At 72.3% G+C, this 56830-nt stretch carries 52 protein-coding genes and 1 tRNA gene (1 of these 53 cut by a window edge); 25 read left to right on the top strand and 28 right to left on the bottom strand.

From position 1 onward, the window contains the following. Positions 1–1587, top strand: partial view of an FtsX-like permease family protein gene (locus MQP27_RS00265; protein WP_242758964.1) — the 3' portion only. 1119 nt of this gene lie to the left of the window's left edge; only the last 1587 of its 2706 coding nucleotides appear in the window; the start codon falls outside the window, past its left edge; it ends in the stop codon at positions 1585–1587. Between the two features lie 40 nt (positions 1588–1627). Then, positions 1628–2605, top strand: coding sequence for an ABC transporter ATP-binding protein (locus tag MQP27_RS00260; protein ID WP_242758963.1), 978 nt, complete (start codon positions 1628–1630; stop codon positions 2603–2605). A 56-nt stretch (positions 2606–2661) separates the two neighbouring features. On the opposite strand, the gene MQP27_RS00255 is transcribed toward MQP27_RS00260, so the two are convergent. From MQP27_RS00255 to MQP27_RS00220, 8 genes are all read right to left on the bottom strand, one after another. Further along, positions 2662–3327, bottom strand: coding sequence for a DUF8185 domain-containing protein (locus tag MQP27_RS00255; RefSeq protein WP_242758962.1), 666 nt, complete (start codon positions 3325–3327; stop codon positions 2662–2664). Beyond that, positions 3324–3737 (bottom strand): acyl-CoA thioesterase, encoded by a 414-nt coding sequence (locus MQP27_RS00250; protein ID WP_242758961.1) that lies wholly within the window; start codon positions 3735–3737, stop codon positions 3324–3326. The genes MQP27_RS00255 and MQP27_RS00250 overlap by 4 nt, the downstream gene beginning before the upstream one ends. 6 nt (positions 3738–3743) lie before the next feature. Further along, positions 3744–5408, bottom strand: a complete 1665-nt coding sequence (ettA, locus tag MQP27_RS00245; protein WP_242758960.1) for an energy-dependent translational throttle protein EttA — start codon at positions 5406–5408, stop codon at positions 3744–3746. 155 nt (positions 5409–5563) lie between these two features. Then, positions 5564–5929, bottom strand: a complete 366-nt coding sequence (locus tag MQP27_RS00240; RefSeq protein WP_242758959.1) for a hypothetical protein — start codon at positions 5927–5929, stop codon at positions 5564–5566. A gap of 85 nt (positions 5930–6014) precedes the next feature. Then, positions 6015–7409 carry a Cys-Gln thioester bond-forming surface protein gene (locus tag MQP27_RS00235; protein ID WP_278195576.1) on the bottom strand — a complete coding sequence of 465 codons (1395 nt, stop codon included), beginning with the start codon at positions 7407–7409 and terminating at the stop codon, positions 6015–6017. A gap of 318 nt (positions 7410–7727) precedes the next feature. Next, positions 7728–8210 carry a single-stranded DNA-binding protein gene (locus tag MQP27_RS00230; protein ID WP_242758957.1) on the bottom strand — a complete coding sequence of 161 codons (483 nt, stop codon included), beginning with the start codon at positions 8208–8210 and terminating at the stop codon, positions 7728–7730. A gap of 236 nt (positions 8211–8446) precedes the next feature. Further along, positions 8447–10468 (bottom strand): YfjP family GTPase, encoded by a 2022-nt coding sequence (locus tag MQP27_RS00225; RefSeq protein ID WP_242758955.1) that lies wholly within the window; start codon positions 10466–10468, stop codon positions 8447–8449. A gap of 3 nt (positions 10469–10471) precedes the next feature. Beyond that, complete coding sequence (locus tag MQP27_RS00220) at positions 10472–12079, bottom strand: dynamin family protein (RefSeq protein WP_242758953.1); 1608 nt, start codon at positions 12077–12079, stop codon at positions 10472–10474. 321 nt (positions 12080–12400) lie between these two features. Here MQP27_RS00220 and MQP27_RS00215 point away from each other — a divergent pair. Then, positions 12401–12473 (top strand) — tRNA-Arg (locus MQP27_RS00215). 167 nt (positions 12474–12640) lie between these two features. Beyond that, positions 12641–13795 carry an FUSC family protein gene (locus MQP27_RS00210; protein ID WP_242758951.1) on the top strand — a complete coding sequence of 385 codons (1155 nt, stop codon included), beginning with the start codon at positions 12641–12643 and terminating at the stop codon, positions 13793–13795. 159 nt (positions 13796–13954) lie between these two features. On the opposite strand, the gene MQP27_RS00205 is transcribed toward MQP27_RS00210, so the two are convergent. Beyond that, entirely contained in the window at positions 13955–14686 is a 732-nt protein-coding gene (locus MQP27_RS00205) for a type III effector protein (RefSeq protein WP_242758949.1), read from the bottom strand. Between the two features lie 128 nt (positions 14687–14814). On the opposite strand from MQP27_RS00205, the gene MQP27_RS00200 reads away from it, so the two are divergent. The 5 genes from MQP27_RS00200 (at position 14815) to MQP27_RS00180 (ending at position 19868) form a co-directional block, all read left to right on the top strand. Continuing rightward, entirely contained in the window at positions 14815–15249 is a 435-nt protein-coding gene (locus tag MQP27_RS00200) for an Hsp20/alpha crystallin family protein (protein WP_242758947.1), read from the top strand. A gap of 496 nt (positions 15250–15745) precedes the next feature. Then, positions 15746–16180, top strand: coding sequence for a DUF2267 domain-containing protein (locus MQP27_RS00195; RefSeq protein ID WP_242758945.1), 435 nt, complete (start codon positions 15746–15748; stop codon positions 16178–16180). A gap of 151 nt (positions 16181–16331) precedes the next feature. Next, on the top strand, positions 16332–16898 hold the full coding sequence (locus MQP27_RS00190) for a cysteine hydrolase family protein (RefSeq protein ID WP_242758943.1): 567 nt from the start codon (positions 16332–16334) through the stop codon (positions 16896–16898). 43 nt (positions 16899–16941) lie between these two features. Then, positions 16942–19380, top strand: coding sequence for a molybdopterin oxidoreductase family protein (locus MQP27_RS00185; protein ID WP_242758941.1), 2439 nt, complete (start codon positions 16942–16944; stop codon positions 19378–19380). Then, positions 19377–19868, top strand: a complete 492-nt coding sequence (locus MQP27_RS00180) for a hypothetical protein (RefSeq protein ID WP_242758939.1) — start codon at positions 19377–19379, stop codon at positions 19866–19868. Before MQP27_RS00185 ends, MQP27_RS00180 begins: the two co-directional genes overlap by 4 nt. 25 nt (positions 19869–19893) lie before the next feature. Here MQP27_RS00180 and MQP27_RS00175 read toward each other — a convergent pair whose 3' ends face one another. Together MQP27_RS00175 and MQP27_RS00170 are read right to left on the bottom strand one after the other, a co-directional pair. Continuing rightward, positions 19894–20091: a hypothetical protein gene (locus tag MQP27_RS00175; protein WP_242758937.1), complete on the bottom strand. Its 198-nt coding sequence runs from the start codon at positions 20089–20091 to the stop codon at positions 19894–19896. A gap of 51 nt (positions 20092–20142) precedes the next feature. After that, positions 20143–21150 (bottom strand): Ppx/GppA family phosphatase, encoded by a 1008-nt coding sequence (locus MQP27_RS00170; RefSeq protein WP_242758935.1) that lies wholly within the window; start codon positions 21148–21150, stop codon positions 20143–20145. A 463-nt stretch (positions 21151–21613) separates the two neighbouring features. On the opposite strand from MQP27_RS00170, the gene MQP27_RS00165 reads away from it, so the two are divergent. From MQP27_RS00165 to MQP27_RS00155, 3 genes are all read left to right on the top strand, one after another. Next, on the top strand, positions 21614–23158 hold the full coding sequence (locus MQP27_RS00165; protein ID WP_242761290.1) for an MFS transporter: 1545 nt from the start codon (positions 21614–21616) through the stop codon (positions 23156–23158). Between the two features lie 116 nt (positions 23159–23274). Then, positions 23275–24234 (top strand): D-2-hydroxyacid dehydrogenase family protein, encoded by a 960-nt coding sequence (locus tag MQP27_RS00160; protein WP_242761288.1) that lies wholly within the window; start codon positions 23275–23277, stop codon positions 24232–24234. A 150-nt stretch (positions 24235–24384) separates the two neighbouring features. Continuing rightward, positions 24385–24663: a chaplin gene (locus MQP27_RS00155; protein ID WP_242758934.1), complete on the top strand. Its 279-nt coding sequence runs from the start codon at positions 24385–24387 to the stop codon at positions 24661–24663. A 65-nt stretch (positions 24664–24728) separates the two neighbouring features. On the opposite strand, the gene MQP27_RS00150 is transcribed toward MQP27_RS00155, so the two are convergent. From MQP27_RS00150 to MQP27_RS00115, 8 genes are all read right to left on the bottom strand, one after another. After that, the gene (locus MQP27_RS00150; RefSeq protein ID WP_242758933.1) at positions 24729–25595 is read right to left on the bottom strand and encodes a tyrosinase family protein; all 867 of its coding nucleotides are present in this window, start codon (positions 25593–25595) and stop codon (positions 24729–24731) included. Then, the gene (locus MQP27_RS00145) at positions 25579–26079 is read right to left on the bottom strand and encodes a tyrosinase cofactor (RefSeq protein ID WP_242758932.1); all 501 of its coding nucleotides are present in this window, start codon (positions 26077–26079) and stop codon (positions 25579–25581) included. The genes MQP27_RS00150 and MQP27_RS00145 overlap by 17 nt, the downstream gene beginning before the upstream one ends. Positions 26080–26243: 164 nt before the next feature. Beyond that, positions 26244–26756 (bottom strand): hypothetical protein, encoded by a 513-nt coding sequence (locus MQP27_RS00140; RefSeq protein ID WP_242758931.1) that lies wholly within the window; start codon positions 26754–26756, stop codon positions 26244–26246. Positions 26757–26858: 102 nt separating this feature from the next. Then, entirely contained in the window at positions 26859–27470 is a 612-nt protein-coding gene (locus tag MQP27_RS00135; protein WP_242758930.1) for a vitamin K epoxide reductase family protein, read from the bottom strand. A gap of 5 nt (positions 27471–27475) precedes the next feature. Beyond that, positions 27476–27973 (bottom strand): DUF5949 family protein, encoded by a 498-nt coding sequence (locus MQP27_RS00130; protein ID WP_242758929.1) that lies wholly within the window; start codon positions 27971–27973, stop codon positions 27476–27478. 167 nt (positions 27974–28140) lie between these two features. Next, positions 28141–28434, bottom strand: a complete 294-nt coding sequence (locus MQP27_RS00125) for a hypothetical protein (RefSeq protein WP_242758928.1) — start codon at positions 28432–28434, stop codon at positions 28141–28143. Between the two features lie 192 nt (positions 28435–28626). Further along, complete coding sequence (locus MQP27_RS00120) at positions 28627–29376, bottom strand: hypothetical protein (RefSeq protein WP_242758927.1); 750 nt, start codon at positions 29374–29376, stop codon at positions 28627–28629. A gap of 178 nt (positions 29377–29554) precedes the next feature. Then, positions 29555–29794: a chaplin gene (locus tag MQP27_RS00115; protein WP_242758926.1), complete on the bottom strand. Its 240-nt coding sequence runs from the start codon at positions 29792–29794 to the stop codon at positions 29555–29557. A gap of 250 nt (positions 29795–30044) precedes the next feature. Between MQP27_RS00115 and MQP27_RS00110 the strand changes: the two genes are divergently transcribed. From MQP27_RS00110 to MQP27_RS00070, 9 genes are read left to right on the top strand one after another with little or no spacing between them, the layout of a single operon-like run. Continuing rightward, positions 30045–31136 (top strand): DUF3344 domain-containing protein, encoded by a 1092-nt coding sequence (locus MQP27_RS00110; protein WP_242758925.1) that lies wholly within the window; start codon positions 30045–30047, stop codon positions 31134–31136. A gap of 54 nt (positions 31137–31190) precedes the next feature. Then, entirely contained in the window at positions 31191–32366 is a 1176-nt protein-coding gene (locus MQP27_RS00105; protein WP_242758924.1) for a glycosyltransferase, read from the top strand. Further along, positions 32363–33790 carry an exopolysaccharide biosynthesis polyprenyl glycosylphosphotransferase gene (locus tag MQP27_RS00100; protein ID WP_242758923.1) on the top strand — a complete coding sequence of 476 codons (1428 nt, stop codon included), beginning with the start codon at positions 32363–32365 and terminating at the stop codon, positions 33788–33790. The genes MQP27_RS00105 and MQP27_RS00100 overlap by 4 nt, the downstream gene beginning before the upstream one ends. A 6-nt stretch (positions 33791–33796) precedes the next feature. Continuing rightward, positions 33797–35152 (top strand): O-antigen ligase family protein, encoded by a 1356-nt coding sequence (locus tag MQP27_RS00095; protein ID WP_242758922.1) that lies wholly within the window; start codon positions 33797–33799, stop codon positions 35150–35152. Continuing rightward, the gene (locus tag MQP27_RS00090; RefSeq protein ID WP_242758920.1) at positions 35149–36822 is read left to right on the top strand and encodes a lipid II flippase MurJ; all 1674 of its coding nucleotides are present in this window, start codon (positions 35149–35151) and stop codon (positions 36820–36822) included. The genes MQP27_RS00095 and MQP27_RS00090 overlap by 4 nt, the downstream gene beginning before the upstream one ends. Continuing rightward, the gene (locus MQP27_RS00085; RefSeq protein WP_242758918.1) at positions 36812–37564 is read left to right on the top strand and encodes a polysaccharide deacetylase family protein; all 753 of its coding nucleotides are present in this window, start codon (positions 36812–36814) and stop codon (positions 37562–37564) included. Before MQP27_RS00090 ends, MQP27_RS00085 begins: the two co-directional genes overlap by 11 nt. Position 37565: 1 nt before the next feature. Then, the gene (locus MQP27_RS00080) at positions 37566–38723 is read left to right on the top strand and encodes a glycosyltransferase (protein ID WP_242758916.1); all 1158 of its coding nucleotides are present in this window, start codon (positions 37566–37568) and stop codon (positions 38721–38723) included. Further along, the gene (locus MQP27_RS00075) at positions 38720–39370 is read left to right on the top strand and encodes a YveK family protein (protein WP_242758914.1); all 651 of its coding nucleotides are present in this window, start codon (positions 38720–38722) and stop codon (positions 39368–39370) included. The genes MQP27_RS00080 and MQP27_RS00075 overlap by 4 nt, the downstream gene beginning before the upstream one ends. Then, entirely contained in the window at positions 39367–40452 is a 1086-nt protein-coding gene (locus tag MQP27_RS00070) for a GNAT family N-acetyltransferase (protein WP_242758912.1), read from the top strand. The genes MQP27_RS00075 and MQP27_RS00070 overlap by 4 nt, the downstream gene beginning before the upstream one ends. 25 nt (positions 40453–40477) lie before the next feature. Here the strand turns inward: MQP27_RS00070 and MQP27_RS00065 are convergent, their stop codons facing one another. Next, positions 40478–41725, bottom strand: a complete 1248-nt coding sequence (locus MQP27_RS00065) for a glycoside hydrolase family 26 protein (RefSeq protein ID WP_242758910.1) — start codon at positions 41723–41725, stop codon at positions 40478–40480. 93 nt (positions 41726–41818) lie between these two features. Between MQP27_RS00065 and MQP27_RS00060 the strand changes: the two genes are divergently transcribed. Both MQP27_RS00060 and MQP27_RS00055 read left to right on the top strand, forming a co-directional pair. Continuing rightward, positions 41819–43126 carry a carboxylate--amine ligase gene (locus tag MQP27_RS00060; protein WP_242758909.1) on the top strand — a complete coding sequence of 436 codons (1308 nt, stop codon included), beginning with the start codon at positions 41819–41821 and terminating at the stop codon, positions 43124–43126. Next, on the top strand, positions 43126–44418 hold the full coding sequence (locus MQP27_RS00055; RefSeq protein WP_242758908.1) for an NAD(P)-binding domain-containing protein: 1293 nt from the start codon (positions 43126–43128) through the stop codon (positions 44416–44418). The genes MQP27_RS00060 and MQP27_RS00055 overlap by 1 nt, the downstream gene beginning before the upstream one ends. Positions 44419–44475: 57 nt before the next feature. On the opposite strand, the gene MQP27_RS00050 is transcribed toward MQP27_RS00055, so the two are convergent. From MQP27_RS00050 to MQP27_RS00040, 3 genes are all read right to left on the bottom strand, one after another. After that, positions 44476–45378 (bottom strand): chaplin family protein, encoded by a 903-nt coding sequence (locus MQP27_RS00050; protein WP_242758907.1) that lies wholly within the window; start codon positions 45376–45378, stop codon positions 44476–44478. Between the two features lie 120 nt (positions 45379–45498). After that, a complete protein-coding gene (locus tag MQP27_RS00045; RefSeq protein WP_242758906.1) occupies positions 45499–45726 on the bottom strand; it encodes a chaplin in 228 nt (75 codons plus the stop codon). Positions 45727–45991: 265 nt separating this feature from the next. Continuing rightward, on the bottom strand, positions 45992–46405 hold the full coding sequence (locus tag MQP27_RS00040; protein WP_242758905.1) for a rodlin: 414 nt from the start codon (positions 46403–46405) through the stop codon (positions 45992–45994). 192 nt (positions 46406–46597) lie between these two features. Between MQP27_RS00040 and MQP27_RS00035 the strand changes: the two genes are divergently transcribed. Continuing rightward, positions 46598–47008: a rodlin gene (locus MQP27_RS00035; RefSeq protein WP_242758904.1), complete on the top strand. Its 411-nt coding sequence runs from the start codon at positions 46598–46600 to the stop codon at positions 47006–47008. Positions 47009–47242: 234 nt separating this feature from the next. After that, on the top strand, positions 47243–47641 hold the full coding sequence (locus MQP27_RS00030) for a rodlin (RefSeq protein ID WP_242758903.1): 399 nt from the start codon (positions 47243–47245) through the stop codon (positions 47639–47641). A 61-nt stretch (positions 47642–47702) separates the two neighbouring features. Here MQP27_RS00030 and MQP27_RS00025 read toward each other — a convergent pair whose 3' ends face one another. The 5 genes from MQP27_RS00025 to MQP27_RS00005 all read right to left on the bottom strand — a co-directional run bounded on the left by MQP27_RS00025 (position 47703) and on the right by MQP27_RS00005 (position 56525). Then, entirely contained in the window at positions 47703–49622 is a 1920-nt protein-coding gene (locus tag MQP27_RS00025; protein ID WP_242758901.1) for an AMP-dependent synthetase/ligase, read from the bottom strand. 71 nt (positions 49623–49693) lie between these two features. Then, positions 49694–51268, bottom strand: coding sequence for a vWA domain-containing protein (locus MQP27_RS00020; RefSeq protein ID WP_242758899.1), 1575 nt, complete (start codon positions 51266–51268; stop codon positions 49694–49696). 147 nt (positions 51269–51415) lie between these two features. Then, a complete protein-coding gene (locus MQP27_RS00015; protein ID WP_242758897.1) occupies positions 51416–52279 on the bottom strand; it encodes an ABC transporter permease in 864 nt (287 codons plus the stop codon). After that, entirely contained in the window at positions 52276–55014 is a 2739-nt protein-coding gene (locus tag MQP27_RS00010) for an alpha/beta fold hydrolase (RefSeq protein ID WP_242758895.1), read from the bottom strand. The genes MQP27_RS00015 and MQP27_RS00010 overlap by 4 nt, the downstream gene beginning before the upstream one ends. 110 nt (positions 55015–55124) lie before the next feature. Then, complete coding sequence (locus MQP27_RS00005) at positions 55125–56525, bottom strand: APC family permease (RefSeq protein WP_242758893.1); 1401 nt, start codon at positions 56523–56525, stop codon at positions 55125–55127. Positions 56526–56830 lie beyond the last annotated feature (305 nt).

Genomic DNA, 56830 nt, shown 5'->3' with positions numbered 1-56830 from the left:
GCGGCCCGTCTGTTCGCCGAGACGACGGTGGTCACCGTGCCCGCCTGGGCGGTGGGCCTGACCCTCGCCCTGCTCGCGGTCCCCACGGACCGCGCCGCCTACGCGGCCACGGCGGCCACCGCGGTCGCCCTCGTCGCCTGCGCGGCCCTGCCCGTCCGCGCCATGGCGGTGCACCGGCGGGTACGGGTGCACGCGGCCCGGGCGGACGTGTCGACGGTACGGCCGTCCCGGCGCCGTACGGTGGCGGAGCTGACCCTGGTGGTGGTCGCCCTCGGCGCGGTGGAGAGCCTGCGCCGCACAGGCACCTCGGGAGGCCAACTCTCCTCTCTGGCACCGGTGTTGATAGCGACGGCGGCGGCCCTGCTTCTCATCCGCCTCTACCCGCTCCCGCTGCGCGCGCTGGCCCGCCCGGCGGCCCGTATGCGCGGCACGGTGACCCATCTGTCGCTCGCCCGCGCGGGCCGTACCTCCGCCTCCGCGGTCCTGCCCCTGCTGGCCCTGCTGACCGCGCTCACCACGGCGGCCTTCGGCGGCTCGGTGCTGGCCGGGGTGCACGCGGCCCGCGACCACGCGGCCTACCTCGCCGTCGGCGCCGACGCCCGCGTCGAGACGCCGACACCGCTGCCTGCGGACCTGCCCGACCGCGTCCGCCGAGTGCCGGGCGTGCGGGCCCTGTCGGCGGTGAGCCTCTCGTACGAGTCGAAGCCGGGCGACGGGGAGCAGACGGTCCCGGTGGCGGGCGTGAACCCGCAGGACTACGCGGAGTTGGCGGCACGGACGGGTCTCGGCCCCTTCGGCGCGGGCGAGTTGGCGAAGCGCCCGGCCACCGAGCCCCAACCGGCCCTGGCCTCCCCCGCGGTGGCCGCCCGCTACGGCACGCGTTCCTTCCCGGTGCGCCTGGAGGACGGCAGCACGATCACGGTCCGCGTCGCGGCGGTGGTGGACCGCACTCCGGCGGTGATCGGCGCGGACTTCCTGGTGGTGAACCGGGCGATCCTGGACACGCGCGCGGCCCGCCCGTCGGCCCTGCTCCTGACGGGCTCCGGCATCCAGGCCTCCACCCTGCGCAAGGCGGCGGGCTCCTCGGCCCAGATCCAGTTGCGCTCCGAGGAACGAGCCGAGTACGGCGACTCGCCCCTCCAGTCGGGCGCGGAACGGGTCTACGCGGCGGCGGTGGCTGCGGGCGCGGGCTATGCCGTACTGGCCCTGCTGCTGTCGCTGCTCAGAGCGGCACCGGAGCGCAGGGCCCTGCTGGCCCGTCTGCGCACCATGGGCCTGACCCGCGCCCAGGGCCGTCGGCTGCTGATCCTGGAGTCCCTCCCCCAGGCGGCGCTGGCGGCGGCGGGCGGCGCGCTGACGGGCTGGGCGACGATCCGCCTGCTCTCTCCGGGCGTGGACCTGACGACGATCGCCCTGGCCACCCATGAAACGGCGGGTGGACAGGCCGTGTTGAGGACGGACGCGCTGTCGCTCGTGCTTCCGGCGGCGGCGATTCTGTTGGTGACGGTGGGAGTCGCGGGGGCCCAGGCGTGGTGGACGGGACGACAGGGAGCGGTCGCGGAACTGCGGGCGGGGGATGCGCGATGAGCCGACACAGCCAACCACTCAGCTGCCTGGGAGAGCCCCGATGACCACGACGAACCCCACGCTCGCCGACCTGGCAGCCCGCGTGACCACGGCCCGCAACCGGCCCACCTACGGCCATGACGCCCTCATCACCTGCGACCGCCTGGTCCGCATCTTCACCACGGACGGCATCGAGGTCCAGGCCCTCCAGGGCCTCGACCTCCTCGTCCGCGAGGGCGAACTCATGGCCCTGGTGGGCGCGTCCGGCAGCGGCAAGTCCACCCTCATGAACATCCTCGCCGGCCTGGACACCCCTACCGCCGGCGCGGCCCGGGTGGCCGGCCGCGACCTCCTCACGATGACCCCGAAGGACCGGCTGGCCTACCGCCGCACCACCGTCGGCTTCGTCTGGCAGCAGACCTCCCGCAACCTGCTCCCCTATCTCACCGCGGCCCAGAACATCGCCCTGCCGATGCAGCTCACCGGCATCGGCGGGATCCGCGGCGCCCGCAAGGCCCGCCGCGCCCAGACCGAACGCGCCCTGGAACTCCTGGAGTTGCTGGAGATCGCCGACTGCCGGGACCGCCGCCCGCACCAGATGTCCGGCGGCCAGCAGCAACGCGTCGCGATCGCCGTGGCCCTCGCCAACAACCCCGCGGTCCTCCTCGCCGACGAACCCACCGGCGAACTCGACTCGCACACCGCGGAACAGGTCTTCGCCGCCTTCCGCACCGCGAACGAACGCCTCGGCACCACCATCGTGATCGTCACCCACGACCAGGCCGTCGCCGGCGAGGTCCGCCGCACGGTCGCCATCCGGGACGGCCGCACCTCCACCGAGGTCCTGCGCCGCAGCGAGGTCGACGAGACGACCGGCCACGAGCGTCTGGTCGCCCGCGAGTACGCCATGCTCGACCGGGCCGGCCGCCTCCAGCTCCCCGCCGAGTACACCGAGGCACTCGGCATGCGGGACCGCGTCGCGCTGGAACTGGAGCCGGACCACATCGCCGTATGGCCGGACGACAGTGAGAGAGGGTGAGACCGGCCGACGCGAGCAGGGGTGAGACCGGTCAGCTGGAGCAGCGGTGAGTCCGGTCAGCGCACGCTGACGTCCAGGGCGCCGAGTCCCGCCCGCCGTACGGCGATCGACCCGTAGGCCGTGCGCAGCCGCAGCCACGCCCCCGACGAGAACAGCGCCAACTCCCCGCCCCGCAGGAACCCGAGGGACTGCGCCGCGTGCAATGCCCGGACCGGAAGGTGGGTGTCCCCGACCGTCCGGGACCAGATCTCCCGCCCGATCCGGTCAAGTTCGGCCCGCGTACGTCCGTCGGGCGCCAACTCCTGGGTACGGGACCGGAATTCGGCGACGGCGGCGCTGACGGTGGCCCGCAGTACGTCCGGCGCCGGCAGCCCGGACTCGGCCCGCCAGCCGCCCCGCGGCGGCAGCACGCCCGCCCACGGCGGCCCGGTGACCGCCGCCGGCACGAGGGCCGTGGCGGCCGACTCGTCGACCGTTTCGAGGAGTTCACCGGCGGACACGGTCACGTCGAGCGTGACGTCGAGACCGTCCTCGTACGGCTTCGCGAGCCGCACCGCGCGGATCGCCAGCACCTCGAAGGACGGGGGCCGCCCGAAGACGGCGAGCGCGGTGCCGGCCGCCTGGAGGCGCACCGCGGCCCCACGGTCGTAGTGGAGCAGCCGGGAGAGGAAGGCCGCGAGGTCCGCCGCCTCCCCCTCGTCGGCGAGGTGGAGCACCGTCATGCGGCGACGGCCTCCTCCTCGGTGTCGTCCCGGTACTCCTCCAGGAACTCCCGCTCCTCGGAGGTGATCCGGCGCGGCCGCTGGGCCTCGAAGTCGAACGGCACGACCACCGTCGAGGCCCGTACGTAGACCAGGTCGTCGTCCTTCACCTCGTAACTGATGGTGAAGGACGCGGCCTTTATCTGCGAGACCCACAGCTCGATGTCGACCGGGTGGTGCCGGTGGACGAGCTGCCGCTTGTAGTCGATCTCGTGGCGCGCCACCACGGACCCCTGCTGGAAGTCCTTCTCCGGCCGGAAGAGGAAGTCGATACGGGCTTCCTCCAGGTAGCGCACGAAGACGGCGTTGTTGACATGCCCGTACGCGTCCATGTCCGACCAGCGCAGGGGGCAGCGGTAGATGTGGCGCAAGATCGATCAGCCCCGGGTCAGCTTCTTGTAGGTGGCGCGGTGCGGACGCGCGGCGTCCGGGCCGAGCCGTTCGATCTTGTTCTTCTCGTACGACTCGAAGTTGCCCTCGAACCAGAACCACTTGGACTCACCCTCGTACGCGAGGATGTGCGTGGCGACCCGGTCCAGGAACCACCGGTCGTGGGAGACGACCACGGCGCAGCCGGGGAACTCCAGCAGCGCGTTCTCCAGGGAGGAGAGCGTCTCCACGTCGAGGTCGTTGGTCGGCTCGTCGAGGAGCAGCAGGTTGCCGCCCTGCTTGAGGGTGAGCGCGAGGTTGAGGCGGTTGCGCTCACCGCCGGAGAGCACGCCGGCGGGCTTCTGCTGGTCGGGCCCCTTGAAGCCGAAGGCGGACACGTACGCCCGGCTGGGCATCTCGACCTGGCCCACATTGATGTAGTCCAGCTCGTCGCTCACGACGGCCCACAGGGTCTTCTTCGGGTCGATGTTCTCGCGGCTCTGGTCGACGTACGAGATCTTGACGGTCTCGCCGACCTTGATGGTGCCGGAGTCCGGGGTCTCCAGACCCTGGATCATCTTGAAGAGGGTGGTCTTGCCGGCGCCGTTGGGGCCGATGACACCGACGATGCCGTTGCGCGGGAGCGTGAAGGAGAGGTCCTCGATGAGGACCTTCTCGCCGAAGGCCTTGTTGAGGTTGTTGACCTCGACGACGATGCTGCCGAGCCGGGGGCCCGGCGGGATCTGGATCTCCTCGAAATCCAGCTTCCGCATCTTCTCGGCCTCGGCGGCCATCTCCTCGTACCGCGCGAGACGGGCCTTGGACTTGGCCTGCCGCCCCTTGGCGTTGGACCGCACCCACTCGAGCTCTTCCTTGAGCCGCTTGGCCCGCTTGGCGTCCTTCTGCCCCTCGACCTTGAGACGGGTCTGCTTCGTCTCCAGGTACGTGGAGTAGTTGCCCTCGTAGGGGTAGGCGCGCCCGCGGTCGAGCTCCAGGATCCACTCGGCCACGTTGTCGAGGAAGTACCGGTCGTGGGTGATGGCCACGACGGTGCCCGCGTACTTGGCGAGGTGCTGCTCCAGCCAGTTCACCGACTCGGCGTCGAGGTGGTTGGTGGGCTCGTCGAGGAGCAGCAGGTCAGGCGCTTCGAGCAGCAGCTTGCAGAGCGCGACCCGACGCTTCTCACCACCGGAGAGGGTGGTGACGGGCCAGTCGCCGGGCGGGCACCCGAGGGCGTCCATGGCCTGCTCCAGCTGGGCGTCGAGGTCCCACGCGTTGGCGTGGTCGAGCTCCTCCTGGAGCTTGCCCATCTCGTCGAGCAGCGCGTCGCTGTAATCGGTGGCCATCAGCTCGGCGATCTCGTTGAACCGGTCGAGCTTGCCCTTGATCTCGGCGACACCCTCCTGGACGTTCTCCAGGACGGTCTTCTCCTCGTTCAGCGGGGGCTCCTGCAGCAGGATGCCGACGCTGTAGCCCGGCGACAGGAAGGCGTCGCCGTTGCTGGGCTGCTCGAGCCCCGCCATGATCTTCAGCACGGTGGACTTACCCGCACCGTTCGGACCGACCACACCGATCTTCGCGCCGGGGAGGAAGTTCAGCGTCACGTCGTCAAGGATCACCTTGTCGCCGTGCGCCTTGCGCGTCTTGCGCATGGTGTAAATGAACTCAGCCAAGAGAAACCGTCCGGCAGCTTGAAATCTGGCAGTGGGCAGATACACCCCATCTTGCCGTACGTCCATCCCCGGACGGAAACGCGTATGCACGGGCGGCTGTGACCTGGGGTTTCCCTGTCGACCGCGGGGGACGGCGGCCGGCTGAGGAGCCCCTGTCAGTCGTCGCCGGCCGGCACCCGGCGGGCCAGCAGCACCGCGGCCAGTGCCAGCGCGCTCGCCGTGCCCACCGCGCCCGCCGAGCGGAAGGCCCGGGACGAGCGCCACGACAGGATCGACCACTGGGAGTGGGCGGAGAGTACGGAGCCCTTGCTCAGCCAGGAACCGGCCGAGATGACGGAGAGGGCCGAGCCGATCGAGCCGACGGAGAGGGCGCTGCCGATCGAGCCGATCGACAGGGCCGAGCCGACGGAGCCGATGGACAGGACCGAGCCCACCGAGCCGATCGACAGCACCGAGTCGTGCGACCAGAGGGAGAGAACGGAGGAAGCGTGGTCCCCCGGTGGTACCGGTGACTTGGTCATGCGCTCATCCTGCCCGGCGCGGGCTCCGGCGGACACCCCGCACTCCCCGGGACACCCCACGCTCCCTCGCACACCCCGCGACGGCTCACTCCTCCGTCGGCGACTGCTTCTTCCCCGTGAGCACCAGTGCCGCGCCACCGATCACCACCAGCCCGATGGCCACGCCCGCGATCAGCGGGGTCGTGCTGGAGCCGCCGGTCGCGGCGAGGTTGGTGTCGTCGACGCTGCCGCCCACCGTGGCCGGGCTCGGCTCGCTCAGGGTCTGGACCGCGTCCCCGCCCTCACTGGCCTGCGCCTCCGTTTTGCAGTCGAGGATCCCCGTGAACCGCTTGTCCAGCCCGCCCGGTCCCGTGATCGTGAAGTCGTACGGCTGATCTTCCTGGAGGGGGATCGTCACCGTGCGCGACTCGCCCGCCGGGATGCTGTACTCGGTCTCCATCAGCGAGAACGTGAACGCCTCGTCGCCCTGGTTGGCCGCGGTGATGTCCACCCCGCCCTTGGCGCAGTTCCGCACCGCGGACAGAGCCGGTATGGGCCCCTTCTTCGCCCAGGCCGCGCTCGCCGTCGCCGAGACCGTCGACTCGCTGGAGCCGGCCAGGATCTGCGTCTGGCTGCGGCTCTCGGAGGCGAAGGCCCGGCCGACCGGCACGGTGGTCGAGGCCTGCACGGTCAGCTCGGCCGAACCGGCCGCGGCGTCCTCGGGCACGTCGAAGAAGACCTGGCTGCCGTCGGCCGCCGCGGTGAGCGGCTTGCCGTCCTTGCCGACGATCCGTACGCCCGTCATGGCCGCGTCGGCCGGCGGGGTGAGGGTCACCCCGGCCGCGTTGGTGTGCACGGTCACCGGGCCGAGCAGCTCACCGGGGTGGCCGGAGACCGCGGGCGGGTCGAGAGTCAGCGAGGCCTTGGGCTCCGCCACGTCGACGGCGCTCTTCTGGAGGTAGTCCGCGAGCCTCTCGGCCTGCGGGTCGACGGCGTCGACATCCGCCCCGTCCGAGTAGCGCCAGATCGCCACCTGGGTGCCGGCCGCCGCGTCCTGCTCGGTCAGGCCGCCCTTGACACCCGCCTTGACGGCGAGCGCGGCAAGGTCGTTGACCTGCGGGTAGGAGTTCTCCAGGATCCAGCGGATCCGGCCGGCGTCCTTGTTGGCGCCCAGCGAGGTCCCGCTCCAGGGCGTCTCGTGGTACTTGGCGTCCCGCTGGGTGGGGTTGTGCAGGTCGACGCAGTACGTCTGCAGCGTGCCGCCCCCGTCGACGGACATTTCGAACAGGCCCGCCGAGACCCGCTGGTCGCCGGAGTCACCGTGGATCACGGCCTCCCCGTACGTCTTGAGGCCGCCTATCGTGGCGGTCGCCCCGCCCTGGCTCTGTGTCGTCTCCTCGGCGGCGGCCGACCCGGCCCCGGCGAGCACACCGGCGGCGACGAGCCCGGACACCCAGGTCACGGCGGCGAGGCGGACCGCACCACGCCTGCGCGACGACAGCGAAGAGAACGCGGAGAGCGCGGAGGACACAGAGAACGCAGCAAACACCAAATTCCCCTTCTAGCAGGACCCGTTGACGTGGGGGGTGAGGTCCCACCAGCAGAATCAGAAGCCCCGACAGCCACGAGAGCCTTGCCCGGCATCCTAGGGACGCGGGCGCACCCCGCTTCCCGGTCATACCGTCGTACAACGGATCCGACTCGGAATCGTTATCGCCTACACGGCCTGTGAACAGGGCTTATCGACAAATCCACCGGGTCGTTCGGAGCGCATTCGCCGATAAGCCGCAGTCCGGTCAGCTCGGGACACTGTCTGACATCACGTCACCGCAGCGGGCTCCGGCTCCTGTTGGGACGCCAGGGCCCCCGGATCCCCCGGATCCCCCGGCGGTGTCTCCCAGTTGGGCTCGGGCTGCGCCGCCTGCGCGGCCGTACCCCCGTCCGACCTGTTCGCCCGCCGGAAGGCCGACGTGCCCCTCGCCATGTCGTGGCCGATCGTGATCGCGTCGAGGTCGGCCGAGATCCAGTTCTGCCCCTCCCTGACGTCGGAGCGCACCTTCAGGCGGCCCTGCACGATCACGGGATCGCCCACATCGAGCGAGGCCGCCGCGTTCACGGCGAGCTGCCGGTTGGCCCACACCGTGAAGAAGTTGGTGTGGCCGTCGGTCCACTCGTTCTTCTCGCGGTCCCAGTAGCGCGGGGTCACCGCGAGCCGGAACCGTGCGGACGGTCCCGAGGCCAGCTCCCGGTACACCGGTCGTGTCGCCACGTTCCCCACGGCACAGACGATCGTCTCGTTCATCGCGAACCCCTCCCTCGCCCGGCCGCCGGGGCCGGGCGGACATGCGTACGGGCCCGTCCCGTACGGCTGCGTCTGCCACGGCGGTCACGTGCTGCGTGATCGCCGCACCGCCAGACTGCCTCCGTCGGGCCGAGCCCGCTGAGCCCTGTGGACCACCGCCCGCCTGTGGAAAACTCCACCACCCGGACGAGTGAGCCCCCGTCACCTCCAAGGGGCGCGCTCGGCGCGCTCGGCGCTCAGGTGGCGCCCACCCCCACGACACGCCCGTACTGCTCGCGCACCTCCCGGTACCGCAGCAGCTCCGCCGCCACCGGATCCAGCACCCTCGCCCGGCCACAGCCGGCGGCCGCCTCCCGCAATCGGCGTTCCGCGTCCATGCCGTACCGCCGGGCGGGCCCGCGCGCCGCCATCCGGCAGCTCCACTCGACCAGCGGGCCGCCGACGATGCCGGTCACCATGAGCAGCACCGGCACGCCCAGGTTGGGCGCCATGAACCCGATGATCTGCCCCAACAGCCACAGCCCGCCGATGACTTGGAGGATCGTCATGGCCGCCTGGGCGAGTACGGCGGCCGGCCACCAGCCCGGTCGCGGCGGCCGCCCCGGCGGCAGTCCCGCCCGCGCCGCCAGCTCGTCGAGCGCCTCGGGCAACCCCTGCGATCCCCGTACGGCGGCCTCGCGCACGGCCTGCGCCCAGGGCGCGGGCAGTCCGGCCGAGGCCCGGTCGGAGAGGGTCCGTACCGCCTGCTCGACGCGCTGGCGCGCGGTCGCCTCCTCGTCGGCCTGCGCACGCAACGGCAGCCGTCCCGTGGCCGGTTCGTACCGGTCCTGGTACCAGCGCCACAGCCGCAGCCAGGGCGTCCCGCAGGCCTTGTTGGCGTTGCGCAGCCAGGCGCGCTCGGCCGCCTCGCCGGCCGCCGTCGCGCCGACCGCGTCCGCGAGCCGGGCGGCGAACTCGTCGCGCGCCTCCTCGCTGAGACCGGTGCGCCGCCGGGTGGCGTACACGGGCCACAGCCCAGCGGCGGCCGAGTCCAGGTCGGCCGAGATCCGGCGCGCCGGGGCGCCGCGCTCGGCCACGAACTGGCCGAGCAGCTCGCGCAGTTCACCTACGCCGTCCCCGGTGAGCGCGGACAGCGCGAGCACGGTGGCGCCCGGTTCGCCGTACTCGCCGAGCGCGATCCCGTCCTCGTCGAGCAGCCGCCGCAGGTCGTCGAGGACCTGCTCGGTGGCCTCGCCGGGCAGCCGGTCGGTCTGGTTGAGGACGACGAACATGACCTCGGCGTGTCCCGCCATGGGCCGCAGATAGCGCTCGTGCAGCATGGCGTCGGCGTACTTCTCCGGGTCGACGACCCAGATGACGGCGTCGACGAGCGCCAGGATGCGGTCGACATGCTCGCGGTGCTGTACGGCGGCGGAGTCGTGGTCGGGCAGGTCGATCAGGACGAGTCCGCGCAGTTGTGCCTCGCTCTCGACGCTCTGCAGCGGGCGTCTGCGCAGCCGGGGCGGGATGCCGAGCCGCTCGATGAGGCTCGCGGAGCCGTCGCTCCAGCTGCACGCGATGGGCGCGGCCGTGGTGGGACGTCGTACCCCGGTCTCCGAAATGGTCACCCCGGCGAGCGCGTTGAAGAGCTGCGACTTGCCGCTGCCGGTCGCGCCCGCGATGGCGACCACGGTGTGTTGCCCGGAGAGCCTGCGCCGCGCCGCCGCCTCGTCGAGCACCCGGCCGGCCTCGGCGAGGGTGCGGCTGTCGAGCCGGGTGCGGGAGAGGCCGACCAGTTCGCGCAGGGCGTCGAGGCGCGAGCGCAGGGCGCCGTCGTACGCCAGCGGGGCCGCGGGCGGCGCGTTGTGGCCCCGCGCCTCCACCATGGCCGCGTGCTCGGCGGCGGCCGCCTCGGTCACGCGCCGCGCGATGAGTCCGTCGTCCCAGGCGTCCGCGGATTCCGTACGACCGGAAGGGTCCGCGGATTCCGTACGACCGGACACGTCCGCGCCCGCCACGCGCGCGTGGTCGTCGCGTTCACGGTCCGCAGGGGCCTGCGCGGCATCGGGCTCCGCGGGGGCTCCGCCCTCGGAAGTGCGCTCCCCATAGGGTCCGTTGCCGGAAATCGCGTCCCTGAGGAGGCCGTTTTCGCTGCCGTCCTCCTTGTTGCCGTCGTTCTCGTTGTTGCCGTTGTTCCCGTTGTTCCCGTTGTCCTCGTTCACCGCGTCCCCCGGGTGATCGGCGTGCTCGGTGTGGTCCTGGTCAGTGACGGCGGTCACCGGTCACCTCTCCTTCTGCAGTACGGACAGCGCGGCGATGAGTTCGGCCTGGGGTTCGGGGTGGACGTCGAGCGCGTCCAGGGGCGCGAGCCGGCGTTCGCGCTCGGTGTGCATCACCTGGTCGAGGTGCTCGTTGAGCAGCCGTCCGCCCCGGTCGCGCAACCGCAGCGCCCCGTGCGCGCCGATGCGCTCCGCGAGCCCCTCGCCGGCCGAACGCGCCCGGCGCCCGCCGAGCAGCGCGGTGGCCACCAGGGCGGCGACCGCCTCGGGGTCGGGCGCGACGCTGCGTTCGAGCTCGCGCACCTCCTCCTCGGCGTACTCCTCCAGCTCCCGCCGCCACCGTCGTACGGCCAACCCGATCCGGTGCTCGGCGCTCTCCAGCGACGGATCGCGCCCGGCGAGCTCCGGGGCGCTCGCGGCGGGTTCGCGCCGCCAGGCCTCGTCCACGCGCTCGTCGGCGGCGGTCACCGCGCACAGCAGCAGCGCGGCCAGGCTCTCCACGAGGGCGTCGAGAAGTTCACCGGCGTTGCAGTCGAGCGGAAACGCGCGCCACCGCTTCAGCGCGTCCCCGGCGAGTACGGCGCCCGCCTGCAACCGCCCTCGCACGCGCGCGTGCTCGCTGTCGTACGCCCCGTCGACGGCGGAGGTGAGCCGGAGGGCGGCCGCGTACTGGGCGGCGGCGGCGCTGGCGAGTTCGGGCATGCGCGCCTTGAGCGAATCGAGCACCCCGTGGGCCGTACGGGCCATGGCGTGCTGCCGTGCCGCCGGATCCTGCGCCAGGTGGACGAGCCAGGTGCGCAGCGGCGCCACGGCGGTGGCCGGCAGCAGCCCGCCGCCCCAGGCGGACTCGGGCAGTTCGGGCACGGTGAAGCGGGGTACGTCGCCGAGGCCGGCCTTGGTGAGCAGGGCGCCGTACTGCCGTGAGACCTCGGAGACGACCTGGTGGGGCACCCGGTCGAGGACCGTCACGAGGGTGGCGTCGTACTCCTTGGCGGTGCGCAGCAGATGCCAGGGCACCGCGTCGGCGTACCGGGCCGCCGTGGTGACCATGACCCAGATGTCGGCCGCGCAGACGAGTTCGGCGGCCAGGACGCGGTTGTCGGCCACCAGGGAGTCGATGTCGGGGGCGTCGAGGAGGGCGAGGCCGCGCGGGAGGGTGTCGGCGGTCTCGACGCGCAGCACGCGCGCGGGGTCCTCGCCGGGCAGCAGGAGGTCGTCCGCGCTCTCCTGGTGGGGCACCCAGACGCGGGTGAGATCGGGCAGCACTCTCATCCCGCTGAACCAGTGGTGGTCCTCCGGATGGCACACCAGCACAGGCGTGCGCGTGGTCGGCCGCAGCACACCCGCCTCGCTGACGCGCCGCCCCACAAGGGAGTTGACCAGGGTCGACTTGCCGGCCCCCGTCGATCCCCCGATCACGGCCAGCAAGGGTGCTTCGGGCTCCCTCAACCGGGGCACCAAGTAGTCGTCGAGCTGCGCCAGGAGTTCGTCGCGGTTGGCACGCGCGCGTGGAGCCCCCGCCAGGGGCAGCGGGAAGCGTGCGGCGGCGACACGGTCGCGCAGGGCGGAGAGTGCATCGAGCAGCTGAGGCCGTACGTCCAAGGTCACCACATGCGAAGAATGCCCAATTTTAGGGGAATTCTGAAGCATATGAGCATGTCTGCGCGCCGACAGGACACAAGGGACGGAAGGGATGACTGGGACGCAGGCACAGTCCAGGCATAACGAGTGCACAACACCCGGTGCGTGAGCGGCCAAAAGCGATGCACGATTCGTACCTGCCTGCGATTATCAGGACCGCTTCACCGAACCTCCACATCGAGCCACGGAGGCGAAGCAACAGGGACATGGATGCGGGAGCCCTATCCTTGTCCCCGGCAACGTCACGGACCGGCCCACACCCGGGCACCCAAGACAGAGGCCACACACCCGGCCCCCGTAGCTCAGTGGATAGAGCAGGCGCCTTCTAAGCGCTTGGCCGCAGGTTCGAGTCCTGCCGGGGGCGCTTCGTTGCTGTCTCGATTCCCAGTGGTGCCGGTGTGGCGGATTCCGGCCACGGCCGTGCCGAACTTCGCGGCCCGGCCTTCAAGTTCGTCCTCCGACCTGGGCATCCCTGTGCACGGTGGGCAGTCCGTGGGTGAGGGGCGGCCCTCATGTGGCACTTGCTGTGGCATGGAGTGGATGCGTGGGGCGATACGGGCGGTCCGGCGTCGTGCTCGGGCTGCCGTTTCGGCGGTGCGGCGGGTGTGGGTGGGGCCCGGGCCCGAGCGGGATCTGGTGGTGCAGGCCGGGAAGGCTGCGCTGGCCGCCTGGGTGGCGTGGGCCGTCGCCGGTTGGTGGCTCGACGCTCCGATGGCGTTCGTGGCGCCCTGGGTCGCGGTCGTACTGGTCGAGTCGACGGTGTACCGGTCGCTCGCGCACGGTCTGCAGCAGCTCGCGGCGATCACCGTGGGCACCGTCGTCGCGACCGGCGTGGCGCTGCTGCTGGACAGCACCATGGTCACGATGGCCCTCGTACTTCCGGCGGTACTTCTGCTGGGCAACTGGCGGCGGCTGGGAAGCCAGGGCGTCTACGCCGCCACCGGCGCCCTTTTCGTACTGACCGGCGGCCCCGTGACCGTCGCCTCGTCCGCGTCTCGCATCGCGGAGGCGCTCTTCGGCGCGGTCGTCGGCGTGGTGCTCAACGCGTTGATCCGGCCACCCGTGTATCTGCGCGACGCCCGCTTCGCGCTGCAGTACGCGGCCAATGAAGCTCAGGAACTCCTCGACGCGGTGGCCGACGGCCTGGCCGTCGGTGAGTGGAGCGGTGAGGCGGCCCGGGAGTGGCACGAACGCGCGCTGCGTCTGAGCCACCTCGTCGACCGGGCCCGGTCCGCGATCAACCGGGGCCGCGAAAGCATGCGCGTCAATCCACGCAGGCCCCGCGAGCAGGCTCCTCCCTCACGCGGTGAGCCGTACACCGACGTCCTGGCCGTACTCGACTACGTCACCGTCCATACGGCAGGCGTGACCCGGACGGTGTGGGAGACCACGAACGGCGGGAAGGCGACCAGGCCACCCGCCGAAGTCACCCGTGCCTACGCGGACTTCCTGCACCACACCGCGCTCGCCATCCGGCTGTACGGTCGTACGCGGCTCGCCCCGAGCGGGCGCGACGAACGCGCCGAGGAGCAGGTGCGTGAGGCGGTCGAGGAGCTTCATCGCACGCTCGACGCCTTTCGTCGGCGGCTGCCGGAAGCCATACACGACGATCCGGACGCGCTGGTGACCTACGGCACGTTGCTGGCCCAGGCACATCGGCTGACCGAACAGCTGGTCCACGACTGACGGGAGGCGGCGCCGGACCTCCCCAGGTTCGCGCCGCCTCCCTGCCTGCCGCTCCCGTCTACCCGCGTCGGCCCGACCTAGACATCCGCAGACATCCGCGGCACTCGCCCACGCTCGCCCACGCCGGATGTGGGTATTGGCGCGTGGGCACCTGCCGGATCAAGCGCGGTTCTGGCGCTGGTCGCCGCTGTCCCTGCGGAGTTGGCCGGCGTGCCGCGCGACGTCGTCGACGTGCGCCGCGAGTTCGGGGTGGCCGGGTGTCAGGTACGTGTGCGTGAGCGTCAGGGGGCCGAGGAGCGCCGCCGCGTCGTTGTCGGCGAGGGCCGCGGTGAGCTCCTCCAGCGGGGTACGGGCCGCGGCGGGCAGGTCGGTGAGGGCGGTGATCTGCCCGGCGAGCCTGCGCAGCGTGGCGGCGTTGGCACGGGCCCAGGCCGTGACGGTGCGGTCCGCGGCGCGGCGGTCCCGGGTGGCCTGTACCCGCTCTTCGCCCGTCGACCCGGGCCGGCCGGGGCGGACGCGCAGGTAACGGCGTTCGGCGGCCTGGCGGCTGGAGACGCCGAGGGGGTGGGCGAGATCGGCCCAGCTGGCGCCCGCTTCCCGCGCGGCCTCGATCAGGCCGGGCTCCCACTCGGCGAGTTGCTCGCGCGCTTCGCGCAGCAGGAGCAGCGCGGCGAGTGCCCGCTCCGAATCGGCCCGGCCCGAATCGGCCCGCTCCGAATCGGCATCGGTCCGGCCCGAATCGGCCCGGCCGGGCGCGGCGCGCTTGCCGTCCGGCGTGCTCCGGGCCGTGTGCAGGGCCTCATGGATCGTGTCCAGCGCCGCGGCGGCGGCGAGGAAGGACGCCGGCGCGAGGCCGCGGGGGGTGGGTGCAGATGCATCGTCCCTGGTCATCAGGCCTCCATCAGGACGTCGTCTCTTCGATGACATCCAACTTGTCATCGCTTCGATGACATGTTACAACGATGACAGGTGAACGCATTGGCACAGTGTCCCGACCTGAACGCTGGAGGTGTTTGACGATGTTGATGCGTACCGACCCCTTCCGTGAGCTGGACCGGCTCACTCAGCAGCTCCTGGGTACGACGGGGACCTGGTCGCGTCCGTCGCCGATGCCGATGGACGCCTACCGTGAGGGCGAGGAGTACGTGATCGCCTTCGACCTGCCCGGCGTGGCCAAGGACGCGATCGACATCGACGTCGAGCGGAACATGCTGACCGTCAAGGCCGAGCGGCGGCCCGTCGCCAAGGCGGACGACGTGCAGCTGGAGCTGTCCGAGCGGCCCCTGGGTGTCTTCTCCCGCCAGCTCGTGCTGGCCGACACCCTCGACACCGAGCACATCAAGGCGGACTACGAAGCGGGTGTGCTGACCCTGCGGATCCCGATCGCCGAGCGCGCCAAGCCCCGCAAGGTCGCCATCGGCGGCGGCTCCGAGCGCAAGGAGATCAGCGGCTGAGCCCAGGTCCGGGATCAGCGGCTGAGCGGTGACGGCGATGCGATGCGCCGCGTTCCCCCCTCCCCCACCCCACCCCACCCCACCAGGCCAGGGAACGCGGCGCATACGAGACGGCCGAGGAAGCCGAGCGGGCGGGGCGGCCCGCTCGGCGCCGGCGCCGCTGAGCACCGCACCGGCGGCTGGGTGAGCCGCGGGCGGCCCCGACCACCCGACCGCGTCCAGCGCGTCCAGCGCGTAAAGACCACAGCGGGGACGCGAGCCCCATGCCCAGCGCGACCGCGAATACGGCGGCCGACGAACTCACCGCCGCACCTGCCCGCCGCAGGCCACCACCTGCCGCCCGGCCGCCCCCCCCCGCCCCGCCCCGCCCCACCGGCCAACCACCCCACCCACTCCACCACCCCCACCCCGACGGCACCGGTGACCGCCGCGACGCCCCGACCACCGGTGCCCCCCGACCCCGACCACCCCGACGAGAAAGGCCACCGCGTCAGCGATGATCGACCAGCAGCAGTCGTACCGATCCGCCACGGGCATGACGTTCGAACAGATGCTGGAGCAAGTGCGCTACGAAGGCGTCTACGCCACCCGGGCGCAGGCCGAGCAGGTCGTACGGGCCGTGCTGGCCGCCCTGGGCCGCCAGCTCACCGGCGAGGAACGGGTCGAGCTCGCCGCCCGGCTGCCGTACGAAGCCGCCGTCACCTTCACTTCCCAGGTCCCGGCCATGGAGCCCCTGACTGGCTGGGGCTTCGTCAAGGACCTGGCGTCCCGCACCGGCGGGAGCCTCGCCACCACCCGCTGGGACGCCGGTACCGTCCTGCGCATCGTGGCCCGGCTCGCCGGGGACGACCTCCTCACCCGCGTCCTTGACGAACTTCCTCCGGGTTACGCCCTCCTGTTCGGCCGCGCCGAACTCACTCAGGCGGCCTGACCACGGGCAGCGCCGGCGGAACGCCCAGCCCGGCCTCCGGCAATCCGAGCGACACACCATGCACGACCCGGTGCCCACCGGGTACTCGTCAACGGTTCAGCCCGACGAACTCGCGCTCACGTGGTCGCGTCAACCGGATCGGGGTTTCACCATGTCCGAGCCAGGAAGCAGCGACGGCAGCGCACTCGTCGTGATCGACATGATCAACACCTACGACCACGAGGACGCGGAGCTGCTCCTCCCCGCCGCCGAACGCGCCGTGCCCGTCCTGGCGAAGCTGATCGGCCGGGCCCGTGCCGCGGATGTGCCGGTGATCTACGTCAACGACAACTTCGGGCTGTGGCGTTCCCACCACGGTGAGCTCGTCGAGGCCGCGCTCTCCCGGCCCCACGCCGACCTCGTCGAGCCGATCCGCCCGGACGACGACTCCCTGTTCGTGGTCAAGACCCGCCACTCGATCTTCTACGACACCCCCCTGTCGTACCTCTTGTGGCAACTCGGCGTCGGCACCCTGGTGTTGACCGGTCAGGTCACCGAGCAGTGCGTCCTGTACTCCGCCCTGGACGCCCACATCCGCCATCTGCACGTCACCCTGCCGAAGGATGCCGTCGCCGCCATCCACCCGCACCTGGAGACCGCCGCGCTGGAAATGATGGAACGCAACATGGGCGCCCGGATCGTCCTGGCCCAGGACGTCGACTTCCGGGACGGCCGCTGACCCGCGCACGCTTCGGCCTCCCCGGCCTGGGAACCCGGCGCGTGTGAACGCGTTCGCGGGCGGCGACAGCCCGGCATCGGTGGATCGGATCGCGGAGCCCTGGGGCGTACGTACGCCTTATGCGTCGGGCGCGGAGTGGCCCGTACGCACGGACGTCCAGCTGTACCCGGGGGTGACCGAGGAAGAGGTCGAACGGTGGGTGCCCGCCGCGTCGCTGCTGCACTCCAACGGCGACGCGATGGACATCGCGGTCCGCGACGGCCGTATGGTCGGCGTGCGCGGGCGGGCCGTGGACCGGGTGAACCGGGGGCGGCTGGGGCCGAAGGATCTCTTCGGGTGGCAGGCGGGCGGCTCGGCGGACCGGCTGACCCGGCCGCTCGTGCGCGAGGGCGGGCGGCTGGTGGAGTGCGACTGGGAGCACGCCATGGGCCGGCTGGTGGACCGCTCGAAGCGGCTGCTGGAGGAGCGGGGGCCGGGTTCGATCGGGTTCTACACCACCGGGCAGCTGTTCCTGGAGGAGTACTACACCCTCTCCGTCGTCGCCCGCGCCGGGATCGGCACCGCCCACCTGGACGGCAACACCCGGCTGTGCACGTCCACGGCCGCGGAGGCGCTGAAGGAGTCGTTCGGCTGTGACGGACAGCCCGGCTCGTACACGGACGTCGACCACGCCGATGTGATCGCCCTGTTCGGGCACAACATGGCCGAGACCCAGCCCGTGCTGTGGATGCGGGTCCTCGACCGCCTCGAAGGCGCCGCCCCGCCGCGGCTGGTCTGCGTGGACCCCCGGCCCACCCCGGCGGCCCGCCGCGCCGCCGTGCACCTGGCGCCGCGGGCGGGAACGAACGTCGCCCTCCTCAACGCCCTGCTGCACGAGATCATCCGCACCGACCGCGTCGACCACGACTACGTCCGGGCCCACACCGTCGGTTACGACGAACTCGCCGCCCGAGTGGAGGGGTGCACCCCGCGCTGGGCCGCCCGTATCTGCGACGTACCCGCCACCGCGATCGAGGAGGCGGCCGAACTCCTCGGCGGCGCCGAGCGGTTGCTGTCCACCGTCCTGCAGGGCGTGTACCAGTCCCACCAGGCCACCGCCGCCGCCGTGCAGGTCAACAACCTGCACCTGGTCCGCGGCATGCTCGGCCGACCGGGCGCCGGCGTGCTGCAGATGAACGGCCAGCCCAGCGCCCAGAACACCCGCGAGTGCGGCGCCAACGGCGACCTGCCGGGCTTCCGGAACTGGCAGAACGACGAGCACGTCGCCGACCTCGCCCGGATCTGGAACGTCACCCCGCAGACCATCCCGCACCACACCCCGCCCTCGCACGCGATGCAGATGTTCCGCTACGCCGAGCAGGGCACGATCCGCATGCTGTGGATCACCGGCACCAATCCCGCCGTGTCCCTGCCCGAGCTCTCCCGCATCCGCTCGGTCCTGCGACAGGACCGCCTGTTCACCGTCGTCCAGGACCTGTTCCTGACCGAGACCGCGCAACTGGCCGACCTCGTGCTGCCCGCCGCCACCTGGGGCGAGAAGACCGGCACCCTCACCAACGCGGACCGCACCGTCCACCTGTGCGACAAGGCCGTCGAACCGCCCGGCGAGGCCCGGCCCGACCTCGACATCTTCCTCGACTACGCGGCCCGTATGGACTTCCGGGACAAGGACGGAGGCCTGTTGGTCAGCTGGAAGGACGCCGAATCCGCCTTCGAGGCATGGAAGTTGTGCAGCGCCGGGCGGCCGTGCGACTACACCGGCCTGAGCTACGACCGGCTCCGGGAAGGCTCCGGCATCCAGTGGCCGTGCACCGAAGAGGCCCCCGATGGCACCGAACGCCTCTACACCGACGGCATCACCTGGGCCCACCCGGACCTGTGCGAGGAGTACGGCAAGGACCTGGTCACCGGCGCGTCCGTCGAGCCCGTGGAGTACCGGTCCCTCAACCCGGACGGCAAGGCGATCGTCAAGGCCGCCGAATACCTGCCGCCGCACGAGGACACCACGCCCCGGTTCCCGCTCCAGCTCACCACCGGACGCACGCTCTACCACTTCCACACCCGCACCAAGACCGGCCGCGTCCCCCGACTGGACGCCGCCGCCCCCGAGTTGTGGGCCGAGATCTCAGCCACGGAGGCCACCGCGAGGGAGTTGGCGGAAGGCGACCTGGTCGAGGTCACCACGCCCCGCGGTGCGGTCCGCGCGCGCGTGCGCGTCACCGCCATCAGGGACGGCATGGTGTTCCTGCCCTTCCACTACGGCTACTGGGACACCCCCGAGGGCCACCGGCCGCCGGACGGCACGGCCGGGCGCGCGGCCAACGAGACCACGATCACCGACTGGGACCCGGTCTCCAAACAGCCCGTCTTCAAGACCGCCGCCGCTCAAGTACGTCTGCTCGAACGCGGCGACGGCACACCCGCACCGGCCCCGACCGTCACGGCCTCCGCGCCCGCACCCACCCCCGGGAGCGGATCATGAACGGCGTCGCCCTGACCCTGCGGACCCTGCACCACGGCGAGCACACCCTGGAGAGGCAGCTGCTGAACGCCGCCGAACGCCACCACGCGGAGCACGAGATCCATCACGTCGCCACCGATCTCGCCCACTGGTCCCACGAACACGGCACGCTGCTCGCCGACACCGCCCCCGCCTACGGCCTCGACCTGTCCGGCCCACCCGATCACCCCGTGTACGGCCTGATGACGAGCCTGCGCGAGAAAACGGCCGACATGCTCGGCCGCCGCCCCGAGCCCGGCCTGCTGCTCCTGCACGACCTGCGCGACCTCTACCTGGCGGCGGCCGGAAACTCCCTCTACTGGGAGATGCTCGCCCAGGCCGCGCAGGCGACCAAGGACACCCGTCTCCTGGAGCTCGCCTCGTCCTGCCACCCGCAGACCCTCCGGCAGGCCCGCTGGGCCAACACCATGATCAAGAACCTCTCCCCGCAGCTCCTGACCGGCTCCTGACCGGACCAGTCGCCACGACGCGTCGCTACTCGTCCCGCGCGTCCTCCTGCGCCCCCTCATTGGGGCTGATCGCGTCGCCGGCCTCCCCCTCCCCATCGCCGGCGCCGCGATCCTCCTCCCGCGCCCTGCGCCACCCGGTCTCCTCCGGGTCACCGAGGAGCTCCGCGAGCCCGTCCCCCAGCTTCCTGTCCTTCCCCCGCGGCTTGTCCTGGTCGTGAGACATTCCAACCCCTTCTCTTCCTCTTGTCGTCTTGTCCCTTGTCATCGCGCACGGTCAGTCCGCCGGTGTCGCGACCCGCAGCGGAACCGCCCCCACAGGGCCGCTCTCGTCGCTGAGTTCCGTGAGGCCGGACCACCAGCCCGGGCCCTCCTCGATGTGCCGCAGCAGCACGCCCTCGCGGATGGCCCAGGGGCAGATGGTCACCGCCTCGACGCCGGTCAGCTTCATGGCCGTATGAGCCACTACGGCGCCTGCCAGGCTCTGGGCGGCCCGCGGAGCCGAGATGCCCGGCAGGTTCGCCCGCTCGGCGGCGGACAGGACGGCGAGCCTGCCGAGACAGTCCCGCAGGTCCGCGCGCGCCAAGTGGCGCGAGACGAAGGGGCCTTCACGGCCGGGGGCGGCGCCGCACAGCCGGGCGAGCTGCTGGAAGGTGCGGGAGGTCGCGGCGGTCGTACGGGGCCTCTCCCAGCGGATCCGCGCCGCGACGTCGCGCAACTCGTGCCGCACCTTGCGCCGCAGCCTCTTCACGCTCCGCAGGGGCGGCGGGTCCTGGCCGTCGAAGAACTCCCGGGTGAGCCGGTTGGCGCCGAGCGGCAGCGAGGCCATGAAGTCCGGCAGCCGACCGCGCCCGAACGCCACCTCCAGGGAGCCGCCGCCGATGTCGAACAGCGCGAGGGGGCCGGCCTGCCAGCCCATCCACCTCCGGGCCCCCAGGAACGTGAGCTCGGCCTCCACCTCGCCGGGCAGGGTGCAGATCCGTACACCCGTCCGTGTGCGGATGGCGCGCAGCACCTCCAGCCGGTCGGGGGCGTTGCGTACGATCGCCGTCGCGAAGGCCAACGGTCCCGCCGCGCCCCACTGTTGTGCGGTCCTGGCCGCCGCCGAGACCGCCTCGACGAGTCGCTCCACGGCCTCCTCGGGGATCCGGCCGCCGGGCCCGACCTGTTCGGACAGGCGCAGCTTCCACTTGGCGGTGTGCACGGGCAACGGCACACCGTCCTCGGCGTCCGCCACCACCAGCCGCACCGTGTTCGAGCCCACGTCCACCACGCTGATGCGCATGGCACCGGAGTACCCCGGCCGATCGCGGTCAGTCACCGCGGGCGGACGACGGGCGAGGTCAGGGGAGGGCAGATCGGCGACAGGAGCCGCACGGCGGTGACGTACCACACCGGCGCCGGTCTGCCGTACGACTTCATCTTCTACGGGGCTCCGGCGAGCCCGGCCACGGATGCGGCGTCGACATCACCGGCTGAACACAAGGCGGCGTTCAAAGGCCTCCTCCGTACGGTCTCGGATTCCGATCGCCCATCCCGCCCCCTGATGTCGGATTCCTCCCGCCACCCCCACTCCCCGCATCGGATTCCCCCACCCTGGAGCCCCCTGGCCCGCATCCCCCCGCCGATCCAGCCGAAAGTGTCGGACGTATCAACCGTCCCCGGTGCCCGGCACCGCAAGGGAGAGTTCAGTGAACGTCACGACCTCGGTGTCGCCGCCCGTCGAGCGGCGGGCGGCGACGCTCGTCATGGCCTGCGTCGGTGTCTTCGTCGCCTATCTGCCGGTGACCACCGTCTCGGTCAGCCTGCCCGCCGTCCAGCAGGCCCTGCACGCCTCGACCTCCCAACTGTCCTGGGTGTCCGACGCGTTCGTCCTGCCGATGGCCGCCCTGATCCTCACCGCCGGCGTCTTCGGTGACGTCCACGGGCGGAAGAAGGTGTTCCAGGCGGGGCTGGCCAGCGCCGCCGTCGGCGCGACCATCGCCCTGTGCGCCCAGTCCGTCCAGGTCCTCTGGATCGGGCAGGCCTTCGCCGGGCTCGGCGCCGCCGCCCTGCTGCCCACCACCCTCGCCCTGATCAGCCACGTCGTCCCGGACCACCGCGAGCGCGCCAAGTTCGTCGGCCTGTGGGCGTCCGCCCTGATGCTCGCCCTCGCCCTCGGCCCGCTCATGGCCGGCGTGCTCCTCGACCACTTCGCCTGGCGCTGGGTCTTCCTGCCCGCCGTGCCCGTGTCGCTCGCCGCGATGGCGGTCGCCGCCCGGACGCTGACCGAGTCCCGCGCCCCCGGCGCCGCCTCCCGCCGCCTCGACTGGCCCGGCCAGCTCACCGCCGCGCTCGCCGTCACCGCCCTCGTCTACGGCGTCATCGAGGGCGGCGCCGAGTCCTTCACCGACGTCAAGGTGCTCGTCGCCCTGTTCACCGCGGCCGCCGCCGGCGTCGCCTTCGTCCTCGTCGAGCGCCGCAGCACCAGCCCGATGCTGGACCTGTCCCTCTTCCGCAGCCCCGGCTTCACCGCCACCACCCTGGTCGCGATGATCACCTTCCTCGGGCTGATCGGCTTCTTCTTCGTCCTGAGCCTCTACTTCGGCATGGTCCAGCGGCTGGACACCCTGGAGGCCGGCTACCGGCTGCTGATGGTCACCGCGGTGTGCCTGGTGGTGGGCCCGGTCGCCGGACGCCTGATGCACCGCGTCGCGCCCCGCTTCATGATCACCGGCGGTCTGCTCGTCACCGCCGGCGCCCTCTTCTCGCTCACCGGCATCGGCGCCGACACCTCCTTCGCCTCCCTGGCCTGGCGGCTGGCCCTCCTCGGTCTCGGCCTCGGCTTCGTCATCACGCCGATGACGGCCACCGCGGTCGCCTCGGTGCCGCACCACCTGGCCGGCATGGCCGCCGCCGGCAACAACGCCTTCCGCCAGGTCGGCGGCGCCCTCGGCCCGGCCGTCCTCGGCACCCTCCTCACCACGAAGGCCACCGACGCGCTCCCCGGCCACCTCGCCGACGCCGGCCTCAAGCAGGCGACGGCCGACGCCGTCACCTCGGCGGTGGACCACGGCGGCCTCGGCGCCGCGGCCGGCCTCGACCTCGGCCCGGAACAGGGCCGCGCCCTCGGCGCCCTCGGCGAGGCCTTCCTCGACGGCCTCCACCTGTGCCTCCTGGTCTCCGGCACCCTCGCCCTGGTCGCCGCCCTCGTCGCCGCGGCCCTGCTGCGCACCCCACGCCGCCCGACCACACGGGTGACCGGCGGCGAACCCCACCGCGAGGAGACCCCGGCCGGCCTGACGAAGGGCTAGCCACTCCCCGGTACGACAGCGGCGGCGCGCTCCCCCGAGGACCGCGCCGTCGCTGTCGTACACCCCGTACGCCACCATGGATGATCTGCCCCAACTCCTCGAAGAAGGGACCCGCCGTGCGGCTGCGCTGTGCTGTGCTCGACGACTTCCAGCAGGTGGCGACGGAGGTCGCCGACTGGTCACCCGTGGCCGGCGAGGTCGAGACCGTGTCCTTCGCGGAGCACTTCGGCACCGAGGACGAACTGGCCGCCGCCCTCGCCGACTTCGACATCGTCGTCACCCTGCGCGAGCGCGTCCCCTTCCCCGCCTCCCTCTTCGCCCGGCTGCCCCGCCTGAAGCTCCTCGTCGCCTCCGGCATGCGCAACACCGTCATCGACTACGCCGCCGCCGAGGCGCACGGCGTCACCGTGTGCGGCACGGCGAGCACCTCGACCCCGCCCGTCGAGCTGACCTGGGCGCTGCTCCTGGGCCTCGCCCGCGGCCTGGTCACCGAGAACGACGCCCTGCGCTCCGGCGGCCCCTGGCAGCAGACGGTCGGCGCCGACCTGCACGGCCGCCACCTCGGCATCCTCGGCCTCGGCAAGATCGGCAGCCGGGTCGCGCACGTCGGCCTCGCCTTCGGCATGCAGGTCAGCGCCTGGAGCCAGAACCTGACCAAGGAGTACGCCGACGAGGTGGGCGTCCGACTCGCCGCCTCCAAGGAGGAGTTGCTGGCGGGCAGTGACTTCGTCTCGATCCACCTGGCGCTCAGCGACCGTACGCGCGGTCTGATCGGGCCCGCCGAGCTCGCGCTGCTCAAGCCCACCGCCCACCTCGTCAACACCTCTCGCGCCGCGATCGTCGACCAGGACGCCCTGCTCGCCGCCCTGCACGAGGGCCGTATCGCCGGCGCGGCCGTCGACGTGTTCGACGTCGAGCCCCTCCCCGCCGACCACCCCATGCGCACCGCGCCCCGGCTGCTCGCCACGCCCCACCTGGGCTATGTCTCCCGGGCGAACTACGAGACGTACTACGGACAGGCGGTGGAGGACATCCGCGCGTTCCTCGACGGGACACCCGTCCGGCGGCTCGGCTGACACGACCGGACGGGCCCCGGTGGTTCAAAAGGCGGTTCAAAAAGGGTGATGCACCGATGAACGGCGTGACCACGCGTCAGGCGGCGCGTTGAAGGGGGAGTGCGGCGGCGAGTGGTGCCGGCGCACTCCCCGAGTCAGAAGGAGAACGTGATGTCTCGCATCGCGAAGGTGGCCGCCGTCGCGCTCGGCACCGGTGCCGTGATCGTCAGCGGCGCCGGCCTGGCCATGGCCGACGCGGGCGCCCAGGGCGAGGCCGTCGGCTCGCCCGGCGTGCTGTCGGGCAACGTCGTCCAGGTCCCGATCCACATCCCCGTCAACGTCTGCGGGAACACCGTCAGCGTGATCGGCCTGCTCAACCCGGCGTTCGGCAACCACTGCGCCAACGTCAGCGACCACGACAAGCACGGTGGCTACGGGTACGGCGGCTGACCCCACCCCACCCGCGAAAGAGCCCCGGCACCTCGAGCGCCGGGGCTCTTCCCGTACCGGCGGGTTCAGGCGTACCGGTAGATCCGGCTCACGTCCTCCAGCGAGTCCGGGGTCACGTCCCACGGCGGCATCTTCTGGTGCCGGGCGACGATCCGCTCGTGCTGCTCGTCGCCGGCGCCGGGCGGGTCGGCCGGCAGGTAGCGGGCGCCGCGGTGCCGTCGCTGCCAGCGGTACCACTGCAGGTCGATGAAGGCGTGGTGCATCCAGAACACCGGGTCGTTGACCGAGGCGCCGCCGAGCATGGCGCCGCCGACCCAGCGGTGCACGCGGTTGTGGTTGCGCCAGGCGGCGCTGCCCCGCCCGGTCCCCCACCCCTCCAGCCTGTTGCGGAACCCCTTGGTGACCGTGGAGTCCCAGGGCGCGGTGTCGTAGACCGGCTCGGCGAGCGCAGATTCCAGCTCGTCCTTCGTCGGCAGTGCGATCGGGTCGCGGGCGCGCCCGAGGTCCCGGGTGAGGAACTCCCCGTCGGTGACGCCCTCCTTGATGGTCCAGTTGCCGTGCGCGTAGGCGAACGGCCCGGTCGTCACCTGGTGGTCCGAGGGCCGCCCGTTGCCGCCGAGCAGGTCCTTGGTCCACGGCACGGCCGTCTTGGAACGCTCCCGGGTCCAGTCCCAGTACGGCACGGTCACCGACGAGTCGACCCGGCGCAGCGCCTTCTCCAGCTCCAGCAGGAAGCGCCGGTGCCAGGGCAGGAAGGAGGGTGCCATGTGCGCCGTACGCAGGCCGTCCTCGCCGTCCGACGTGTAGTACTCGATGTGCGTCCGCACGAACTCGTCGTACTCCCCCCGCCGTTTGACCTCCAGCATCGCCTTCACGAACCGCCGCTTCTCGGCGCTCGTGAGCGTGCTGACGTCCTTACGCGTGTACGCCATGGTCGCCCCCCATGTGGATGTGTCCCCCCATGTCCATCCGCTCGCCGCTCATCGGCCCCGGCGCCATGTCGCGCAGCTGCTCCCCGGGCCCCATCTCGTCGACGGCCGCGCGCGCCGCGTCCAGGGGCGTCGGATACGAGCGGTAGTGGTCGACCATGCTGAGCCAGCTGCCGTCGGCGCGGCGCATCAGGTGCAGCGGGCGTCCGTCGACGGTGACCTGCCACTGCTCGCCGTCGAAGGCGTGTCCGTCGTCGGTGACCACCGTCCTGAATCCCTGGATGTGGCGGCCGCGGTACGTCTCGTCGAACGCCGCCTCCTCGCCGGGGCGCGGCTCGGGGGGCGAGGGCCGGGAGGCGGCCACCACCGGGGCCAGAGCCACCACGACGGCGGGCGCGAGCAGCCCGCGCAGCACGTCCCGTCGTGTCCCCGGTCTCGTCGTCCCGTGCTCCGCACCCACCGGCACTCCGCCTGCGCTGACAACCATGGCTAGCTCCTCGTGCGCTTCGGTTCGATCCTCAGCAGCGCTAACCGGCCACGGGCCCGCACGGTCACCGTCGGTCCGCCAAGAGGGGTCCGGCCGGGGACGGGAAAGCGGGCCCGGACCGTGGTGCGGCCCGGACCCGCCGGGTGCTCTGGGCGATACGACGCCTACAGGCCGGGGCCCAGGCCCAGGTTGGCCCCCGGGACCGTCTGGAGGACCGGCGCGAGGACGCCCACCTCGGGGAGCTTCGGCTCGGGCAGGCCGGTGGCGGGGCTGGGCGGGCTCAGGGGCGCGTCCAGGTTGAGGCCGGGGGCGAGGGTGCGCAGGTCGGAGGCGGGGGTGGCGACACCGACGTGGTCGAACTGGTCGCCGAGGACGTGCGGCAGGGGGGCGCGCAGGCCCGCGCCGGGCAGCCCGCCGGTGACCGGCAGCTGCGGCAGGACGTGCTCCGGGATGAGGCGGCCCTCGACGTACCGGGGCCCGTCGGGCTTGCCCGGCGTCGGCAGCGGGATCTCCCCGCCGAGCTTGGGCAGTTCCATGCCGAGGGACTGCTCGGCGCCCTCCAGCGGCACGGGGACGGGGACCGTGCCGACCGCTGCGGCGGGGGTCGCGGCGGCGCCCATGGCGGCCGCGACGCCCGTGATGACGGCGGCGATGGTTCCTCGGGTGGTCGACTTCATCAGGGGTACGGTCCCTTTCGCGATTCGGCGGGCTCTGCGTGCGTACCGAGTAACGAGGCTGCCGACGCCATCAGTTCAAGATTCCCCCGGGTGCAGCAGTTGTCAGCTTGTCCAGAAGTCCCACCAACGGGTCAGGACCAGCATTCCGACGACCCCGATGTGCAACAGCGGGAGCACCCAGGTGAATTCATCGAGGAATTCCCTCAACCAGCCCGGCGCGGGCAGGAATTGACGCCGCAGGGCATATGACGTCACGTACCAGAAAAGGAGGATGGTGGCGACCCAGGCCAGACAGCACCACAGGCACAGCGCGTTGATCCGGTACAGCGACTGGAACTGGAGCCAGGTCACGAACCCGACGCCGAACAGGCACCCGGCGTCGAAGGCCACCCAGTACCAGCCGGGGAACACGGCGCCGGCCAGCAGGCTCACGCCGACGCAGATCACGACGGCGTAGGCGACCAGGCCCAGCATGGGGTTGGGGAACCCGAAGGCCGAGGCCTGGTCGCTCTTCATCACGCTGCCGCAGGACACGACGGGGTTGAGGCTGCAGCCCGGGGTGAAGTCCGGGTCCTCGAGCAGCTTGAACTTGTCGAGGGTGATGACCCAGGAGGCCAGCAGTCCGGCCGCGCCCGTGATCACCAGCAGCAGGGCGAACCCGGCACCGGCGCCACCAGTGCGGGCCCTCTCCCCCGTGCGGGTTCCCGCGGTCACGACCGTCAGCCGCGCAGTTTCCGCGCCGGCAGGACGACGTGCGCGGCGGCGGTGAGGGTCTCCTCGGCGCCCGCGAAGGCGGCGAACTCCTCCGGGTCGACGGGCTTGCCCGGCTCGGCGTCGGGCCAGGGGCGGGTGGTGAACACCAGGTAGGCGTAGCCGCGTTCGCCGACCGCGGCGAGCCACTCCGGCGGCGGGGTGCACTGGGCGTTGCAGCCCGGCAGGGTGACGACGGCCTGGCCGGCCTCGACGAGCATGCTCACCGGCAGGCTCGGCCTGGCGGCGGCGTCGACGAGTTCGCCGCCGATGGGCAGACCGCTGCTCGTGAGCAGTTCGGTGACGGCGGCCGTCGCGGCCTCGGGGCCGTCGGGGGCGTCGCCGAGGGGGTAGGCGAGGAGGTAGGGCATGTCGCCGTCGGGCGCCTCGCCACTCCACGCCATCACGACGAGAGTGCCCAGGTCGGCGGCGTTGAAGGGGCGGGTTTCGCTTGAGGTTGAGGTCACCGCGCGACCTTATCGACGCCCCGGAAGGCGGCCGGCCGCGTTCTCACCCGACCGGGCGACAGCCCCCGCCCTGTCCACACGAACGAGGGACGGGCCTCGAACAACACGGAGGGCCGATTCCCGACGTATGGAATCGGCCCCGTACCGGCCTTGCGCGCAGCGGGAGTTCAGTGCTGCAGCGGAAGCCCGCCGAGCAGCCCGCCGTTGTTGTTCAACGCGGCCGTCGCGCCCTTGACGGTGCTGAGCAGGGAGTCCTTGTTCTCGGTGTCGAGCGCGTTCGACTGGTGCTGCAGCGGCATGGCGCTGTCGACCGGGTCCAGGTGCCCACTGGTGAGGGTGTTGACGGCGCCGTTGAGGCTGGTGGGCGTCACGTCGGAGGCGTTGTACGCGAACGCGGGCGCGGCGGCGCCGGCGAGGGCAACGGTACCGGCAACGACGGCGGCAGCCTTCAGGGACTTCATCGCGTTCCTTTCTTCGGCAACTCAGGTCACCACAGCGAATTCTGACGACGTGCCCAACGATTCACCGACGGAGCGGAAACCCCGGCGCGCAGAAATTTTCTGCGGCCACCCGAATGAACGCCGTACCGCAAAGGCCGTCGGGCCGACCCGGAAAGGATCGGCCCGACGGCCGTACGACATTCCGCTTTTACGTCATCCGGTGGGCAGGGAGACCGGAAGCGAGGGGGTGGCGACCGGGAGCGACGGGGTCGACACCGGCAGGCTCGGCAGGGCGGGCAGGCCAGCCAGGCTCGGGGCGGGCAGGCCGCCGCCGAGGAGGGTCGCGGCGAGGACGTTGACCAGGCCCGTGAGCACACCGGTGACGGCCGGGACGACCTGGGCGACGTCGCCGGAGGTGACCGCCTTCAGCAGCGTGTCGACGGCCTTCTGGAGTGCGGCCAGCGCGTCGCCCTTGAGGTCGGCGGCCGGCGCCTTGGCGTCGTCACCGCTGCGGCTGAGGGACGGCAGCGTGGGTGTGCTCGGCAGGGCCGGCGTACTGGGCAGGGCGGGGGTGCTGGGCAGCGCGGGGGTGCTGGGCAGCGCGGGGGTCGCCGGGGTGGCCGGCGCCGCGGCGGCCGCCGGGGCCGCGGCGGTGACCTTGGCGATGGCGTCGGTGACGGCCTTGCCCAGCGAGTCCGCGTCGGCGGCCGGGAGCTGGCCGTTGTCCGCCTTGAGCACGGCGTTGAGCAGGTCGGTGACCGGGGTGAGGACGGTGCCGAGGTCGCCGAGGCTCTTCACCTGGGCGAGGAGCGCGTCCGCGCCGGGGACGGGCGCCGCGGCCTTGACGCGCTGCTCCGCGACCGAGGCACGGTCGACCGCGACGGCGGCCGGTGCGGTGATCCCGACGAGGAGGGTGGCGCAGAGGGCGGTGGACGCGATACGCCGTGCGGGCAGAGCACGCATGGGTGTTCCTTTCGGTGGTGCGAGGGGGCCTTGTTGCCACCGTGAAAGCGCCCACCGCGCCCTGCAACCGAGCGACCCCCATTCGGGGCAACGCGAACCGGCCGCCCTCCCGCGGAAGGAACCACGGGAGGGCGGCCGGCAAAGGGGTGGCGCGCGAAGGCGCCCGCGTCAGCCGACGTCAGTCGTTGGCGCACTCGTTGCCGAACGCGGGGTTCAGCAGACCGATCACGTTGACGGTGTTGCCGCAGACGTTGACCGGCACGTGGACCGGAACCTGGACGACGTTGCCCGACAGCACGCCCGGGGAGTGGGCGGCGGCGCCGTGGGCGTCGGCGTCGGCGGAGGCGATACCGGCACCGCCGGCGACGGCCACGACGGCAGCGGAGGTAAGGACCAGGCCCTTCGCGATACGCGACATGGAGAGGTGCTCCTTGGGGGTTGACACAAACATCCGGGCGGACGCCCGGCGCTGTGTCAACGCGTGACGCCCCCGCGGGTTGTGCCGCCAATGGAGTGATCCCGCGACATGCCGAGCTTCACCATTCCGACACACTTGCCCGATTTCCACTGATTAATACGGATAGCGGCTAGAGTTGCGCACCTCCCGACCCACCCCTATAGCCAGCCAATCGCATTCATGGATTACCTCCGAAAGGGCAAGGCCGGTCATGCGCATTTCCCTGGGTCCGCTGTTGCGCGGTGCGACGGCGGGCGTGCTGGCCCTGGGAGTGCTGTGCGCTCCGGTCTGTGCGGCCGCCCCGGCCGCCCCCTCCCCCGAGGCGGAGCGCCTGCCGTTCGCCGAGCGCTATCACGCGTTGCAGCACGGCGGGATCGTCCGCGCGGCCAACTCGGCCATCAGCTGCCGTACGACCGCCACCCGGACGGCCGCACCCTCCTGCCTCTCCGCCCGCGAGGGCGCGTCCGCGGCCAATGGCGACTTCGACATGTTCTACGTCGACGTCGACCGCGACCCCAACACCTACAACTCCTCCCGCGCCGAACTCCGGCTCCCCGAGGGCGCGCAGGTGACGTACGCGCGCCTGTACTGGGGCGGGAACCTGCGGGTGGGCGAGCAGAAGCCGCCGAAGGACGACGGGCGGGTGCTGATCGCGGAGCCCGGCGGCGAGTACAAGGAGGTGCTCGCGGACTCGCCGGTCGGCCACCGGGTGGCACAGGGCATGGACGCCTTCCAGGCCTCGGCGGACGTCACCGAACTGGTCCGGCAGAGCCGTTCGGGCCTGTACACGGTGGCCCAGGTCAATGTGGCGATGGGCCGGTCCGAGGCCGGGGCGTGGGGCGGCTGGACGCTGGTGGTGGCGTACGAGAACCCCGCCGAGCCCCTGCGCCGGCTGGCCCTCTGGGACGGCTTCGACACCCTGAAGTCCGGCCGGGAACTGCGGCTGCGCGGAGTGCGCGTCCCCAAGGGCGGCGGCGGCCGGGTGGGCCTGGTGGCCTACGACGGCGACCGCGGCCGCGGCGGCGACTCGCTCACCGTGTCGGCCGGCGGCCGGGCCGCGACCGCGCTGACCGACGCCGCCAACCCCCGCGCCGACGTGCTGAACTCCACGATCACCGAGCCCGGCGCGACTCCGGCGCGCCGTGAACCGTCGTACTCGAACACGCTCGGCTACGACTCCGATGTGTTCGATCTGGGCGGGGCTCTGGGACGCGGTGGTGACCAGCTGGCCGTCCGGCTCGTTTCCCAGCGGGACGCGGCGTGGGCCGGGGCGCTCTTCATCGCCGTCGACGCACAGCAGTGAGGCGCGTTCCCGCCGGCCGTCCCGAGCGTCACCCGTGAGCGAGGAAACCGCGCAATGCACCAGTCACCACCCGGCCCCCGGCCCCGGGTCCTGCACGTCACCCAGCCGGTGGACGGCGGGGTCGCCCGTGTCGTGACGGACCTGGCGCGGGCCCAGCTCGCGGCCGGCCTGCATGTCACGGTGGCCTGCCCGGAGAGCCGGCTCGCGGCCGGACTGCGGTCGCTGGGCGCCGACGTACGGCACTGGCGGGCGACCCGTTCGCCGGGCCCGACACTCGTTCGAGAGGTACTCCGGCTCACCCGTCTGGTCGACGAGGTGCGGCCCGATCTGGTGCACGCGCACAGCGCCAAGGCCGGGCTCGCCGGGCGGCTCGCGGTGCGCGGCCGGATCCCCACGGTGTTCCAGCCGCACGCCTGGTCGTTCGAGGCGGTCGACGGGGGCATGGCGGCCATGGCGCTGAAGTGGGAGCGCTGGGGGGCGCGTTGGGCCTCCCGGGTGGTGTGCGTGAGCGAGGCGGAGCGCGCGACCGGCATGCGCGCCGGGATCGCCGGGCGGTGGGCGGTGGTGCCGAACGGCATCGACCCCGGGCGCTTCCACCCCGCCGCCGTGGACACCGTACGGGCGACGCTCCTGCCCGACGTCGATCCGGCGGCGCCGCTCGTGGTGTGCGTGGGGCGGCTGTGCCGGCAGAAGGGGCAGGACGTCCTGCTGGACGCCTGGTACGCCGTGCACGACCGTGTTCCCCGCGCCCGTCTGGTGCTCGTCGGCGACGGCCCCGACCTGCCCGAACTGCGTTCCCGCGCCCCGGAGTCGGTGGTGTTCGCCGGCTCGGTACCCGACGCGGCCCCCTGGTACCAGGCCGCCGACCTGGTGGTCCTCCCCTCCCGCTGGGAGGGCATGGCCCTGGCCCCCCTGGAGGCGATGGCCTGCGGGCGCCCGGTGGTGGTGACGGACGTGGACGGGGCGCGGGAGAGCCTGCCGCCGGAGGTCGCGCCCCGCTGCCTGGTCCCCCCGGACGACCCCGTCGCGCTCGCCTCCGCCGTCGCCGGGCTGCTGCTCGATCCGCTGCTGCGCGAGTCGCTCGGCCATCTGGGGCGCCGTTACGTCCTGTCCACGCACGACGTGCGCAACGCGGCCGAGGCGGTGGCGGGTGTCTACCGCGATCTGCTCGCTGCCCCGTCCGCGACGCCCGCCGTGCCCTCCGAGTGCAGGGAGTCCATCCACTCGTGACTGCGGAAAGTACGGTCCCCTCGCCCGGTGGGCAGCCACGGGATCCCGGATCCTCGTCCGTCTCGGTCATGCCCGCGCGCGGCACCGCCGCCGGTTTCCGGTTCCCCGCGCGCCGCCCGCCGGCCCGGCCCGCCTCCCCGGTGCCGCTGCTCGCCGCCGACCTCGTCGCCGCGCTGCTCGGCGCCGTCGCCTTCGCGGGCGCCGAGCACCGCCCGCTGCTGCTGGCCCTCCTGGTCGCCGCGACGATGCTGCTGCGCCCGCACCAGCCACGTCCCGCCCCCGGCGTCCTCGACGAACTCCCCGCCGTCTGCGGCCGGATCGCGGTCGCCTGGCTGGCCCTGGCGGCGCTGGTCGCCGCGTACGCCCCCCACCACGCGCTGTCCGCCCGCACGCTGGTCGGGGGCTTCCTGCTCCAGTCGGCGGCGGGCTGCGCGGGCCGCGGCCTGGTGCACTGGCGCCGCCGCGTCGCCCTGCTCGACCGCCCCCGCACCGCCCTGGTCGTCGGCCCGGCCGCGACCGCCCAGCGCGTCGCGGCCGCCGTCCTGCGCCACCCACGCTGCGGAGTGCTCCCGGTCGGCATCGTGGCCGCACACCCCGACGGCACCGACGGGCTCCCGGTGCTGACGACCGGTCAGGAGGTGCAGCGGGCGCTCATCCAGAACGGCGTCCGGGACGTGCTGGCCGTGCATCCGTCGGTACGGACCCAGCAGGGGCCGCTCCTGCGCGCGCTCGCCGAGTCGGGATGCGCGGTGTGGGAGGTCGACGCGGACTCTCCCTCGTACGCGTCCCCCGAGCAGCTCGCCGGGTTCGCCTGCCGGCGGCTCGACATGGGGTACGGGCGCCGGCGCGGCAGCCTCGGCAAGCGGCTGCTGGACGTGACCGTCTCCGGCACCCTGCTGCTGCTGGTCAGCCCGGTGCTGCTGGTGTGCGCGGTGTGGCTGCGGGTCACCGACGGGCCCGGCGTGGTCTTCCGGCAGGAGCGCATCGGCAAGAACGGGCGCCCCTTCACGCTGCTGAAGTTCCGCACCCACCGCCCGGTCGACGAGCACGAGTCGGCGACCCGCTGGAGCGTCGCCGACGAGCACCGCATGTCCTGGTTCTGCCGCTTCCTGCGCCGCACCTCCCTCGACGAGCTGCTCCAGCTGTGGAACGTCTTCTGGGGCGACATGAGCCTGGTCGGCCCGCGGCCCGAACGCCCTTACTTCGTCGGCAAGTTCAGCCAGACCCACCCGGGTTACGCGGCCCGCCACCGCATGCAGACCGGCATCACCGGGCTCGCCCAGATCCACGGACTGCGCGGCGACACCTCGATCGAGGACCGGGCCCGCTTCGACAACGCCTACATCGACAACTGGTCGCTGTGGCAGGACATCTGCATCCTGCTGCGCACCGCGGCCGCGCTCGTGCGTCCGACGGGGAGCTGACCGCCGATGAGCCAGGCACTGTCCCTGCCCCGGCCGCGCGAGTGGCCCCCGGTCCTCCCGGTGCTCGCCGTGCTGGTCCTGCTCGGCCTGCCGGTCTCGCCCGCCGGGGAGAGCGGCGCGGGCCCCGCCGACGCCGTGTCCGCACTGGTGGTGCTGTACTGCGCGATCCGTCTGGTACGGGACCGCCGGCGCCCCCTGTCCCGTACGGCTGCCGCCGTCCTGGGCCTGCCGGTGCTGGGGCTCGCGGTCGCCGCGATGGGGGCGTCCTCGCCGGGCGCGGGGATCACCGGCATGGGCCGCTACCTCCAGATCTTCGTGCTGGTCCCCGCGGCCGTCCTCCTCCTGGTCCGCGGCCGGTCCGACTTCCGCCTCCTGGCCTGGTCCTTCGTGGCCCTGGCCCTGTGGCAGGGCGCGATCGGCGTGCACCAGTACGTCACCGGGACCGGTGCCTCGTACCAGGGCGAGGAGATCCGGGCGGTCGGCACCTTCGGGCCGACGGACGTGATGGGCATGGCGACGGTCGTCTCCTTCGGCCTGGTGTGCGCGCTGGGGCTGGCACTGGGCCGAACTCCGGTACGGCAACGCGCGGTTGCCGCCTGCTGCGCGCTCGCCCTGCTCCTCCCCCTCGCCCTCTCCTTCAGCCGCGGGGCGTGGATCGCCACCGCCGCGACCTGTGCCGTGCAGCTGGTCCTCGCGGGGCTGCGGCGGGCGCTGAAGGTGGCGGCGGTCGCGGTCGCGGCGGGGGTGGTGCTGGTCGGGGGGTTCGGGGTCGGTACGGCGATGCTGCAGGAGCGGATCGACAGCATCACGCAGGTCACGGACGCGCCTGACCAGTCGGTGACCGACCGGTACACGATGTGGGCGGCGGCGGTGGGCATGTGGCGCGAACAGCCGCTGACCGGCGTCGGTTTGAAGGGCTTCCCGGACTACCGGGACGGGCACGCTTCCCTTGCCCTGTCCTCCGGCAGCGACACGGAGGGCGCGGGCGCGGCATACCGCAAGCAGCCGCTGCTGTCCCCGCACAACATGTACCTCCTGGTCCTCGCCGAGCAGGGCTTGATCGGCCTGCTCGCGCTGGCGGGGAGCTGGCTGGCCCTGCTGGTGTGCGGGCTGCGGGGGTTGTGGCGGGCGCGGGGCGGCTCGGGCGCGGGCCTGGACTGCGCGCTGGTCGCCTGCGGACTGCTGATCTGGCAGCTGATCGACTTCGCCTACGCCGACATCGGCGGGCCGTCGACGGTGCTGACGGCGGTGGTGTTCGGGGTGGTGGCGTGGTGGGCGCTGGTCGGGGGCGGCGACGGTTCGACGACTCGGGTGTCGGCGGCTCCGGTCCAGGAGCTCGCCGAGAAGGCCGTGACGCGATGACGGTGACGCCCTCACGGACCACCGAGGCCGATGCCGGAGGTGCGGCGACCGTGCCTTTGGCGCGGGCACAGACCGAGGACGCCGGTGAACACGCCCCCGTCTCCCGGCGCTTCCTCGCCAAGGCCGCGCTCGTCACCGCCGTGCTGTCCGTCGCCGGGGCGCTGCTCGGGCTGGTGCGGGATCAGGCGCTGGCCCGGCTGTTCGGGGCCGGGAGCGACACCGACGCCTTTCTGGTCGCCTGGACCGTGCCCGAGTTCGCGGCCACGCTGCTCATCGAGGACGGGCTGGCCTTCGCGCTGATCCCGGCGTTCAGCCTGGCACTCGCCCGGCGCGCGCAGGGTGCCCCGGGGGACCCCGTCCGCGCCCTGGTCGGCGCCACCCTGCCGCGCCTCTCGCTGGCCTTCGTCGCCGTCGGCGCCCTCCTCGTCGGCATCGCCCCGCAGCTGGTCGAGGTGCTCGCCCCGGGTCTGCCCGACCCCGCGCTCGCCGTCGACTGCACCCGCCTGACCGCGACCTGCGTCCTCAGCTTCGGCCTGGCTGGCTACTGCAGCGCCGCGCTCCGCGCCCATCGCCGCTTCCTCGCCCCCGCCGCGATCTACGTCGCCTACAACACCGGCATCATCACGGGGATGTTCGTCCTCGGCGGCCGCTGGGGCGTGCGCTCGGCGGCGGCCGGCGTCGCGGTCGGCGGGTGCCTGATGGTCGCCGTACAACTGCCGTCGCTGTGGCGGCAGTTGCGCAGGCGGGCAACCGAGGGGGCGGGGTCCGGCCCCGAGGCCGGGGAGTCGCGGCCCATGGACTTCGCGCTCGTCGCCACCGTCCTCCTCTTCGCGCTCTGCCGGCAGTCCCAGGTCCTCATCGAACGGTTCCTCGCCTCCCACCTCCCGGCCGGCGCCATCTCGCACCTGAACTACGCGCAGAAGGTCGCCCAGATGCCGATGATCCTGTCGCTGATGCTGTGCACCGTCACCTTCCCGGTGGTGGCGCGCGCGCTGGCAGAGGGCGACACGGAGACGGCCCGCACCCGGGTGGAGCGGGACCTCGCGCTGGCCGCCTGTGTCGTGCTGCTGGGCGCGGCGACGGTCATCGCCTGCGCCCCTCAGATCATCGAACTCCTCTTCCAGCGGGGCGCGTTCACCCCGAAGGACACCGCGGCGACGGCCGGCGTCATGCGCGTGTACGCCCTCGGGCTGCTCGGCCAGACCCTGGTCGGCGTGCTCGTGCGGTCGTACTTCTCGGCGGGCCGGCCGACCTGGTACCCCGTCGGCGCGATGGCCGCCGGCATCGTCGTGACCTCCTGGATCGGCGCCCTGACCGTGCACCCCTGGGGCGTCGACGGCATCGCGATCGCCAACGCCACCGGCATCACCGTCACCGCCGCCCTGCTGCTGGCCGGCATGGGCCCGAACAGCGTCCCGATCCGCACCCGCCGGGTGCTGGCGGAGCTGTCCAAGCCGGTGCGTGCCGCGGTGGTCGCGACGGTCGCCGGGGCGTTCGTCGCGCACGGGACCGCCCTGCGGACCGAGTCCCCGCTGCCCGCCCTCGCGGCCGGTACGGCCACCGTCCTCACCGTCTTCGTCCTGCTCGGCGTGGCTCTGCGCGCCGAAGGCTTCGCACCCGCACTCCGTTCCGTACGCACCGTCACACAAAGGCTCTCGCATGGCCGTTGACTCCGTAGACACCGGAAGACGTCTCGCCCCGGGCCCCGTCCCGTGGGTGGCGATGTACCACTCCGTGGGGGACTGCTCCGACGACCCGTACCGCATCACGGTCACCCCCGAGCGGCTGGAGAAGCAGCTGCGCTGGCTGCGCCGGCGCGGGCTGCGGGGGGTGTCGATGGCCGAGCTGCTCGCCGCCCGTGCCCGCGGGCAGGGGCGGGACCTGGTCGCGCTCACCTTCGACGACGGGTACACCGACTTCGTCGACAACGCCCTGCCGCTGCTGGGGCGTCACGGCCACTCCGCCACCCTCTTCGTGCTGCCCGGCCGCCTCGGCGGCAGCAACGCCTGGGACCCGCTGGGCCCGCGCAAGCCGCTGCTGACCGCCGACGGCATCCGGCACGCGGCCGCCGAGGGCATCGAGATCGGCTCGCACGGCCTCACCCACGTCGACCTCACCAAGGCGGACGACGCCACGCTGGAGGCCGAGGTCTACGAAAGCCGGGCCCTGCTGGAGGAGTTGACGGGAGGTCAGGTCGCCGGGTTCTGCTACCCGTACGGCACGATCGACCGGCGGGCCGTGGACGTCGTCCGGGACGCCGGCTACACGTACGCCTGCGCCATCGACCCCGGCCCGCTGGGCGGCCCGTACGCCCTGCCCCGCGTGCACATCGGGCAGAACGACCACGCCGTACGCCTCTTCCTCAAGCACCGGCTGCACCGCCTGCGCCGCCGCCCCGTCGAGGGGATCTGAGGTGCGCGCCCTGCACGTCATCACCGGCCTCGGCGTCGGTGGCGCCGAGCAGCAACTGCGGCTGCTTCTGCGGCACTTGCCGGTCGACTGCGACGTCGTGACGCTCACCAACCCGGGCGCGGTCGCCGACGGCCTGGTCGCCGACGGGGTGCGCGTCACCCACCTCGGCATGGCCGGCAACCGCGACCTGGCCGCCCTGCCCCGGCTGACCCGGCTCATCCGCAGCGGCGGCTACGACCTCGTGCACACCCACCTCTACCGCGCCTGCGTCTACGGCCGCCTCGCCGCGCGCCTCGCGGGCGTCCGCGCGATCGTCGCCACCGAACACTCCCTGGGCGACTCCCAGATGGAGGGCCGCAGGCTGTCGCGCGGGGTGCGCTCCCTGTATCTCGCCAGCGAGCGCCTGGGCCGCTCCACCGTCGCCGTCTCCCCCACGGTCGCCGACCGGCTGAGGCGCTGGGGCGTGCCGGCACCCCGGATCGAGGTCGTCCCGAACGGCATCGACCTGACCCGCTTCGGCTTCGACCCGGTCCGCCGCCACACCACCCGCCGCCGGCTCGGACTCCCCGAGGGCGCGTACGTGATCGGCGGCATCGGCCGCCTGACGCCCGGCAAACGCTTCGACGTCCTCATCCAGGCGCTCGCCCAACTCCCGGACGACCACTGGCTGTTGCTGGTCGGCGGCGGCCCCGAGGAGAACGTCCTGCGCCGCACGGCCCACGAGGCCGGCGTCGCCGACCGGGTCCTCTTCACGGGCGAGCGCCCCTACGTCCCGGACGGCACCCCCGGCCCCGACCTGCCCTCCCTCGCCTCCGCGATGGACCTGCTGGCCTCGCCCTCCCCCGAGGAGGCCTTCGGCCTGGCGATCGTCGAGGCGCTGGCCGCCGGACTGCCCGTGCTCTACGCCTCCTGTCCGGCGATCGAGGACCTGCCCGCGCACGCCGCCCGCTCCGCCCGCCAAGTCACCGGCGGGGCGGCCGAGTTCGCCGCCGCCATCGCCGCGTCCCGCGCCCGTGAGCCGGGCCCGCGGACCGCCCCCGAAGCGGCCCGCCACTACTGCATCACCCGCAGCGCCACCCAGCTCATGGGCGTGTACACGGCCGCGGTGTCCCCTTCCTCGTCCCCGTCCCCCTCTCTCCAGGGAGCCAGTTCCTCATGACCGAGAACCCCACCGCACCACGCCGCCCGGCCCTCGCCCGCGCCCGGGCCCTGCCCGCCTGGACCCTGGTCGCCGGCGGCGTCCTCGCCGGCGGCCTGCTCGGCGGCGGCTACGGCCTCGCGAAGCCGGCCACCTACACGGCCACCAGCTACGTCGTCGCCGTACCGACCGAGAAGTCCGACCCGGCGTCCGCGCTCGGCTTCGCGCAGGCCTACGGCCGGGTCGCCACGCAGCTCGCGGTGCTCGGGGACGCGCAGGTGTGGGCGGGCGTGCCGGTGCGGACGCTGCAGTCGAGCGTGCGGACGGCGACCTCGCCGGACGCCCCGATGGTCGCGATCACCGCCACCTCCTCCCGCCCCGACCTGGCCGCCGACATGGCCAACGCCGTCTCCCGCGCGCTGACCCGGCACGCCAACGACACCAAGGACGACACCCACGTCGAGCTCCAGCAGTTCGCCCGCGCCACCAAGCCGGCCGACCCATCATCGGCCTCCCCTGCGGTGACCGGACTGGTCGGCGCGAGCGCGGGCGGGCTGCTCGGCGGGCTGGTGCTGCTAGTCCGGCCCCGGCGTACGGCGGGCGGGTCCGCGCGCCCGGCCGCGGTGCCGGGTCCGGCCGTCGCCGCCGAGGCCCACGGCCAGCTGTGACGTACACGACCGAACTCGTCACCGACGAGCCCGCCTTCGCCGCGCTCGGCCCCGACTGGGCGCGGCTGCAAGGCAGTTGCGGTGCCGCGACCCCCTTCCAGAGCCACGCCTGGCTGCACTCCTGGTGGCTGTCGTACGGCAGACCGGGCCGGCTGCGGCTGGTCCTGGTGCGCGACGACGGTGAACTCGTCGGCGCCGCGCCGCTGATGCTCGTACGGCGTCCGGTGCCCGCGCTGGTGCCGCTCGGCGGGGCGATCTCCGACTACGGGGACGTCCTGCTGGACGACGAGCGCGGCGAGCCGGCCGTCGCCGCGCTCACCGACGGGCTCGCCGCTCTGGCCCGCACCGCCCTGGTCGACCTGCGCGAGGTACGGCCCGGCGGTGCGGCCGAGCGGGTCTACGACCGCTGGCGCGGACCGCGGCGCCGGGTGCCCGGCTCGCTGTGCCTGGAGCTGCCCGCCGTACCGATGGACGAACTGGTCGCCCGGCTGCCCTCCGCGAAGGCCCAGCGGGTGCGCGCCAAGCTGCGCAAGCTGACCGCGCTCGGCGTCGAGCGGCACGTGGTCGGGCCGGACGAGGTGGACAAGGCGCTGCGCCGGCTGCTGGAGCTGCACCAACTGCAGTGGCAGGGGCGGAAGGTGACGTCCGAGCACCTGCGGGAGCGGTTCGGCGAGCATCTGGTGCGGGCGGTCGGGCCGATGGTGCGCGCCGGGGACGCCGTGGTGACCGAGTTCCGGCTCGACGAGGACGTGGTGGCCGTCGACCTGACCCTGCTGTCTCGACGGCTCGCGGGCGGCTATCTGTACGGCGCCCATCCGTGCCTGCGCGAACGCAAGGCGGACGTGGCGGTGATGCTCCTCGACGCGTGCACCCGGCACGCGCGCGGCACGCTGAGCCTGCTGCGCGGCAACGAGCCGTACAAGCACCACTGGCGGCCCGAACCCGTCGTCAACCAGCGGCTGCTGCTGGCCCGGCGGCGCACCGCCCCGCTGCTCGCGGCGGCCGTCTGTGACGTCGCCGCGCGCGGGCGGGGCAAGCAGCTCGTGCGGAAGTGGAGGGAGCGCGGTGGCGGCGGACCGTGAACCGGCCGCCGCCACCGCGCCGGGCTCACCGGCTGCGCGACCACCAGTCGAGGCGCATGCACAGCTTCCCGCCGAGCCAGTACTCGACCCAGTCGCCGAGGTCCAGCGGCGAGCAGTTGGCCGGGTGCGTCGGGGTGGGAGTGGGCGTGGGCGTCGGCTTGGTCGGCACCGGGGTCGGGGTCGGAGTGGGCGTCGGGTCGCCGGTGCGGCCGGAGAGGAACGCGCGGTAGACCGCGGACGACTTCGGGTTGGCCCCGCACTGCCAGACGCCGTGCGGGCAGTAGTCGGTCAGCGTGTTGTAGAGCGGTTTGTGCTCGTCCATCCAGGCGAGCATCCGCTTCATGTATTCCGCGTTGTCACCGTTGCGGAAGAGTCCCCATTCGGGATAGGAAATGGGCTTGCCGTGGGTCTTGGCGAAATCCACGTGTTCCTGAAGCCCGTAGGGCTCTTTCACCTGCTGGTCGAACGTCAGCCCGGTCGGCTGGTCGTACGAATCCATGCCGATGATGTCGACCGTGTCGTCACCCGGATAGCACTGCGTCCAGGGAACGGCGTCCCGGCCGCGGGTCGGCGTGAAGTCGAACCGGAATTTCTGGCCCGGCACCGAACGCATGGTGGTGACGATCCTGTTCCAGTACTTCTTCCAGGCCTCCGGGTCCGGGCCGCAGCGAGAGGTGTACGTGGTGCCGTTCATCTCCCAGCCGAGCACGATCACCGTGTCCGGCACCTTCAGCGCCACCAGCCGCTCGGCCAGGGCCTTGAAGTGGTGATCGAACGCGCCGACCGCGCCCTGCTGGAGCAGCGACCGCACCCGGAAGTCGGAGACGCCGTCCTCGTTGCGGTCGAGCATCGGCACGTTGAGGACGAGCATCCGGTCGGCCTTCTCGGTGCGCCAGTCCGCCCACACGTTGAGGATGCCCGGAGGCCCCTCGATGTCGGTCCAGCTGTTGCCGGGCAGATAGGTGTGCCCGACGCGCAGCTCGGCCCCGCCCAGCCAGGCGCTCAGCGCCGGCATGCTGGCCACGCCCCGCCCGTCGGAGTTGAGGAAGGCGCCGAAGGCCGGCGGATCCTGCTTCGGCGGCACGGGAGTCGGCGGTACGGGGGTCGCCGGCGCGGGGACGGACGGGGTCGTGGGCGTCGGAGCGGGCGGGTCGGCGACCCGCACCACCCCCGCGGCGGATCCGGTACCCGAGGCCAGTACGGCGGACGCGGCGACGGTCGCCGCGACGACGGCCAGCCGACGGGACCGAGGACGTCGTTTCTTCCGGTCCATGCCCGCTCCTTTCTGAAATGCGGTTACTGACACTCAGTCATATGAACAGGAATTACGCCACCGCCGTTACGGCCAACGAGTGAGAAGAAATTGATGACCGTGTCGCTGTTTGACATCCGGGTCCCCGCCGTTCTGCTGCGGATCGACCGGAATCCCTTTCACCACGGCACGCTCGGCGCCGTGCGCTCGCTCGGCAGAGCGGGGGTCGATGTGCATGTGGTCGCCGATTCCACGGGAAGTCCCGTATCCCGGTCCCGTTTTGTACGTCAGATGCATCCCCCGCCGCCACCCGGTTCATCCGCACACGAAATCGCAATGTGCCTGCGCCGGGTGGCCGCCCGCATCTCGCGCCCCGCGGTGCTGATCCCGATGGACGACGCGAGCGCCGTCGCGGTGGGCCGGCTGCGCGAGGAACTCGCCCCGGTCTATCTGCTGCCCGAGATGCCGGTCGCGCTGCCCGAGCACGTCGCCGACAAGGCGGAACTGGCCGACCTGTGCGCGGCCCTGGACGTCCCGCACCCGCCGACGCTGGTCCCCGACAGCCCCGCCCAGGCCGCGAGCGCCGCATGGCGGCTGGGTCTGCCGGTGGTGGCGAAGTGGAGCCGCCCCTGGCTGGTGCCGACCGGCACCGGTCTGCGCAGCACGGTCGTGGTGCGCTCGGCGCAGGAGGCACGGGAGCTGTACCGGCGCACCGAGGAGGCGGGCAGCCGGCTGCTGCTCCAGGCGTTCCTGCCGCCGGGCCCCGAGCGCGACTGGTTCTTCCACGGTTACGTCGACCGCGCGGGCGCCGTCCGCGGCGGCGGCCCCGGCGTCAAGCTGCGCTCGTGGCCGCGCGGGGCGGGCCTCACCGCGGTGGGCCGCTGGACGACCAACCCGCAGGTCACGGCCCTCGCCGAGCGCCTCACCACCGAGTTGGGCTACCGCGGCGTGCTCGACCTCGACTTCCGGCGCTGCGGCAGCACCGGCCGCTACCACCTCCTCGACTTCAACCCGCGCCCCGGCGCCCAGTTCCGCCTCTTCGCCGACGGCCGCGGCCTGGACGTCGTACGGGCGCAGCACCTGGATCTGACCCACCGTCCGCTGCCGGAGCCGGCGCCGCTGCCCGGCCGCGAGTTCGTCGTGGAGAACTACGCGCCCCCGGCCGCCCTGCGCCCCTCCCCCGCGGGCCGCGAACTCGCCTGGCACGCCTCCGACGACCGCGCCCCCGGCCGCGCCCTGTGGACGCTGTGGGCCCGGCACGTCTCCCGCCGTCTCGTGGACCGCCTGCGCGCCCCGCGCCCGGCCCCGGGCACCCCGGCCCTCCCGCACGTGGTCCACCAGGCAGCCCCCGTCGCACCTCCTGCCTCCCCTCCCCCCTCCCTCACCGACCTGTCGGACGACGAGAAAGCGAGCAGTTGCTGATGTACGACCTGCTGGTGGTGGGCGCGGGCCCGTACGGCCTGTCCATCGCGTCCCATGCCGCGGCCGCCGGGCTGCGGCTGCGCGTCTTCGGGCGGCCCATGGCGTCCTGGCGCGACCACATGCCCCGGGGCATGTTCCTGAAGTCGGAGCCGTGGGCCTCCAACCTCTCGGATCCGGACGGCCGGCTGCGCCTGGAGGTCTACTGCGCGGGTCAGGGCGTGACCGCCCGGCACGGCGAGCCGATCCCGGTGGAGATGTTCGCCGAGTACGGGCTGTGGTTCGCCCACCACGCCGTCCCGGTGATCGACGAGCGCACGGTGACCCGGGTGGCGCCCTGCCCCGGCGGCTTCGAGGCGGTCACCGAGGACGGGCAGGTGCTGTACGGCCGTGCGGTCGCGCTGGCGGTGGGGGTGATGCCGTTCGTCGAGATCCCGTCCGCCCTGCGCGGCCTGGACCCCGGCCTGGTCTCGCACAGCAGCCACCACAGCGATCTCGACCGCTTCCGCGGCAAGGACGTGACGGTGATCGGCGGCGGCCAGGCGGCCCTGGAGACGGCGGCCCTGCTCGCCGAACAGGGCACGCGCGTACGGGTGTTGGCCCGCGCCGACCGGCTGGTCTGGAACGACGTGCCGCCGCCCTGGAAGCGCCCCTGGTGGCAGTCGGCGCGCTCCCCGCACAGCGGCCTGGGCCCCGGCTGGCGCAACTGGTTCTACTCGGAGCGCCCGGGCCTCTTCCGCCGCCTCCCCGAGCCGACCCGGGCCCGCATCGCGGCGACCGCGCTCGGTCCGGCGGGCGCGTGGTGGGTACGGGACCGGGTGGAGCCGGCCGTCGAGGTGCTCCTCGCCCACGAGGTAACGGCGGCGCGTGCGGTGCCGGGAGGTGTACGCCTTGAGCTGACGAGCCGCGCGGAGACCTCGCGCAGCCGCGTCCGCCTCCTGGAGACCGAGCATGTCGTCGCCGCCACCGGCTTCACGGCGTCCTGCGACCGCCTGGACCTGCTCTCCCCCGACCTGCTGGCCACGCTGGGCACGGTCGCGGACGGTTCACCGGAGGTCGGACGGGACTTCGAGTCGACGTACCCCGGACTCTTCATGGCCGGGCTGCTCACGGCCGCGGGCTACGGCCCCGCGATGCGCTTCGTGCACGGTGCGACCTACACGGCCGGGGCGCTGGTGAGGGGCGTGCGACGGCACCTGCGGTCGGCGCCGCGCGGGAGTCTGATCGGCCGTCAGGCGTCCGGCGGTCTCACGGCGGGGACGGCGCCCGTCCCCATGCGGGGCGGCACCTCGTAGAACGGGCGCGGGTGCCGGACACGAAGCCGTCCGGCACCCGTCGCACAACACCGCGTACTACCGATGAGCCGAAGCCCGCCGCCCACGCCGGTACAGCACGGCCCCGGCCCCGATCATCGCGGCACTGGCCCCCGACGCGGCGAGCAGCGCCCCACCGTCACCGCCGGTGTGGGGCAACTGCGGAGGCGTGGTCTGGCCACCGCCGGGGGGTGTGCTCTGGCCGCCACCCGGGGGTGTGCTCTGGCCACCTCCAGGAGGAGTCGACTGGCCGCCGCCAGGAGGCGTGCTCTGGCCGCCACCGGGAGGCGTCGACTGACCACCACCAGGGGGCGTGCTCTCGCCACCGCCAGGAGGCGTCGACTGGCCGCCACCGGGAGGCGTGCTCTCACCGCCGCCGGGCGGGGTGTGATCACCACCGGGAGGCGTGTGATCACCACCGGGAGGCGTGTGGTCACCACCAGGGGGCGTGTGGTCGCCACCAGGCGGGGTGTGGTCGCCACCGGGAGGCGTGTGATCACCACCAGGCGGGGTGTGATCACCACCAGGCGGGGTGTGGTCGCCGTAGCCGCCGCCTCCGCCTCCGCCTTCGTGGTCGCCATAGCCGTGGTCGCCATAGCCGCCGTGGCTGCCGTAACCGGTGTCGTCCGAGTCGTCGTCATCGCCGTAGCCGAAGTCGTCGTACGACATCTCGTGCTTGCGGTGCTTGCCCGAACCCGAGTCATGCGCACAGGAGTTGCCGAGCGTCGGGTTGAGGGCGGCGACCACGTCGACCGAGTCGCCGCAGGCGTTGACCGGGACGTCGACGGGCACCGCGACGTTGTTGCCGGACAGGACGCCCGGCGAGTCCTTGGTGGCCCCGCCCGCGTGCGTGTCGGCGAGTGCGGGACTGCCGCCGTACAGGGACAGGATGCTCGTCGCGGCGGCGGCCGCGACCATTCCCCTGCTCAGGGTCTGTCGCAATCTCGTTGTCTTCCTGCTTGAAGAAGTGGGAAAAGCCGGCCCTGGAACGGAGACAAGACGTCCAAGGCCGGCCGTGACACAGCCGGGCGGCTGGTGCGTGAGTGTTCGGGTGCTACGTCGTCAGTCGTTGACGCACACGTTGCCGAACGCCGGGTTCAGGGCGCCGATCACGTTGATGGAGTTGCCGCACACGTTGATCGGAACGTGCACGGGGACCTGGACCAGGTTGCCCGAGAGGACACCCGGGGAGCCGACAGCGGCACCCTGGGCATCCGCGTCGGCGAAGGCCGGGGCGGCCACGCCGAGGGCCATGATCATGCCCGCGACGACAGCTGCGGTCTTCTTCATGAACTATCCCTTCTCCGCGGTCACGCCCTACTGCATGACCTGCAGGCTGCAAAACGAGGGATAGACAGCCGAAGAAACTACGGAACGTGCGGCGCGGGATAATTCACTCGAACGCCCCGTGTTGAATCGCGAGTTTGACCCGCAAGGAGCAGAAACGCTTCTCTGAGGGAGTAGAGAAAATCAGGAAAACGGACCGGGCGGCCCGCCCGAATGAGTAAGGCGGGCCGCCCGGGCGGCGCTTGACGAAGGGTCAGCCGACCGGCCGTCAGCTGTCCTTCGCGCCGTTGCCCGACAGGACCGGGATGTTGTCGACGATGTGCGACAGCGGCTCGTCGCCCTTGGCCTGGGTCGAGTTCTCGGCGCACTGCTGGTTCTGCGGCGCGGAGAGGACCGGGATGTCCTGGACCCCGACGTTGGCGATGATGCCGACGACGGACTGCACGTCGGCCTTGGCGGGCAGGCCCACGCAGAGCTTGTTCGCCGTGCCCTGGACCAGCGAGGCCTGCGGGCTCATGTCGCCCTTGGTCTCGCCGTTGCCGTACACCTGTGCGGCGCCGTTGCCGTCGGTCGTGGTGACGCCGCCGTCGTTGCCAATGGCCAGCGCCTGGGGGGCGAACGCCGCCGACACGCCGACGACGGAAGCCGCGACCGCCGCAGCAGCCATTGCCTTCTTGAACATTTCTCCGGTCCTTTCCTGACGGAGGCACACATTCCTGCTCCCACATCAACAAGGGCCGCGGGAAATGGTGACGCGACTTCACCCGTCCGGATTTCCGTGGGCCATTGGAGTGAACGGGAGCAACCATGCGGGCCGGTGGCAGTTGTGCAGTTCGCTCCGGTGGACGGGGTTACTCCAGAAGGGACCATGCAAGTGATCAAGAAGGTTATGGCTGCTGCGGCGATCGCCGCTTCCGTCGCCGGCGTCTCGGCCGCCACCGCCGCTCCGGCGCTGGCCATCGGCAACGACAACGGGGTCACCACGACCAACGGCAACGGCTCCGAGCAGATCTACGGCAACCAGGCCACGTACGGCAACATGAGCCCGCAGATGGCGCTCATCCAGGGCTCGCTGAACAAGCCGTGTGTCGGCCTGCCGCTCAAGGGCAACGTGCAGTCCGTCGTCGGTCTGGTCAACGTCGGCGTCCAGGACATCCCGATCCTGTCGGCCCCGCAGAACCAGCAGTGTGTCGAGAACTCGACCCAGGCGAAGGGCGACGAGCCGCTGTCGCACATCCTGGACAACATCCCGGTCCTGTCGGGCAACGGTGCCCAGGGCAGCTGACCTCCCGACGTACGCAGCGGGCCGCCGAGTTCTCGGCGGCCCGTTCCGCTTGCCCGCGACGCACGCACGCCCTGCCGCCCCTAACACCGTCACTTTTTATGACGCACTAGGCCGAACGGGGCAAACACCGCAACCAAACCGGCCTTCGCGGGTTGATCAACACGCGGCTCTGCAACAGGGGTCCGCTCTCCGAAAACTCTGTACCGGAGTTCGCTCTCCGAAAGGGAACGAATCATGAAGAAGCTGCTGGCCGCCGCGACCCTCGCTGCCTCCGTCGTCGGCGCCACCGCCGCCCCGGCGCTGGCCATCGGCAACGACAACGGCGTCACCACCACCAACGGCAACGGCGCCGTCCAGAAGTACGGCAACCAGGCCACCCACGGCGACATGAGCCCCCAGCTCTCGCTCGTCCAGGGCACGCTGAACAAGCCGTGCATCGGTCTGCCCGCGAAGGTGAACGCCCAGTCCATCCTCGCCCTGGTCAACGTCGGCGTCCAGGACATCCCGGTCCTCTCGGCTCCGCAGAACCAGCAGTGCACCGAGAACTCGACCCAGGCCAAGGGCGACGAGCCGCTGTCGCACATCCTGGACAACATCCCGGTCCTGTCGGGCAACGGCGCCCAGGGCAGCTGACCTCAGCAGCACCGCGGAAGCGGGTCGCCGAGCACATCGGCGGCCCGCTTTTCCGTGTGCCCTACTTCTTGTAAAGCGCCTCGATCTCGTCCGCGTACAGCGCGTACACCGCGTGCCGCTTGACCTTCAGAGACGGGGTCAGCAGGCCGTTCTCCTCGTTGAACTCGCCCTCGACCAGGGTGAACGCGCGGATCGACTCGGCGCGCGAGACGGCCTCGTTGGCGTAGTCCACGGCCTTCTGGACCTCGGCTCGGATGCGGAGGTCCCGTACCACCACGGACATCGGGGTGTCGGCCGGCAGCCTGCGCACCGACAGCCAGTGGGCGACGGCCTCGGGGTCGAGGGTGATCACGGCGGCCACGAAGGGGCGGTTGTCGCCGACGACCAGGCACTGGCCGACCGGCGGGCGGCTGCGCATCCGGTCCTCCAGGACGGCCGGGGAGACGTTCTTGCCGCCGGAGGTGACGATGATGTCCTTCTTGCGGCCGGTGATGGTGAGGTAGCCGTCCTCGTCCAGTGCGCCGAGGTCGCCGGTGGCGAACCAGCCGTCCTGGAGTACGGCGTCGGTGGCGGCCGGGTTGTTCCAGTACGCGCCGAAGACGATTCCGCCCCTGATCAGCACCTCGCCGTCGTCGGCGATGCGCACAGCGGTGCCGGGGACCGGCCGGCCGACGGTGCCCGGGCGGGGTTCGAGGGGCGGGACGATGGTGGCGGCGGCCGAGGTCTCGGTCAGGCCGTAGCCCTCGTAGACGATGATCCCCGCCGCGTAGAAGAACAGGTTGAGGTTGCGGTCGAGCGGGGAGCCGCCGCTGATCGCGTAGCGCATGCGGCCGCCGAGCTCCTTGCGGATACGGCGGTAGACCAGCAGGTCGTACAGGGCCCACGCGGCGTAGAGCGCGGGGGTGGGGCCCTTGCCGGTGCCCAGGAACTTGTCCAGGTACGCCTGGCCGAAGCGGACGCCGATGCGGTCCGCGCGGTCGAAGGAGGCGCCGCGGCCGATCTTCTCGGCGGTCGCGCGGCCGGTGTCGTGGATCTTCTCGAAGAGGTACGGCACCCCGACGAGGAAGGTGGGGCGGAACTCCTTGAGGGCGGGCCGGAGTTCGTCGGGCTTGATGCTCGGGCAGTGGCCGATCTCGATACGGGCCATGAGGCAGGCGATCTGCAGGGTGCGGCCCAGGATGTGCGCGAGCGGGAGGAAGAGGAGGGTCGAGGCGGTCTGGCGGGTGACCTCCTTGAAGACGGGGTGGAGGAGCTCGACCGTGTTGGCGGCCTCGGCGTGCAGGTTGGCGTGGGTGAGGACGCAGCCCTTCGGTTTTCCGGTGGTGCCGGAGGTGTAGCAGACGGTCGCGATCGTGTCGGGGGTGAGCGCGGTACGGCGCTTGGTGACCTCCTCGTCCGGGACGTCCATGCCCAGCTGGACCAGGCGGGTGAGGGCGCCGGCGTCCAACTGCCAGACGCGGGGCGGGTTTTCGTGGCGGGTGGTGGCGGTGGTCACCGTGTCCGCGTTCTCTGCGGTCTCGGTGACGACGTAACGGGCGCCGGAGTCGCGGACGATCCACTCGACCTGGTCGGCGGAGGAGGTGGCGTAGACCGGGACGGTCTGGCCGCCGGCCGCCCAGATCGCGAAGTCGAGGACCGTCCACTCGTAGCGGGTGCGGGACATCACGGCGACCCGGCCGCCCGGTTCGAGGCCGGAGGCGATCAATCCCTTGGCCACGGCGGTGACTTCGCGGGCGAAGGCGGCCGCGGTGACGGGCTGCCAGGTGCCTTGCTGTTTGCGGCGCAGCACCACCGCGTCCGGTGCCTCGGCCGCGTTGGTGTACGGGAGGTCGGCCGTGCTGCCCGCGGTGGGCCGGGGTGCCAGCGGCGCGGTGCGGGCCTCGCGCACCACGCCGTGTTCGTCCCTGATGACCTCGACCCGGGCGCGGGCGGCCAGGTCGGCGCGCTGTTTCGCCCGTTTCAGATCCTTGCGTACGCCCATGACGGCCCCCAGTCGGCTCTGACTGGCAGGCCAACTTACCCGCAAGTAAGGAATCGTCAATGGGGAACGGCTCATTTCATGAGGCTCGCCTCGTCGATGGCCTCGGCGAGGTCGTCCACGTCCTTGTCCTCGGTCTTCTTCGCCAACGCGTGGGCCCGCTCGCCGAGTTCGTCGAGGCCGGGGTTGCCGGGGAGGGAGCCCACGTCGTCGGCCTCGGAGTCGCGGGTGCGCAGGGTGTCGGCGAAGTAGGCGGCCACCGCGGTGACCTGGAAGCGGGTGGAGGCGCTCCAGACGTCGTCGTGGAGGTCGCCGGTCTCCAGCTGGCCGGACTCCTCGTGCGGGGCGCGGCTGTCGGGGTCGAGCCAGCGGACGCTCGCGGTCGCGAGGTGGCCGTCGGCGCCGGGCCTGGTGCGCACGGCGTAGACGGCGGTGACGGTGTGGCCGGGGCCGACCTCTCCGCCGTCTACGTTGTCGTCGCGGAAGTCCTCGTCGGCGACCTTGCGGTCCTCGTAGCCGACGAGGTGGAACTCGGCGACCGTCTCGGGGTCGAAGGCGACCTGGGCCTTGGCATCGCGGGCGGTGAGGTCGATGTTCTGCGGGAGCTGGTCGACGAAGACCTTGCGGGCGTCGGCCTCGTTGGACACGTACGCGGTGTGGCCGTCGCCCTTGTCGGCGAGGCGTTCCATCAGGGCGTCGCCGTAGTCGCTGCCGACGCCCACGCCGAAGAGGGTGATGCCGTGGTCGCGGCGCTCGCGCGAGATGCGTTCGAGGATCGAGTCGGCGTCCGTGTCGCCGGTGTTGGCGAGCGCGTCGGAGATGAGCACCACGCGGTTGGTGGCGCCCTCGCGCAGGCCTTCGGCGGCGGTGGCGTATCCCTTGTCGACGCCCGCGCCGAGGTTGGTCGAGTCCTGGGTCTCCAGTTCGGCGATCGCGTCGTGGATCCTGCCGCGGTGGCCGTCGAGGCGGGTCATCGGCAGGACCGTCCTGGCCTCGTCGCTGAAGGTGACCAGGGCGACCGAGTCGTCGTCGCGGAGCTTGTCCGTCATGGTGTCGAGGGACTTCTTGGCGAGGTCGAGGCGGCCGGGCTCGCCCATGGAGCCGGAGACGTCGACGACGAAGGTGAGGGCGGCGGGCGGGCGGTCCTCGTCGGACTCTGCGGCGCGGGTGGCGAGGCCGACGCGGAGCAGGGACCAGTTGGCCTTGTCGGTGCGGGCGCCGTCGACGGTGACCGTGAAGCCGTTGCCGTCGGGGCGCTCGTAGTCCTGGCGGAAGCTGTTGACGAACTCCTCGGGCCGGACCGTCGAGGGGTCGGGCAGATGGCCGTCGTGCAGGGCGCGGCGGGCGTAGCCGTAGGAGGCCGTGTCGACGTCGAGGGCGAAGGTGGAGAGGTGGTCGGCGGAGGGCGAGGGGCTCTCGTCGCCGGTGATGCTGCGCTGTCCGTCGGCCGAGGTCTCGGCCGGGCCCGGCGCCGGGAGGCCGCCGGTCCGGTTCGACCGGTCCGCGGAGCTGCTGCCGCTGTTGTCGCTCGCGCTGCACGACGTCAGGAGCAGGGCACCCGTCGCCGTGAGAGCGAGGACGGCGGCGCGCAGCCGTCGGGTGCTGCCGGTTGTCGTGCCTGGCCTTGGTGTTCGGTACCGCTGCTCCATCTTCCGTGCCCCCTTTGTCGATTGACGTGCCCGTCTGTGACTGTGACGGGGCAGGGGGCCGGAACGTGCGCACCGGGGCGTTGCGGAAGGATCTCGAAGGGGCCACGATCATGGCCCGCCGAGACCGGTGGGTGACCGTCCGTTGACCTAGGACACGATGTCCTTGCGCGCGAAACCCCGGAAAGCCAGCGCGAACAGCACGAGTGCGTACGTTATGGAAATCGCCGTGCCCTGGATCATGCCGGACCACTCGGGATGGGGCTGGACGGCGTCCGCCCACGCGAACTGCCAGTGCGCGGGCAGGAAGTCGCGCCAGTGGCCGAGGGCGGTCACGGCGTCCAGGACGTTGCCGACGATGGTGAGGCCGACCGCGCCGCCGACGGCGCCGAGCGGGGCGTCGGTCTTCGTCGACAGCCAGAACGCCAGGCCGGCGGTGACCAGTTGGGACACGAAGATGTACGCCACGACGATCAGCAGGCGCTGGGTGGCGGTGCCGGTGTCCAGGGAGCCGCCGGTGGGGATCTGCAGCGGGCCCCAGCCGTAGGCCGCCGTACCCACTGCGAGGGCGACCAGCGGCAGGAGGATCATCGCGGCCAGGCTGAGGGCGAGTCCGACGACGAGCTTGGACCACAGGAGGCGGGCGCGCGGGACGGGGGCGGCGAGGAGGTAGCGCAGGGAGGACCAGCCGGCCTCCGAGGCGACGGTGTCCCCGCAGAACAGGGCGACCGGGATGACGAGGAGGAAGCCGGCCGAGACGAAGAGGTTGACGGCGGCGAAGTTGGCGCCGGAGGCGGTGGCCGTGTCCATGAGGGTGACGGTGTTGTTGCGGCCGTCCGGGGTGCCGCCGATGGCGAAGGCGATCAGGAGGATGAACGGGAGGGCGGCGAGGATGCCGGCCATGACCAGTGTGCGGCGGCGCTTCAGCTGGCGGACCAGCTCCACGCGGAGGGGGAGGGTGTGGGTCGCCTTGTAGCCGGAGGCGGTTTCGGTGCGCTGGGTGAGCGTGGTCATGCTGAGCCTCCGATCAGGGTGAGGAAGGCGTCTTCGAGGCGGCGGTGTGGTGTTAGGGAAGCGACGGGTACCTCAAGGCGCACGAGTTCTACGAGGAGAGCTGCCGCGTTTGTGCGCTCTGTGGGTGCCTCGGTGTGTTGTGGGGCGTCTGCGGCGACGTCGTGGCTGGTCGCGCAGTTCCCCGCGCCCCTGGGGGGCGTTGCTGTCAGCCTTACCAGCAAGCCGCCGTCGGTTCGGGTTGCTGATTCGACGCCCGGCAGAGTCGCCACCTTCTCCACCATGGGGTCTGGGATGTCTGTCGCCAGGCCCACCAGCAACGTGTCGCCGGAGCCGATGATTTCGTTTACCTCGCCCGCTTGGACCAGGCGGCCTCGGTCCATGACCACCAGGTGGGTGCAGGACTGTTCCACCTCGGCCAGGAGGTGGCTGGAGACGATGACCGTGCGGCCTGCTGCCGCGTAGCGGATCATCACCTCGCGCATCTCGCGGATCTGTGGCGGGTCCAGGCCGTTGGTGGGCTCGTCGAGGATGAGGAGGTCGGGGAGGCCGAGCATGGCCTGGGCGATGGCCAGGCGTTGGCGCATGCCCTGGGAGTACGTGCGGACCGCGCGGGCCAGTGCGTCGCCGAGGCCCGCGATCTCCAGGGCCTCCTCCATGTGCGCGTCCTCCGGCGGGCGGCCCGTGGCCTGCCAGTACAGCTCCAGGTTCTCGCGGCCGGAGAGGTGCGGGAGGAAGCCCGCGCCCTCGACGAACGCGCCGACCCGGGAGAGGACCGGGGCGCCGGGGCGGATCGCGTGGCCGAAGACGCGGATCTCGCCGTCGTCCGGCTTGATCAGGCCCATCAGCATGCGGAGCGTGGTCGTCTTGCCCGCGCCGTTCGGGCCCAGCAGGCCGAGGACCTGGCCCTTCTCGACGCGGAAGGAGAGGCCCCGGACCGCGTAACGGTCCGCCGACTTCGCGTACCGCTTGCTCAAGTCGGTGATCTGGAGCGGGACTTCGGCGAGGGCAGGGTCCGGGGGCGGGGCCGTGGTCGTGCGGCGGCGGCTTGTCGCGAGGAGGGTCAGGGCGATCAGTGCGCCGGCCAGGGGGAGCCACCACACCCAGGAAGGGAGGGGCGCGGCTGCCGTCGTCACGCCGGGGGCCGTCGGGACCTTCAGGTCGCCCTTGAGGGTGACCGTGTACGTCGCCGGGGTGGCCGGGGAGGCGTAGCCGAGGTCGGTGGAGGCGAGGACCAGGCGCAGGCGGTGGCCCTGCTCGACCTCGTGGTCGATGGCCGGGAGGGTGATGGTGACGTCCTTGCCGGCCTTGGCGCCCTCGACCCGGACGGGGGCGACGAGCTGGGAGGGCAGTACGGGGGTCGCGGAGCCGGAACCGACGTCGTACACCTTGGCGAAGAGCACGGCGTCATCGGTCGTGGACTTGACGTGGACGGTGACCGTCGGGGAGCCGGTGATGCGCAGGCCGCTGGTGAGCGGGGCCGAATCGAACCGGGCGTACTGGCCGGGGAAGTCCAGCGAGACGCCGACGCCGAGCGAGGAGAGTTGGGCGAGGCCGCCCGCGCCGCCGAGGCCGGGCAGGGCGGACACGGCGGGCGGGCTGGCGCCTGCCGGGTTGGCGAAGCTCTGCTCGCGGCCGGTGAGGGCGAAGGACTTCTCGCCGCTCTCCAGGCCCGGGTAGGTGTCGTCGGTCGCGCCGCGCAGCAGGGCCGCGCCGTCGGTGGAGTCGATGCCTCCGGTGCGGGTGATGCGGAAGGCGGGGCCGGTGTCGGCGGCCTTGTCGTCCTTGAGGTAGCGGTCGAACCAGGACCGCACGCGTGACTGGACGCGGCTCGTCTCCATGTCGCCGCCGTCGTGTCCGCCCGCGATCCAGTCGACGTCGACGGGGGCGCCGTTCGCGCGGATCGCCTTCGCCGCCGCGTCGGCCTGGCCGAGCGGGAAGAGGGAGTCGGTCTGGCCCTGGATCAGGAGCGTGGGCACCTTGATGCGGTCGCCGACGGCCGACGGGGAGCGGGACGTCAGGATCTGGCGGGCCTGCGCGTCCGGCTTGCCGGACTCCGCGACACGCTCGTACATCCGGCACAGCTGCGGTTCGAACTTGTCGCAGCCGCCGCCGGAGTTGATGAAGATGCCGGCCCACAGCTTCTTGAACACGCCGTCCGGGAACAGGGCGTCCGCGAGGTTCCAGTACGTGATCGCGGGGGCGATGGCGTCCACGCGGTGGTCGTAGCCGGCCGCGAGGAGGGAGATCGCGCCGCCGTACGAGGCGCCGGCGACGCCCACGCGCGGGTCGCCGGGCTTGTCGAGCTGGACCTGGGGCTGCTCGGCCAGCCAGTCGATGAGCTTGGAGACGTCGGCGACCTCGCCCTTCGGGTCGTTCAGGCCGATCTTTCCGGTGGACCTGCCGAAGCCGCGGGCGGACCAGGTGAGGACGGCGTATCCGTCTCTCGCCAGGTCCTCGGCCTGCTCGCGGACGTCGTCCTTGCTGCCGCCGAAGCCGTGCGCGAGGAGGACGGCGGGCCTGCGGCCGCTGGTGCCGGAGGACGTGAAGTACGAGGTGTCGATGTGCACGCCGTCGATGGCCATGACGCGGTCGGTGCGGTGTACGGGGGCCTTGTCGTCCGAGGCGACCGCCGTCCAGGTGCCGGCGCCCGCGAGTACGACGACGGCGGCCCCGGCGGCCAGTAGCCGTCGGGGCCTCCGCAGCAGCCCTCGCAGGCCGGGCAGTCGAAGATCCATGCGTCAACGGTACGGGGCGGCACCGACATTCGGGGCAGCCCCCAGGTTGAACGTTCAGCCATCCCGAGGGCGTAGGGATTCACCCCCACGTACAGCAGACGCGGTATCGGCTAGGCCTGTGCGTCCTCGGGGATGGACACCAGCCAGCGGGTCTCGCGGCGCGGGCGCAGGTACAGCGCCCAGTACAGGGTCGCGGCCGCCGTGATGCCGCCCGTCCACAGGAGGTAGCTCGTCTCCTGTTGGCTCAGGATGTACGCCAGGACCGCGATCAGGAGGACCGGCATCGCGGGCCACAGGGGCATCCGCCAGGCCGGGGTGTGCTTGTGGTGGCCTCGGCGGGAGAGGAGGGCCGCCACCGCGACCAGAAGGTACATGCCCGTCACCGAGACGCCCGTGACGCCGTACAGGGTGTCCAGGTTCACGAAGCAGAGCAGGGCGCCGGGGACGCCCACCGCGAGGGTGGCGACCCAGGGGGAGCCGAAGCGGCCGAGCTTCGAGAAGACGTCGTTGACCGGCTGGGGCCAGGCCTTGTCGCGGGCCGAGGCGAACAGGACGCGGGAGTTCTGGATGACCATGACGATGCCCGCGTTGATGATCGCGAGGGCCACGCAGAGGCTGACGAAGGTGCCGACCGCGGAGTTGGACCAGGCGGTGACCATGGAGCTGATGTCGCCGCCGGTGAGGGCGGACAGGTCCGAGGCGCCCATGGTGATGGCGACCACCGGGACCAGGATGACCACCGTGGAGATCGCGAGGGTGGCCAGGACCGTGCGGGCGACGTTGCGGCGCGGGTGCTCCAGCTCCTCGGAGAGGTAGACGGCGGTCGAGAAGCCCTGGGTGACGAAGAGGGCGATCGCGAGGCCGGAGACGACCAGCATCGCGGTGACGGTGTCCGTGTGGCCGTCGGCGCCCGCCACCTGCATCGAGGTGAGGCTGCCGAGGCCGCGCTCGCTGTGGGCGAAGCCCAGGACGGCCACCACGCCCGCCGCGACGACCTCCAGGACCAGGAAGATGCCGGTGATCCAGGCGTTGGCGCGCAGGTCCAGCAGGCCCGCGAGGGTCGCCAGGATCATCACCGCGGCGCCCGCGACCGACGGGTCGAGGTGCACGACCGGGGCGAGGTAGTCCGCCGTGCCCATGGCGATCACCGGCGGGACGATCATGACGACCAGGAGGGAGAGGACGAAGACCAGCCAGCCCGCGAGCCGTCCGGCCATCGTCGAGACCATCGCGTACTCGCCGCCCGCGCTGGGGATGAGGGTGCCCAGCTCCGAGTAGCAGAACGCGACGGCGATACAGAGGAGGGAGCCGATGGCGATCGTCAGGGCGGTGGCGGTGCCGAGCGAGCCGAACAGGTCCGGGACGACCACGAAGAGCGTGGAGGCCGGGGTGACGCAGGAGAGCGTGAGGAGAGTGCCGCCGACCACCCCGATGGAGCGCTTGAGCGTCTTGGGGCTGTCGGGCGCGGCGTCCGCGACGGCGGTGTCGGCAGGACGGAGCGTGTCGGTCATGCGGCGGATTCCGATCGACTGGTGTGACTGAGGGTGGGTTCGGGAGCGCTATCGCCTCCGGCGGATCGCGTTTCTGGTTCTCTTCGTCCGCTCCCGGCGGGAGCATGGAACCCCGACGAAAACCGACGCGTCAATGGCTGTTTACCTACGGAATTCGTGGTTCAAGACTGCCTCGGCGCGCGTTAACGTCGCGTCAAGGCCCCATACCGGGCGCCTTTCGGGCGTACGGGAACCGTAGTGGGCGGGCACAAAAAAATGGGGCCGTCCGGAATACGGACGGCCCCGAGGGGTTTTTCAGGTCACCC

The sequence above is a fragment of the Streptomyces cylindrosporus genome, assembly GCF_022698165.1.
GTDB classification, from domain to species: Bacteria; Actinomycetota; Actinomycetes; order Streptomycetales; family Streptomycetaceae; genus Streptomyces; species Streptomyces cylindrosporus.
The sequence above is the reverse complement of the archived record's forward strand: the minus strand, read 5'-3'. Positions and strand labels throughout refer to the sequence as shown.

Bases quoted from the DNA above. Each gene is read 5' to 3' on its own strand.
- MQP27_RS00110 (WP_242758925.1), top strand. From the start codon at position 30,045: ATGCGCATTTCCCTGGGTCCGCTGTTGCGCGGTGCGACGGCGGGCGTG.
- MQP27_RS00150 (WP_242758933.1), bottom strand. From the start codon at position 25,595: ATGGCGTACACGCGTAAGGACGTCAGCACGCTCACGAGCGCCGAGAAG.
- MQP27_RS00175 (WP_242758937.1), bottom strand. From the start codon at position 20,091: ATGTCTCACGACCAGGACAAGCCGCGGGGGAAGGACAGGAAGCTGGGG.
- MQP27_RS00210 (WP_242758951.1), top strand. From the start codon at position 12,641: ATGGAGTGGATGCGTGGGGCGATACGGGCGGTCCGGCGTCGTGCTCGG.
- MQP27_RS00140 (WP_242758931.1), bottom strand. From the start codon at position 26,756: ATGAAGTCGACCACCCGAGGAACCATCGCCGCCGTCATCACGGGCGTC.
- MQP27_RS00075 (WP_242758914.1), top strand. From the start codon at position 38,720: ATGACCGAGAACCCCACCGCACCACGCCGCCCGGCCCTCGCCCGCGCC.
- MQP27_RS00240 (WP_242758959.1), bottom strand. From the start codon at position 5,929: ATGACCAAGTCACCGGTACCACCGGGGGACCACGCTTCCTCCGTTCTC.
- MQP27_RS00200 (WP_242758947.1), top strand. From the start codon at position 14,815: ATGTTGATGCGTACCGACCCCTTCCGTGAGCTGGACCGGCTCACTCAG.
- MQP27_RS00085 (WP_242758918.1), top strand. From the start codon at position 36,812: ATGGCCGTTGACTCCGTAGACACCGGAAGACGTCTCGCCCCGGGCCCC.
- MQP27_RS00120 (WP_242758927.1), bottom strand. From the start codon at position 29,376: ATGCGTGCTCTGCCCGCACGGCGTATCGCGTCCACCGCCCTCTGCGCC.
- MQP27_RS00125 (WP_242758928.1), bottom strand. From the start codon at position 28,434: ATGAAGTCCCTGAAGGCTGCCGCCGTCGTTGCCGGTACCGTTGCCCTC.
- MQP27_RS00165 (WP_242761290.1), top strand. From the start codon at position 21,614: ATGGCCTGCGTCGGTGTCTTCGTCGCCTATCTGCCGGTGACCACCGTC.
- MQP27_RS00195 (WP_242758945.1), top strand. From the start codon at position 15,746: ATGATCGACCAGCAGCAGTCGTACCGATCCGCCACGGGCATGACGTTC.
- MQP27_RS00040 (WP_242758905.1), bottom strand. From the start codon at position 46,405: ATGTTCAAGAAGGCAATGGCTGCTGCGGCGGTCGCGGCTTCCGTCGTC.
- MQP27_RS00145 (WP_242758932.1), bottom strand. From the start codon at position 26,079: ATGGTTGTCAGCGCAGGCGGAGTGCCGGTGGGTGCGGAGCACGGGACG.
- MQP27_RS00060 (WP_242758909.1), top strand. From the start codon at position 41,819: ATGACCGTGTCGCTGTTTGACATCCGGGTCCCCGCCGTTCTGCTGCGG.
- MQP27_RS00230 (WP_242758957.1), bottom strand. From the start codon at position 8,210: ATGAACGAGACGATCGTCTGTGCCGTGGGGAACGTGGCGACACGACCG.
- MQP27_RS00255 (WP_242758962.1), bottom strand. From the start codon at position 3,327: ATGACGGTGCTCCACCTCGCCGACGAGGGGGAGGCGGCGGACCTCGCG.
- MQP27_RS00105 (WP_242758924.1), top strand. From the start codon at position 31,191: ATGCACCAGTCACCACCCGGCCCCCGGCCCCGGGTCCTGCACGTCACC.
- MQP27_RS00115 (WP_242758926.1), bottom strand. From the start codon at position 29,794: ATGTCGCGTATCGCGAAGGGCCTGGTCCTTACCTCCGCTGCCGTCGTG.
- MQP27_RS00055 (WP_242758908.1), top strand. From the start codon at position 43,126: ATGTACGACCTGCTGGTGGTGGGCGCGGGCCCGTACGGCCTGTCCATC.
- MQP27_RS00170 (WP_242758935.1), bottom strand. From the start codon at position 21,150: ATGCGCATCAGCGTGGTGGACGTGGGCTCGAACACGGTGCGGCTGGTG.
- MQP27_RS00095 (WP_242758922.1), top strand. From the start codon at position 33,797: ATGAGCCAGGCACTGTCCCTGCCCCGGCCGCGCGAGTGGCCCCCGGTC.
- MQP27_RS00030 (WP_242758903.1), top strand. From the start codon at position 47,243: ATGAAGAAGCTGCTGGCCGCCGCGACCCTCGCTGCCTCCGTCGTCGGC.
- MQP27_RS00260 (WP_242758963.1), top strand. From the start codon at position 1,628: ATGACCACGACGAACCCCACGCTCGCCGACCTGGCAGCCCGCGTGACC.
- MQP27_RS00190 (WP_242758943.1), top strand. From the start codon at position 16,332: ATGTCCGAGCCAGGAAGCAGCGACGGCAGCGCACTCGTCGTGATCGAC.
- MQP27_RS00005 (WP_242758893.1), bottom strand. From the start codon at position 56,525: ATGACCGACACGCTCCGTCCTGCCGACACCGCCGTCGCGGACGCCGCG.
- MQP27_RS00020 (WP_242758899.1), bottom strand. From the start codon at position 51,268: ATGGAGCAGCGGTACCGAACACCAAGGCCAGGCACGACAACCGGCAGC.
- MQP27_RS00010 (WP_242758895.1), bottom strand. From the start codon at position 55,014: ATGGATCTTCGACTGCCCGGCCTGCGAGGGCTGCTGCGGAGGCCCCGA.
- MQP27_RS00155 (WP_242758934.1), top strand. From the start codon at position 24,385: ATGTCTCGCATCGCGAAGGTGGCCGCCGTCGCGCTCGGCACCGGTGCC.
- MQP27_RS00025 (WP_242758901.1), bottom strand. From the start codon at position 49,622: ATGGGCGTACGCAAGGATCTGAAACGGGCGAAACAGCGCGCCGACCTG.
- MQP27_RS00090 (WP_242758920.1), top strand. From the start codon at position 35,149: ATGACGGTGACGCCCTCACGGACCACCGAGGCCGATGCCGGAGGTGCG.
- MQP27_RS00045 (WP_242758906.1), bottom strand. From the start codon at position 45,726: ATGAAGAAGACCGCAGCTGTCGTCGCGGGCATGATCATGGCCCTCGGC.
- MQP27_RS00180 (WP_242758939.1), top strand. From the start codon at position 19,377: ATGAACGGCGTCGCCCTGACCCTGCGGACCCTGCACCACGGCGAGCAC.
- MQP27_RS00065 (WP_242758910.1), bottom strand. From the start codon at position 41,725: ATGGACCGGAAGAAACGACGTCCTCGGTCCCGTCGGCTGGCCGTCGTC.
- MQP27_RS00015 (WP_242758897.1), bottom strand. From the start codon at position 52,279: ATGACCACGCTCACCCAGCGCACCGAAACCGCCTCCGGCTACAAGGCG.
- MQP27_RS00205 (WP_242758949.1), bottom strand. From the start codon at position 14,686: ATGACCAGGGACGATGCATCTGCACCCACCCCCCGCGGCCTCGCGCCG.